This is a genomic window from Streptomyces amakusaensis (genome assembly GCF_039532665.1).
GTDB lineage: Bacteria > Actinomycetota > Actinomycetes > Streptomycetales > Streptomycetaceae > Streptomyces > Streptomyces amakusaensis.
In genome coordinates this window covers 1-54788 of the sequence record NZ_BAAASB010000023.1, presented here as the reverse complement: position 1 = coordinate 54788, position 54788 = coordinate 1, and the positions used below count along the sequence as shown (strand labels likewise).

Below are 54788 nucleotides of genomic sequence, written 5' to 3'. Positions count from 1 at the left end.
CAGTGCCACCGACACGAAGAGCGCGAGCTGGGTCGCCAGCAGCAGCCCGATCCGGCCGCCGACCGCCCGCCAGCCGCGACCGGCCAGCCGGGGCCAGCACCAAATGGTCGCGGCGAACAGCCCCACCGCCGCCGCGACGGCACCGGCGAGAACATAGCCACTGGTCAGACCCATGATTTTGCTGAACTCCCTATTACCGCGAGATTTCCGGTGTCCGAGTAAACCCGCTTCCTGAAAGTCCCGTCCTAGGTAGCGCATATCGTCCGGACGCTGCCTGACTGCGGCCCATGGGCGCAGGGCTGATCCGGAGTCATGGGAAGCGATGTCTGTAACGGTAGATGGGGACAAAACGGAATTGGTTCCGGGGGCGCGGGGCACCCGGCTGACACGCGGGATGCCACGCGGCCCCCGCCCCGGGTCGGTTCCGCCGCTGATCGGCACGGCCTGTGCCCTCGTCGGTCTGCTCGACCTCGCCGCCGGGGTGTTCCCCGCCTTCCGGCACAGCTGGGCGCAGACGGCCGCCGCCGGAGTGCTCCCGGGCGTCACCGGGCCCTTCACGGCCGGTGGTCCCCTCGCCGCCGCGCTCCCGCTCGCCGCCGGGGCCCTGATGCTCTTCCTCGCCCACGGCCTCAAGCGCCGCAAGCACCGGGCCTGGCAGGCCGCGGTGGTGCTGCTGCCCGTCGAGGCGGCCGGGCAGTTCGCGTACCGGCACTCGGCCGTCGGCGTCCTTGCCTCCCTCGCCGTCCTCGCGCTGCTGCTCGCCCACCGGCGCGAGTTCTCCGCACTGCCCGATCCACGCGGCCGGCGGACCGCGCTCGCCGGCTTCGCCCTGACGGGCTCCGCGTCGATCGGCGTCGGCACGGCCGTCGTGGGCGGCCACCCGCGCGAGACACTCGGCGACCCCTCCCTCGCGGACCGGCTGGCGCACACCCTCCACGGGCTCCTCGGCTTCGAGGGACCCGTCGACCACACCGGGGCCGCCGCCTCGGCCGTGGGCGGCTCACTCGCCCTGCTCGGCCTGCTCACCGCCGTCGTCACACTCCATCTCGCGCTGCGGCCCGAGCGCCCGGCCGCCCGGCTCCCGAAGGACGACGAGCACCGGCTGCGCGATCTGCTCGCCCGGCACGGCGGCCGGGACTCGCTCGGCCACTTCGCGCTCCGCCGCGACCGGGGAGTGGTCTTCTCGCCCAGCGGCAAGGCGGCCGTCAGCTACCGCGTCGTCTCCGGGGTGATGCTCGCGGGCGGCGACCCGATAGGCGATGTGGAGGCCTGGCCCGGCGCGATCGAACGCTTCATGGCCGAGGCCGACGCGCACTCCTGGACGCCCGCCGTGATGGGCTGCTCCCGGACCGGCGGCGAGGTGTGGACCCGCGAGAGCGGCCTCGACGCGCTCGAACTGGGCGACGAGGCGGTGGTCGACGTCGCGGACTTCTCGCTCTCCGGACGCCCGATGCGCAATGTGCGCCAGATGGTGAACCGGATAGAGCGCGGCGGGTACACCACCCGGGTGCGCCGGGCCCACGACATCCCCGACGAGGAGCTGGCGGCGATCCGCCGGGCCGCCGAGGACTGGCGGGGCACCCCGACCGAGCGCGGCTTCTCCATGGCACTGGGGCGGATCGGCGACCCGGCGGACGGGGAGTCGGTGATCGCCACCGCGCACAAGACCGATCCCTCCTCGCCCCACGGGGACCTGAAGGCGATCATCCACTTCGTGCCGTGGGGCACGGACGGCATGTCCCTGGAGCTGATGCGGCGCGACCGCTCCGCCGACCCCGGCATGAACGAGCTGCTGATCGTCGCCGCGCTCCAGGCCTCGCCCGGACTGAAGGTCGAGCGGGTCTCCCTCAACTTCGCGATGTTCCGCGCCGCGCTCGCCCGCGGCGAGCGGATCGGCGCGGGCCCGGTGCTGCGGCTCTGGCGCGGACTGCTGATCTTCCTCTCCCGCTGGTTCCAGATCGAGTCCCTCTACAAGTTCAACGCCAAGTTCCGGCCACGGTGGGAGCCGCGATTCGTGGTCTTCCGCAACGTCCGCGACCTGCCCCGGGTCGGTTTCGCCGCACTGCGCGCCGAAGGCTTCATCACCCTCCCCCGCCCCCGCCCGCTCCCCGCCCGCCCCCACCGCCCCTGCGCCCACATCCGCCCGTACCCGCAGGAGAGCGCCCCGGGAGCGGTGCGTCCGGCCTGAGGACACGACCTAGTCTGGGGGTATGAGTACGTTGAGCGGGTTGCCGGAATGGGATCGCTGCGCGGTCATGGGGGTCGTCAATGTGACGCCCGATTCCTTCTCGGACGGCGGTCGCTGGTTCGACACCACCGCGGCCGTCAAGCGCGGTCTCGACCTGGTCGCCGACGGCGCGGACCTCATCGATGTGGGCGGCGAGTCCACCAGGCCCGGAGCGAGCCGGGTGGACGAGGAGGAGGAGCTGCGCCGGGTCGTCCCCGTGGTGCGCGGTCTCGCCGCCGAGGGGGTCACCGTCTCCGTCGACACCATGCGCGCCTCCGTCGCCGACCGGGCCGTCGCGGCGGGCGCGGCCCTGGTCAACGATGTCAGCGGCGGTCTCGCCGACCCCGCCATGGTCCCGGCCGTGGCCTCCGCCGGGGTTCCTTTCGTGGTGATGCACTGGCGCGGCTTCAGCCAGGACATGAACAGCAGGGCGGTGTACGGGGACGTCGTCGCCGAGGTCGTCGCCGAGCTGGCGGAGCGGATGGACGCGGTCGTCGCCGGCGGGATCGATCCGGAGCGGATCGTGATCGACCCCGGGCTCGGTTTCGCCAAGGACGCCCGCCACGATCTGGCCCTGGTCGCCCACATCCGCGACCTCCGGGCGCTGGGCCGCCCGCTGCTCGTCGCCGCCTCGCGCAAACGATTCCTCGGCCATGTGCTGGCCCTGGACGCCCGTGACGGCGCTCCGCCGCGCGCCAGGGAGCGGGACGCGGCCACCGCCGCCGTCTCCGCGATCGCCGCCCACGAGGGCGCGTGGGCGGTCCGCGTCCATGAGGTGCGGGCCACCGCCGACGCCGTCCGGATCGCGCACGCCGTCGAGGCCGCCCGGTGAGCCGTACCGACATCGAGCAGGTGGAGGACGCCAACACCACGTTCTACGAGACGATGGAGCGCGGCGACTTCGACGCCCTCCAGGCGCTCTGGCTGGACGACGACGTCTCCTGCGTCCATCCGGGGTGGCCGGTGCTCTCCGGGCGCGGCGAGGTGCTGCGCTCGTACGCGCTGATCATGGCGAACACGGAGTACATCCAGTTCTTCCTGACCGATGTACGGGTGAGCCTGGTCGGCGACACCGCCCTGGTGACCTGTACGGAGAACATCCTGAGCGGCGGGCCCGCCGAGGAGAGCGGGGAGCTGGGACCGCTGGTGGGCCAGCTGGTGGTGGCCACCAATGTGTTCCGCCGCACATCGCAGGGGTGGAAGATCTGGTCGCACCACGGGTCCCCGGTGCTCACGGAGACCGACGGCGACGAGACCCCGGACGAGGACTCCCCCGCCTAGGTCGTTTAAGAAACGACCTAGACGCTTCTGGTGGATCGGGGCCCCGCGAGCGGGCGGTGTCGGTGCTCGCAGGTAGATTCGAATGGGTACACGGGCCGTGGATCTCTGGATGTGTGGCTGTATGCCCGTCATGCCCGTCAAACGCATGCCCGTCAAACGTACGAGAGCAGGAGTGATTCGCGTGGATCGTGTCGCGCTGCGCGGCCTCAAGGCCCGCGGGCACCATGGCGTCTTCCCCAGGGAGCGCGAAGAGGGCCAGACCTTCATCGTGGACCTGGTGCTCAGCCTCGACACCCGCCCCGCCGCGGCCGACGACGACCTGGCGAAGACCGTCCACTACGGCGTGGTCGCGGAGGAGGTCGTCGCGGTCGTGGAGGGCGAGCCCGTCGACCTGATCGAGACCCTGGCGGAGCGGATCGCCCGGACCTGTCTCCGGCACGACGGCGTGCAGGAGGTCGAGGTGGTGGTGCACAAGCCGGACGCGCCGATCACCGTGCCCTTCGACGATGTGACCATCACGATCACCCGGAGCCGAGTATGAGCGACCCCACGGTTCAGCCCGTGCCCGCGTCCGTGGTCGAGCAGGTGGACGCGGCGGACATCACCCTCTCCAACCCGCACCGCGCCGTGATCTCCCTCGGCTCCAACCTGGGCAACCGCCTGGAGACGCTCCAGGGGGCCGTCGACGCCCTGGAGGACACCCCGGGGGTCCGGGTCAAGGCCGTCTCCCCGGTGTACGAGACGGAGCCCTGGGGCGTGGAGCCCGGCTCCCAGCCCTCGTACTTCAACGCGGTCGTGCTGCTGAGGACGACCCTGCCGCCCGATTCGCTGCTGGAGCGGGGCCAGGCCATCGAGGAGGCCTACGACCGGGTGCGGGACGAGCGCTGGGCCCCGCGCACGATCGATGTGGACATCGTGGCGTACGCGGAGATCGTCTCGGACGACCCGGTGCTCACCCTCCCCCACCCCCGGGCGCACGAGCGGGCCTTCGTGCTCGCCCCGTGGCACGACGTGGACCCGGAGGCCGAGCTGACGGGCCGCGGCCCGGTGGCGGAGCTGCTGGAGGCCGTGGGCCGCTCCGGTGTGCTTCTCCGGCCCGATCTGGAACTCCGTCTGCCGGAGTAGTCGTTAGGCTCTGGGGTGGCACTGTGACGGAAGGACGGCTCTCTCGGTGAAGCAACTACGGGTCGGTGTGCTGGCCGGTCTCTTCGCCGGGGCGGGCCTGCTGTCGTGGGCCGCCGCGCGGCTGTGGGACTCGTTCGGCTCGCTGCCGAGCGTGCCGCTCGCCGCCCCCATCGTGCTGGCCGCGATCGCGGCGGTCCTGGCGGCGACGGCCCTGTCCCTGCGGACCCGGCTGAAGGCCCAGCGGGAGCGCCGCGCGGGGGCCAAGGGCGTGGAGCCGCTGATGGCGGCGCGAGCGGTGGTCTTCGGCCAGGCGAGCGCCCTGGTGGCCGCGCTGGTGAGCGGAATGTACGGCGGTGTGGGCGTGTTCCTGCTGGGTTCGCTGGACGTCCCGGCCCGCCGGGAGCAGGCGATCCTCGCGGGCTTCTCGGTGCTGGCGGGGGCCGCGGTGATCGCCGCCGCGTTCTTCCTGGAGCGGGTCTGCCGCCTCCCGGAGGACACCGACACGCCCCGCGGCACCGGCCCCGCCCGCGCCTGAGCGGGGCGGGCGGGGCCGGTGCCGCGGGGCGTCCCGGAGCCGGTCAGCGGGCCATGATCAGGCTCATGGCCTCATTGCGGGTGGCGGCGTGGCGCAGCTGGCCGCGCACGGCCGAGGTGATGGTCTTCGCGCCGGGCTTGCGCACCCCTCGCATGGTCATGCACATGTGCTCGCACTCGACCACGACGATCACACCGCGCGGCTCCAGGATCTCCATCAGCGAGTCGGCTATCTGTGTGGTCAGCCGCTCCTGCACCTGGGGCCGGCGGGCGTAGACGTCCACCAGCCGGGCCAGCTTCGACAGGCCGGTGATCTTTCCGTCCGAGGACGGGATGTAGCCGACGTGGGCGACCCCGACGAAGGGGACGAGGTGGTGCTCGCAGGAGCTCATGACCTCGATGTCCTTCACCAGGACCATCTCGTCGTGCCCGAGGTCGAACGTCGTCGTCAGCACGTCCTCCGGCCGCTGCCAGAGCCCGGCGAATATCTCCTTGTACGCCCGCGCCACGCGTGCGGGGGTCTCCCTGAGCCCTTCGCGGTCCGGGTCCTCCCCGACCGCGATGAGGAGTTCCCGGACGGCGTTCTCGGCCCGCTTCTCGTCGAACTCACCGATCGTGCCTTCGCCGTCCAACGTCACCGGGTCGGTCATCTGTGCCTCGCTCCTCTTGCTCTGTGCTGCGGCCGGACGAAGGTCATACGAATGCCGCGTCCCCCCAGGCTAAAACCTGGGGGGACGCGGCATTCATTCCGGGCCCGTGCGACCGATCGGGTCACGGGCCGAATGCTCAGCTCTCCGGACGCTCCTCCGGCACCGACTCCACGCCGGGGACCGATTCCACCGGCTGCGAGCCGTTGGCACCGGTGGCACCGTTGGCGCCGTTGGTCAGCGCCAGCTCCTTCGGCGAGAGCACCGGAGGACGGGTGGAGGGCGTACGCCGGGAGGAACCGGTCCACGCCGGACGGGCCGGGCGCTTCACGATCGGGGCGAAGACCTCGGCGATCTGCTCCTTGCCGAGGGTCTCCTTCTCCAGCAGTTCGAGAACGAGGTTGTCGAGCACGTCGCGGTTCTCGACCAGGATTTCCCAGGCCTCGTTGTGCGCGGTCTCGATGAGCTTCTTGACCTCTTCGTCCACCAGCGCGGCGACCTCTTCCGAGTAGTCGCGCTGATGTCCCATCTCGCGGCCGAGGAAGGGCTCGGAGTTGTCCCCGCCGAACTTGATCGCACCGAGACGCTCGGTCATGCCGTACTGGGTGACCATCGCGCGGGCCGTGGTGGTGGCCTTCTCGATGTCGTTGGAGGCACCGGTGGTCGGGTCGTGGAAGACCAGTTCCTCGGCGGCGCGCCCGCCCAGCATGTAGGCGAGCTGGTCGAGCATCTCGTTGCGCGTGGTCGAGTACTTGTCCTCGTCCGGGAGCACCATCGTGTAACCGAGGGCCCGGCCGCGGGACAGGATGGTGATCTTGTGGACCGGGTCGGAGTTCGGCAGAGCCGCCGCGACCAGGGCGTGGCCGCCCTCGTGGTACGCGGTGATCTTCTTTTCCTTGTCCGACATGATCCGGGTCCGCTTCTGCGGTCCCGCAACCACCCGGTCGATCGCCTCGTCCAGCGAGTGGTTGTCGATGAGCTTCTTGTCCCCGCGCGCGGTGAGCAGCGCGGCTTCGTTCAGCACATTGGACAGGTCCGCACCGGTGAAGCCGGGCGTGCGCCGGGCGACCGCGCCCAGGTCGACGTCCGGGGCGACCGGCTTGCCCTTCTGGTGAACCTTGAGGATCTCCAGACGGCCCTGCATGTCCGGGCGGTCGACCGCGATCTGGCGGTCGAAGCGGCCCGGGCGCAGCAGCGCCGGGTCGAGGATGTCGGGCCGGTTGGTGGCGGCGATCAGGATGACGCCGCCCTTCACGTCGAAGCCGTCCATCTCGACCAGCAGCTGGTTGAGGGTCTGCTCGCGCTCGTCGTGACCGCCGCCGAGGCCCGCGCCGCGGTGCCGGCCGACGGCGTCGATCTCGTCGACGAAGACGATCGCCGGAGCGTTCGCCTTGGCCTGCTCGAAGAGGTCGCGCACCCGGGAGGCGCCGACGCCGACGAACATCTCCACGAAGTCGGAGCCGGAGATCGAGTAGAAGGGGACGCCGGCCTCGCCGGCGACGGCGCGCGCCAGCAGCGTCTTGCCGGTGCCGGGCGGGCCGTACAGCAGCACACCCTTGGGGATCTTGGCGCCGACGGCCTGGAACTTCGCCGGCTCCTGGAGGAACTCCTTGATCTCGTGGAGCTCCTCGACAGCCTCGTCGGACCCGGCCACATCGGCGAAGGTCGTCTTGGGGGTGTCCTTGGTGATCAGCTTGGCCTTGGACTTCCCGAAGTTCATCACCCGGGAGCCGCCGCCCTGCATCTGATTCATCAGAAACAGGAAGACCAGCACGATCAGTACGAAGGGCAGCAGGGAGAGCAGCACCGAGATGAACGGGCTCTGCTTCGAGGGCGAGACGGTGTATCCCTTGGAGATGTCACCGGCCTCGTACTTGTCCTGAAGCTTCTCGGCGAGGGCGGAGCCCTGGGTGCCGATGTAGCTCGCCTGGATCTTGCCGCTGCCCTTGATCTTGTGGTCGCCCTTGAGGTCGACCTTGATGATCTGTTCGTCGCCGGTGGTCAGCTTGACCGAGTCGACCTGGTTCTTGTCGATCGCCTGGACGACCTGGCCGGTGTCCACTGTCTTGTAGCCGCCCGACGAGCCGACGACCTGCATCAACACGACCACGGCGAGGACGGCCAGCACGATCCACATGACCGGCCCACGGAAGTATCGCTTCACGTCCATCCATACGGGGCGGTGTCGCCCCGTCCCTCCTGCCCGTAGGTAAATGCTGCTGTGAGAAAAGACTGTTCTTCGGACGGTACCCCAGCATCGCTGCCGTGACCGCACGCCGGGGACGGCAAACCCGTCCTCCCACGGTCCAACGGCGAATCGGGGGTCTTGGTTCCCGGTGCGCGCCCGGGAGCCGGATCAGCCGCCGTAGACGTGCGGGGCGAGGGTGCCGACGAAGGGCAGGTTGCGGTACTTCTCCGCATAGTCCAGCCCATAGCCGACGACGAACTCGTTGGGGATGTCGAAGCCGACCCACTTCACGTCGAGCGCGACCTTCGCGGCGTCCGGCTTGCGCAGGAGGGTGCACACCTCGATCGAGGCGGGCTCGCGCGAGCCGAGGTTGGACAGCAGCCACGAGAGCGTGAGCCCCGAGTCGATGATGTCCTCGACGATCAGGACGTGCTTGCCCTTGATGTCGGTGTCGAGGTCCTTGAGGATCCGCACCACGCCGGAGGACTGGGTGCCCGCGCCGTAGGAGGACACCGCCATCCAGTCCATGGTGACGGGGCTGGAGAGGGCACGGGCGAGGTCCGCCATGACCATCACCGCGCCCTTGAGGACACCGACGAGGAGGAGTTCCTTGCCCGCGTACTCCGCGTCGATCTTCGCGGCCAGCTCGGCCAGCTTCGCGTCGATCTCTTCCTTGGTGATGAGCACCGACTGAAGGTCGGTGCCCATGTCCTTCTCGTTCACGCGGTCGCTTTCTCTCTTCGCCGGGGTCCGGTACGCGTCCCCGGTCCGGCAGGAGTTGCCGGGGCCCGGGGGCCGGGGGTCCGGGCGCCCGTCAGGGGCTCCCGGGTGACCTCAGCCGCCGTGTTCGTGCCGCGGCTGCGTCAGCCTTGCCGGATGACAAGTCTGCCACTCTGCCGACGTGCCTCGACGCGGCCGGGCAGGTTGATCGTCCCCTGCCCCCGCCAGCCGGTGATCAGACGGTCCACTTCCTCCACATGGCGGGCGAAGAGGGAGCCCGCCGGCGCGCCCGCGTCGATGACCGCCCGGCGCAGCACCCGGCGGCGCACGGCGGGCGGCAGCGCGTACAGCTTGGCGCACTCCAGCTGTCCGCTGTCGTCGCGCACGGAGGCGTCCGCGTCGGCGGCCCAGGTGTCCAGGGCGTCGGCGTCGTCGCGGGAGAGCTGGGCGGTACGGGCGAGGGCTTCGACGACCCCCTTGCCCAGGGCCTTCTCCAGGGCGGGCAGCCCCTCGTGGCGCAGCCGGGAGCGGGTGTAGGCCGGGTCGGCGTTGTGGGGGTCGTCCCAGACGGGCAGGGACTGGACCATGCACGCCTTGCGGGCGGTCTGCCGGTCGAGCTGGAGGAAGGGGCGGCGGTAGCGGTCGTGCCGCCCCGAGACGGCGGCCATGCCGGAGAGGGAGCGGATGCCGGAGCCCCTGGCGAGTCCCAGCAGGACGGTTTCCGCCTGGTCGTCGCGGGTGTGGCCGAGCAGCACGGCCGCCGCGCCGTGCCGCTCGGCGGCGGCGTCCAGGGCGGCGTAGCGCGCGTCGCGGGCGGCGGCCTCGGGGCCGCCGTCGCGGCCGACGCGGACGGTGATGGCCTCGACGGGGTCGAGGCCCATGGCGGTGAGGCGGCCGGCGACTTCGGCGGCCCGGAGGTCGGAGCCGTGCTGGAGGCCGTGGTCGACGGTGATGCCGCCGGCGCGGACGGAGAGCTTGCGGGCCTCGAAGGCGAGGGCGGAGGCGAGCGCCATGGAGTCGGCGCCTCCGGAGCAGGCCACCAGGACCACGGGGGAGGGGGTGGCGGGCCCGGCGGCGGAGGCCGCGGCGGCGCAGGCGGGGGTGGCCGACTGCCGCAGTCGTGCGATCCGGTCGGCGGGCGGGGCCGTGGCGGCCCGGTCGGGCTGAGAGGTGGTGCGTTCGGTCTGGGGGACGGCGCGTTCGGTCAGGACGTCGTGGAGTACGCGGCGGACCGCCAGGCGTATCGCCGCGACCGCAGGATGGGGACCCATGTCCGGTGCCCTTCATGGAGAGGTTGGGGGGTGAGCCTCGGTTCGGAGTCGGAGCGGAGGTTCGGTCGACGTTCTCTGAGTGACCGAACCGCTGATTCGGTCACGGAGAGTGCGTTGATGGTGACAGAACCGAGCCGTTCCCCGAGCATCGCACGCCTGCCTACGGCCCCAGGGTCCCTCGGACGGGTGATGCTGTGCCCCCGAGGGGGTGTCCCCCGGCCCTCCCGAGGGCGCGCGTCCGTACGGTGTTCACGAATCCGCTCTGCGGTGCACCCGCGCGACCCAGTCCGCCGGTTTGGCGATCTCCGCCTTGGTCGGGAGGGTGTTGGGCGAGGTCCAGACCCGGTTGAAGCCGTCCATTCCCACCTCTTCCACCACGGCGCGGACGAATCGCTCGCCGTCGCGGTACTGCCGGAGCTTGGCGTCGAGTCCCAGCAGCTTGCGCAGCGCCAGGTCCAGCCGGCTCGCGCCGCGCGCCCTGCGCTGCTGGAACTTCTCGCGGATCTCGGCGACGGAGGGCACCACCTCGGGGCCGACGCCGTCCATCACGAAGTCGGCGTGGCCCTCCAGGAGGGACATCACGGCGGTGAGCCGGCCGAGGATCTCGCGCTGGGCGGGGGTCTGGACCAGCTCCACGATGGAGCGTCCGCCCTCGTCCTCCTCGCCCTCCGGGCGGGCCCCGGCCAGCGACTGGGCCGCCTCGCGCAGCCGCTCCAGGACGGTCATCGGGTCGACGTCGGTCTCGCCGAGGAATGACTGGATCTCGCCCTGGAGGTGGTCGCGGAGCCAGGGCACCCCGGTGAACTGGGTGCGGTGGGTCTCCTCGTGCAGACAGACCCAGAGGCGGAAGTCGTGCGGGTCGACCTCCAGCTCACGCTCCACATGGACGATGTTGGGCGCGACCAGCAGCAGCCGGCCGCCGCCGTCGGCCCCGGCCGGCAGCTCACGGGTGGCGGGGGCGAAGGTCTCGTACTGTCCGAGCACCCGGGAGGCGAGGAAGGAGAGCAGCATGCCCAGCTCGACGCCGGTGACCTTGCCGCCGACGGCTCCGAGCATCGCGCCCGTGGTGCCGCCGGCCCTGCGGTCCTGCATCTTCTCCAGCAGCGGCTTGAGCAGCTCCCGGAAGCCCGCCACATTCGCCTTGACCCAGCCGGCCCGGTCCACGACCAGGACGGGGGTGTCCTCGGGGGCGTGGCTCTCCGGGATCATGCGGGTGAAGCCGCGCACATGCTCCTCGGACGCCTTGGCGTGCCGCCGCAGCTCGGCGACGATCGCGCGCGCCTCGTCCTTGCTCACCTCGGGTCCTGGCCGCACGAGGCGGGTCGCGGTCGCCACCGCGAGATTCCAGTCGACCATCTCGGCACCACCGATGCTCGTCATGCGTCAACCGTACGTGGTGCTCCCGCGCGGCGGTGAGGTGTTGGGCCCCGGCCGCGGGGCCCGCGGTCCGGGGTCCGGGGCCCAAAGGGGCCGGTGTCAGGAGACCAGCGCGCCCGCCAGTGCGTCCAGCGCGTCCTGGGCCTCGTCCCGCGAGGCGGTCCGGCCCGCGAGGAAGGCGAAGGCGAGGAGGCGGCCGTCGGGGGCGGCCACCGTGCCGGAGAGCGCGTTCACCCCGGTCAGGGTGCCGGTCTTGGCGCGGATCAGCCCCGAGCCCGGGTCGCCCTCCTCGTAGCGGGTGCGCAGGGTGCCGGTGAACCCGGCGACCGGGAGGCCGGTCAGCACCGGGCGCAGCTCCGGGCGGGCCGGTTCGGCCGCGCGGGCCAGCAGGGCGGTGAGCAGCCCGGCGGAGACCCGGCTCTTGCGGTCGAGTCCGCTGCCGTCGGCGAACCGCGCCCCGGCCAGCGGGAGCCGCAGCCGGGACAGCTGCGCGCGCACGGCCCGGCCGCCGCCCGCGAAGTCCGCCTTCTCGCCGAGCGCCAGGGCGGTCTGCCGGGCGAGGGACTCGGCGAGGTCGTTGTCGCTGTCCGTCAGCATCCGTTCGGCCAGCGCGGCGAGCGGCTCGGACAGGACCTTGGCGAGGGGCCGCGCTCCGGCGGCGGGATGGCCGGGGGCGGGCGGGCCGTCGATCCGCACCCCGCGCCGCTCGAGCATCCGGGCGAAGGCGCGGGCCGCCTCGCCCGCGGGGTCGTGGGCGCGTTCCGCGTACCCGGTGGAGTCGGCGTCGATCCGGCCCTGGTCGACCATGAGCGCGGTGACCGGGGCGATGTTCCCGTTCCTCCCGATGGGGTGCAGGGGGCCGCCCGCGTAGAGGGAGGTGTCGTGGCGCAGTTGTACGGAGGTGAGTCCGCGCGTCTTGAGGGCGCGCGCGGTGCGGTCGGCGAGGAGCCGCAGCCCGGCGGCGTCCAGGCTCGCGTCACCGCCGCCGACCAGGGTGAGCCGGTCTTCGGCCGCGACGACGGAGGTGGGGATGCGGTGGTCGGGGCCGAGCGCGGTGAGCGCGGCCGCCGCGGTGGCGATCTTGATCGTGGAGGCCGGGGGCATCGCCCTGTCCGCGCCCTCGCCGTAGAGCCGGCGGCCGGTGGAGACATCGATCACGGAGGCGGTACGGAGCGGGCCGAGGCCGGGGGCGTCGAAGAGCGGCCGGAGCTTCTCGCCCAGCTCCCCGGGCTTGGCGTCGGCGGCTTTGGAGGCGGGCCGTCCGCCGAGCGGATCGAGCACCCCGGGAGCGCTGGGCGCGGGGGCCGGACGCCCTGGACCTGGGGCTTTGCGGTCGATGTCGGTCTCGGTGCCGGTCTTCGCCACGGCCCGTTCCCGCTCGGCCTCGCGCTGTCCGGATTCCCAGGGTCCGGCGGCTGCCACGGCCCCGGCGGCGATGGCCAGCCCCAGCGCCGTCGCCCCCGCCGCGAGCTGCCACGTCCTGATCACCGGCACCTCGCACCAGCCCCTTTCGCGATCACACACCTGCGTGAGGGACACTTAATCACCAGAACTGCGTCTTGCCGTGTGCACGGCACCCCGGTCAGCACCCGGTCGGCACCAGCGACCACACGGCTGGGGGTCCGGGGAGTCTTCACCGGAAGGGCACAGCACGACCGGATATTTGTGTTGATCATGGAGGAGCCACACGTGGAGTTCGACGTCACCATCGAGATCCCGAAGGGTTCGCGTAACAAGTACGAAGTGGACCACGAGACGGGTCGCATCCGTCTGGACCGTCGACTCTTCACCTCGACCAGCTACCCGGCCGACTACGGCTTCGTCGAGAACACCCTCGGCGAGGACGGCGACCCGCTGGACGCGCTGGTCATCCTGGACGAGCCGACTTTCCCTGGCTGCCTCATCAAGTGCCGTGCCATCGGCATGTTCCGGATGACGGACGAGGCGGGCGGCGACGACAAGCTGCTCTGCGTGCCGGCCTCGGACCCGCGCGTCGAGCACCTGCGGGACATTCACCACGTCTCGGAGTTCGACCGCCTGGAGATCCAGCACTTCTTCGAGGTCTACAAGGACCTGGAGCCCGGCAAGTCCGTCGAGGGCGCGAACTGGGTCGGCCGCACCGAGGCCGAGGCCGAGATCGAGGCCTCCTACAAGCGTCTGGAGGCGCAGGGCGGCGCTCACTGACGCCCTGACAGCGACGTCGTCGCGGGCGGGACACCTTCGGGTGTCCCGCCCGCGGTGCGTTTCCCCCCGGCCGTCCGTTACCCCGCGCCGGACCGGGCAGAAGATCCCGGAGTCGTACGTCGGCATGTCCACGCACATACTGAGCGCGGACACCGGCGGAACAAGAGGGAGCGAGGGCGGCACGTGGTGGCGGAACCGGAGGTTCCGGAGGACCGGGACCCGAAGGACCGGAAGCGCTCGAAGGACTCGGACGGCGCACCGGGCCCCGACGTCCCCAAAAGCCCCAGAGCCGCCATGGGCCCGGTGGTCGTGCCCGCCGCCGAAGACCGCAAACCGCACTCCGACGAGGCGCACAGCGCCTTCGCCCCACCGCCGGGAGTCGCTCCGCCGGAGCCCCCGGAGGAGGACCAGCCCACCTCGGAATTCAGCCTTCCGCCGGGGACGGCGGCCCCGGAGGCCCCCGCCGAGCAGCAGGAAGGTTCCGCCTTCGCGACGCCGAGCACCTACAGCTTCCGCCACTCGCCGCCCGTCTTCACCCCCTCGCACGGGATCCCGGCGGTCCGGCTGACCACGGACGCCCCCTGGCAGGACCGGATGCGGGCCATGCTGCGGATGCCGGTGGGCGAGCGCCCGGTGCCGGAGATCGTGCAGAAGCAGGACGAGGGCGGCCCGGCCGTGCCCCGCGTACTCGACCTCACCCTGCGCATCGGCGAGCTGCTGCTCGCGGGCGGCGAGGGGGCCGAGGACGTCGAGGCGGCGATGTTCGCCATCTCGCGCAGTTACGGACTCGACCGCTGCGAGCCGACCGTCACCTTCACCCTGCTCTCCATCACGTACCAGCCCTCGCTGGTGGACGACCCGGTGACGGCGAACCGGACGGTGCGCCGCCGGGGCACCGACTACAACCGGCTGGCGGCGGTCTACCGGCTGGTCCACGACATCAGCGACCAGGACACCGAGGTCTCCCTGGAGGAGGCCTACCGCCGGCTGGCGGAGATCCGCCGGAACCGGCACCCCTACCCCGGCTGGGCGCTCACGATCGCGGGCGGGCTGCTGGCCGGTTCGGCCTCGGTGCTGGTCGGCGGCGATCTGCTGGTCTTCCTCGCGGCGGCGGTCAGCGCCATGCTCGGCGACCGGCTGGCCTGGCTCTTCGCGGGGCGGGGACTGCCCGAGTTCTACCAGTTCGTCGCCGCCGCGATGCCGCCCGCCGCGATGGGCGTGGCGCTCACCCTCTCCCCGCTCGACGTCCGCGCCTCCGCGGTGATCACCGGTGGGCTGTTCGCGCTGATCCCGGGGCGGGCCCTGGTCGCGGGCGTCCAGGACGGGCTGACCGGCTTCTACATCACCGCGGCGGCCCGGCTGCTCGAAGTCGGCTATCTGATCGTCGGCATCGTCGTCGGCGTGCTGGTGGTGCTCTATCTGGGCATCGCGCTGGGCGCGGTCCTCACCCCGGAGACCGCCCTCCACGCGGTGGAGCGCCCCGAGGTCCAGCTGCTGGCGGCGATGGGGCTCTCCCTCTGCTTCGCGGTCCTGCTCCAGCAGGAGCGGGACACCGTGTGGCTGGTGACGCTGAACGGCGGGGTCGGCTGGGTGGTGTACGGGGTGCTCGCGAACACCTCGGACGTGCCGCCGGTCGCGGCGACGGCGGCGGCGGCCGGGCTGGTGGGCCTCTTCGGGCAGATGCTCTCGCGGTACCGCTTCGCCTCGGCGCTGCCGTACGTCACCGCGGCCATCGGGCCGCTGCTGCCGGGCAGCGCGACCTACTTCGGGCTGCTGGCGATCGCCCGCGGCGATCTCAACGCGGGGCTCGCCTCGCTCTCCAAGGCGGCCGCCCTGGCGCTGGCCATCGCCATCGGGGTGAACCTCGGCAGCGAGATGTCCCGTCTCTTCCTCCGGGTGCCCGGCGGCGCGGTCCGCTCCTCCGAGCCCCGTCGCGCGGCGAAGCGGACCCGCGGCTTCTAAGAAGCGGGCGGGGTGCGGGCGGGCTCCTCCTTCCGGCCCCCGGCGGCGCGGGCCCGCAGCAGCTCGACGGCGATCGGGAGCACCGAGAGCAGCACGATGAGGATGAGGACCTTCTCGATGTGCCGGTGGACCAGATCGATCCCGCCGAGGCCCGCGCCGAGGAGGGTGACCCCGGCCCCCCAGAGCACTCCGCCGATGATGTTGAAGATGACGAACGAGCGGTAGTTCATCCGGCTGACGCCCGCCACGACCGGGGTGAAGGTCCGTACGACGGGGACGAAGCGCGCCAGGACGAGCGACTTGGGGCCGTACTTCTCGAAGAAGTCGTGGGCCTTCTCCACGTTCTCCTGCTTGAAGAGACGGGAGTCGGGCCGTTTGAAGAGCGCCGGGCCGACCTTGCGGCCGAAGAGATAGCCGACCTGGTCGCCGACGACGGCCGCCGCCACGATGAGGGAGCACACCGCCCACAGCGGCAGCTCGTCCAGCTTTCCGGTGGTCACCAGCAGGCCGGTGGTGAAGAGCAGCGAGTCGCCCGGCAGGAAGAACCCGATCAGCAGGCCGGACTCGGCGAAGACGATCACCAGGACCCCGATGAGGCCGAAGGTGCCGATGAGCCGGTCCGGGTCGAGCCAGTCCGGTCCGAGCGCGAGGGTGGTCACGAGGTCCGTGCTCCAGGGTCAGGGGTCGGTTCGACCGGCGGTCGGGGCGGCGCGGGAATCGCCCCGGGACCTCAGAATGCACCGCCCGCGGCGCGCCGGGACGGAGCCGCCCTGCCGGGGCCCCCGAAAGAAGCGGGCGGAGAAGGGCGTCGGGGCCCCCGACGCCCCTCCGGTCCGGGTGTACGGGAGTTGACGCCGGGCCCCGGCGCCCCGCCCGCCGGGGTCACCCCTCCGGCGGGGTCTCTTCGCCGGGCAGGCTCCGGTAGCGGCGGTCCGCGTAGAGCAGCGGCCCGCCGGGACCGGTGCCGTCCGGCAGCCGTACGCGGGTGACCTCGGCGATGACCAGCGTGTGGTCGGCGACCTGGACGTGCTCCGCCGTACGGCAGGTCAGCACGGCGAGACTGCCCTCCAGTTCCGGTCCCGCGCCGTCGGCCGACGGGCGCGGGCGCAGTCCGGCGAACTCCTCCTCGCCGGGCTCGCGCCGCCCGGTGAAGCGGTCGGCGAGCGGGCGCTGGCCGTCCGCGAGGACATTGACCGTGAAGCCGCCGGTCCGCTCCACGGCGGCGAGGGTGCGGCTGCCCCGCTTGAGGGAGATCAGCAGGGTGGGCGGGTCGAGGGAGACCGAGAGCAGCGAGTTGACCGTCATTCCGTGCGGGCCCCGGGGCCCCTCGGTGGTGACGACCGCGACCCCGGTCGTCCAGCGGCGCATGGCGTCGCGGAACTCCTCCGCCCCCGGCGGACGGCCGGTGTCGAGGCCGCCGGAACCGGTTACCACGAGGGGGCCTTCGGCGCCGGCCCGGCGAGCGCCGGGAAGTGCGGGACGACCTCTTCGCCCAGCTGGGCGACGACCTCGGCGGCCGGCCTGCGGCCGTGCTGGACGCCGAGCGCGCCGTGGTTGACCCCGGCCTCCTTCCAGCGGGCCAGGAGTTCGAGCAGCCCCTCGGTGCCGGTGCGCAGCACGAATCCGCCGCGCAGCGGGGTCGGCCGGTGCCGGGGGTCCTCGACGAGGTCGATCCACTCATTGGTGGCGACCGGGCGGAACCCGTCCCCGGGGACCAGCCGCCGCCAGTCCGCGATCTTGCGGCCGAGCGCCTTGGGGCCCTCGGGGCCGGCGGTCGCCATCGGGTAGATCAGCCGCCCGTCCGCGTGCTGGGCGATCCACTCCGGCGACTGCTGGGAGGAGCCGGTGACCAGCAGGGGTATCGCCCCGTGCACCGGCTTGGGCAGCAGATCGGTGCCCTGGAGCCGCGCCTTGGGCCCCGCGGTCCCGAGCAGTTCCCGGAAGGCCTCGACCGTCTCGCGGTACCGGGCTCCGCGCGTCGCGTGCTCGACGCCGTACGAGGGGAACTCGGCCGGGCGGTCGCCGGAGGCCACCCCGAGCACCAGCCGGCCGCCGCTGAGGTGGTCCAGCGACGCCGCCTGCTTGGCCAGGTCGATGGGGTGACGGAGGGGGAGGATGACGCTGCCGGTGGCGAGGGCGATCCGGGAGGTGTGCGCGGCGAGCCAGGTCAGCGCCGACCAGGGGTCGTACACCTGCCCGACGTCGCCGAAGGTGGGGTCGGCGAGGGGGACGTCACGGACCCAGACCGCGGCGAATCCCGAGCGGTCGGCCCCCTGGACGACCTCGGTGTGGCCCCGCATCCCGTCCATCGTGCCCGCGTACGGCCGCAGCGGCAGGAACAGGCCCACGGTCAGCTCGCCGGGGGCGAACATCCGGGCGTATCCGGGGTGACCGGCCCAGGGGCCCGGCGCTGGTGTTGTCATGGCTACCGCTCACTTCTCTGGTTGGAACGTTCAGTCCAGACTATAACCAGGATTGGACCGAACGTTCCAACCAGTAGGATGGGGCCATGAGAGCCAGCGAAGTCAGGGAAGCCGGGGCGACCGCGGAGGCCGGGGAAGCCGGGAGAACCGCTCCGCGCCGGTCCGGCGGGCGCTCCGACGCGGCGGACACCCGCTGCCGGATCATCGAGGCCACGGCCGCGCTGCTCCAGCGGCAGGGGTACGAGAGCACCTCGGTCAAGGCCATCGCCGGGGCGGCGAACGCCTCGCCCAGCTCCGTCTACCACTTCTTCCCCGGGGGCAAGCAGGAGCTGGCGATCGAGGCGATGCGCCACGGCGCGGCCGAGTTCGGCGAGCTGATCGCCGAGGGCCTCGCCAGCTCCCCCGACCCGGCCGAGGCCACCGCCGCCTGCGCCCTGCTGCTGGCCGACACCCTCCGGGAGTCGGACTGGACCGACGGCTGCCCGGTCGCGGTCACCGCGCTGGAGACCGTCGGCCGGGTCCCCGGCCTCCAGGAGGCCGCGACCGAGGCGCTGACCCACTGGCGGGGCCTGGTCGCCGCCAAGCTCCGGGAGAGCGGCATCGAACCGGCCGCGGCCCGCTCCCTGGCCGGCACGGTCATCAGCATGCTGGAGGGGGCCGAGCTGCTGAGCCGGGTGGGCGGCGACGACACCCCGCTGCGGGACGCGGCCGTGCATCTCGCCCAGCTCGTCCGGGCCTCGCCCCGGGGCTGAGAACCGGGGAGCCGGGGCGGGAGCGCGGCGGGGCTCGCGTTGCGGCCGGTGCGCGCCCGTACGAGCCTGGGATCCGGGGTGCTTTCACCCCGTACGCGGAAAGGCGCGGAAAGGCGGCGAGTGCGCATGCCACTCCACCAGGGCGCGAACCAGCCGTCCGAACACGCCCGCGAGCGGCGCAGGCTCTCCCTCAACCCGTTCTACGGGGAGGCGGATCCCGTCAGCGGGATGACGGCCGCGCCGCCCACGCACCGGCTGCCGGACGGGCCGCTGCCGCCGATGACCGCGTACCGGCTGGTCCATGACGAGCTGATGCTCGACGGCAACTCGCGGCTGAATCTCGCCACCTTCGTGACCACCTGGATGGAGCCGCAGGCCGGGGTGCTCATGTCCGAGTGCCGCGACAAGAACATGATCGACAAGGATGAGTACCCGCGCACCGCCGAGCTGGAGCGGCGGTGCGTGGCGATGCTCGCCGATCTGTGGAACGCGCCCGATCCGTCGGCCGCCGTGGGCTGTTCCACCACCGGTTCGAGCGAGGCGTGCATGCTGGCGGGGATGGCCCTCAAGCGCCGCTGGGCGGCGCGGAACGCCGGCCGCTATCCGGCGACCGCGCGGCCCAATCTGGTCATGGGCGTCAATGTGCAGGTGTGCTGGGACAAGTTCTGCAACTTCTGGGAGGTCGAGGCCCGCCAGGTGCCGATGGAGGGCGACCGCTTCCATCTGGACCCCCGGGCCGCGGCCGAGCTGTGCGACGAGAACACCATCGGCGTCGTCACCGTGCTGGGCTCGACCTTCGACGGGTCCTACGAGCCGGTCGCCGAGGTCTGCGCGGCTCTCGACCATCTCCAGGAGCGCACCGGGCTCGATGTCCCGGTCCATGTGGACGGGGCCTCGGGCGCGATGGTCGCGCCCTTCGTGGACGAGGATCTCGTGTGGGACTTCCGGCTGCCCCGGGTCGCCTCGATCAACACCTCGGGGCACAAGTACGGGCTGGTGTATCCGGGGGTGGGGTGGGCGCTGTGGCGTTCCTCGGCCGAGCTGCCGGAGGAGCTGGTCTTCCGGGTCAACTACCTGGGCGGCGACATGCCCACCTTCGCCCTGAACTTCTCCCGCCCGGGGGCGCAGGTGGTGGCGCAGTACTACACCTTCCTGCGGCTGGGCCGTGAGGGTTACCGGGCCGTCCAGCAGACCGCCCGGGACATCGCCATGGCACTGGCCGGCAAATTCGCCGCGCTGGAGGAGTTCCGGCTGCTCACCCGGGGCGACGAGCTGCCGGTCTTCGCCCTGACCACCGCCGAGGGCGTGACGGCCTTCGACGTCTTCGACGTCTCGCGCCGGCTGCGGGAGCGCGGCTGGCTGGTCCCCGCGTACACCTTCCCGGCGAACCGCACGGATCTCTCGGTGCTGCGCGTGGTCTGCCGGAACGGCTTCTCGGCGGATCTGGGCGATCTGCTGATGGAGGATCTGGGGCAGCTGCTGCCGGAGCTGCGCCGCCAGCAGTGCCCCCTGGGCACCGACACGGCGACGGCCACCGCCTTCCACCACTGACCGGGCGGCCACCACCGGCCGCCCGGCCGGATCACTCCTCGTCCCCGGTGTGCGGCACCCCGGTGGCGTAGGGGTTGCGCTCGCCCTCGGCGAGCACCTGGACCGAGCGCTCCCCCTCGCCGGCGAAGACATAGGCCCCGCCCTCGATCCGCTCGATCAGGCCGAGCGTCCACCGCGCGCCGAAGTCGGCCGAGGAGACCCACAGATTCATGATCTCGCCGATGTGGCCGAGCGATTCCGGGCCCGACTCGGGGGTGTAGTAGTCGGTCACCGAGGAGCGCCACTCCGTCATGCCGCGCACCCGCTCCCGCAGCAGTCCGACCGCCTCGGACCGTTCGAGGTCGACGATGAAGCCGACCCCGGCCGACAGGACGTCCATCTTCTGGTCGTACGCGGTCAGGGCCTCCCTCAGCAGCCGCAGATACTCCTCGCCGCCCTGTTCCGTCAGCTCGTACTCGGTGCGCGGCGGACCGCCGGCCGTGGAGGGCCCGACCTCGTGGGCGCGCAGCAGCCCTTGCTTCGCCATCTGTTTCAGCGCGTGGTAGATCGAGCCCGGTTTGGCGTTCGACCACTCGTGCGCGCCCCAGAACTCCAGGTCGTTGCGGACCTGGTAGCCGTGCGCCCGCCCGTGCTGGCGGACGGCCCCGAGGACCAGCAGACGGATCGCTGACATTGGCCGGATTCCCCCTCTACTCAACTAATCAACTTTGCCCAGTCTATTCAATCTTGACTAGCCTATGCCCATGACCGAGAAGACCATTCCACTCCTTCCCTGCCGGACGGAGCTGCTCCAGCCGGTGCTCGACTTCTACACGGCCCTGGGCTTCAAAACGACCTTCCAGCAGAAGAGCCCCTACGCCTACGCGGTGGTCGAGCGCGGCGAGGTGGAACTCCAGTTCCTCGGCATGAAGGAGTACGACCCGGCCGGGTCCTACTCCGGCTGCTACATCACCACCGAGCGGGTGGACGAGCTGCACGAGACCTTCCGGGCCGGGCTGAAGGCCGCGTACGGAAAGGTCCCCGCCCGGGGGCTGCCGCGCATCGGGCCGCTCAAGGACATGTCCTACGGGATGCGGCAGTTCCTGATGACGGACCCGACGGGCACCTCCGTCCGGGTCGGGCAGGCGATCAGCGAGGACCAGAGCCACCGGCCCGCGCCCAAGGGCACCTTCGCCCGCGCCCTGCACATGGCGGACCTCTACGCGGACTCCAAGGAGGACCTGCCGGGGGCCGCGAAGATCATCGACCGGGTGCTGCGGCTGACGGACGAGCGCCCGACCCCCGTACAGCTGCTGCGGCTGCTCGTGCTGCGCGGCGACATCGCGCAGCGGCTCGGCGACACGGAGACGGCGGCGCGGCTGCTGGAGCGCGCCGCCGGGGGCGAGCTGACCGAGGAGGAGCGCGATTCGGTACGGGACACCCTGGCCAGGCTCGCGGAGCTGAGGGCCTGAGCCGGCGGGCCCGGGGGGCGCGGGGCCCGGAGGCGCGGTCCGTCCCCGGGTCCAGGGCCCCGCGCGCTCCCGCGCGCCTCCGCCGTCAGCCGCCGTCCCGCTCCAGGGCGATCAGCTCGAAGGCCGTCCGGCCGTCCAGCGACTCCCGGATGATGTCCGCGTGCCCCGCGTGCCGGGCCAGCTCCTCGATCAGATGCGCCAGCAGCCAGCGCATCGAGACCTCGCCGTTCTCGGGGAACCAGGGGGCCTTCGGCAGCGGGAAGGCGTCCGCCATGCTCGGCACCGCGCGGACGAACTCCTCGGTCTCCCCGGCCACCGCGTCCCAGAACGCCAGCACCCCGGGCACCGTCTCCTCCTCCGTCAGCCGGAAGGCGTCCCCCCAGGTCTCCTGGGTGCGGGCGCGCTCATTGGGCCGCTGCTGCGCCAGCCGCAGCCAGTTCAGCTCGACCTCGGCGACATGCTTCAACAGCCCGGAGAGGGACAGCTCGCTCGCGCTGGGGCGGCTCGCGGCCTGCTCCTCGCTCAGCCCGGCGACCGAGCGGCGCAGCGCGCCCCGCTGCGCCTCGACGAAGGCGAGCAGCATGCCCCGCTCGTCATCGTGGGCATCCCAGGCAACATGCGTGACCATGGTGTCCGCCTTTCAGCGCGTCAATGGTTCAAGGAGAGGCTGACGCCCTCCCGTCGGCACCGCAAACGCTACGGCCCCTCGCGGACAGGGGCTGTCCGCAAGGGGCCGGAAGGGCTGGAACGGGCCGGAAGGGTCAGAAGGGGAACCGCGAGCGCCCGTACTGCACCGAGATCCACTTCTGGGTGGTGAACGCCTCGATCATCGACTCGCCGTTCAGCCGGCCGCTGCCGGAGTGCTTCTCGCCGCCGAAGGGCACGATCGGCTCGTCGTGGACGGTGCTGTCATTGATGTGGATCATGCCGGTGTCGATCCGCCTGGCCAGCCCCACACCCCGCTCGATGTCGGCGGTGTGCACCGCGCCGCTCAGCCCGTACGGGGTGTCATTGGCGATCCTGACCGCCTCGTCGTCCCCGTCGAAGGGCACGATCAGCGCCACCGGGCCGAAGATCTCCTGGCCCAGCACCGGGGAGTCGGTGGCGATGCCGGTGAGGACCGACGGCTCCACCAGATTCCCGACCGAGCCGCCGTGCAGCAGCGCGGTCGCACCCGCCGCCACGGTCTGCTCGACAAGAGCGGTGACCGCGTCGGCCTGCCGGGAGTTGATGAGCGGACCGATATGGGTCGCCGGGTCGGCCGGGTCGCCGACTTTCAGCGTCCGCACCTTCGCGACGAACTTCTCGGTGAACTCCTTCTCCACCTTCCGGTCCACCAGCACCCGGTTGGCGGCCATGCAGACCTGCCCCTGGTGCACATATCGACTGAAGACCGCCGCGTCGACCGCGTAGTCGATGTCCGCGTCCTCCAGCACGATGAGCGCGCTGTTTCCGCCCAGCTCCAGGATCGCGCGCTTGAAATTGGCGGCGCAGACGGTGGCGACATGCCGGCCGACCTTGTCGGAGCCCGTGAAAGAGATTGCCTTGGGCACCGGATGTTCGATCAGCGCGTCGCCGATCTCCGCTATATCGGTGATGACGACATTCAGCAGACCGGGCGGCAGACCCGCGTCCTCGAAGATTTTCCCGACGAGCGCCCCACCGCAGATGGGAGTGTTCTGGTGCGGCTTGAGAACCACTCCGTTCCCCAGCGCCAGCGAGGGCGCGACCGACTTCAGGGAGAGCAGGAAGGGGAAGTTGAACGGACTGATCACTCCGACGACACCGACCGGCAGCCGGTAGACCCGGTTCTCCTTGCCGTCCACCGGCGAGGGCAGGATCCTGCCCTCGGGCCGCAGCGACAGCTGAATCGCCTCGCGCAGGAATTCCTTGGCGAGATGCAGCTCGAATGCGGCCTTGATGTGAGTGCCGCCCAGCTCGGCGATGATCGCCTCGGTGATCTCCGCCTCGCGCTCGCCGATGATGCGCAGCGCGTTCTCGAAGACGGCCCGGCGGGCATAGGGATTGGTCTCGCCCCAGGCGGGCTGGGCCCGCTCGGCGGCCCGGTACGCCTGGTCGACCTCGGCCGCCGTGGCGATGGTGATGGAGGCCAGTTTCTCTCCGTCGTACGGATTGAAATCGATGATGTCCCAGGAGCCGCTCCCGGGCCTCCACTCGCCATCGATGTACTGGTAGGCCAGCTCGGTGAACAAGGACATAGAACCGATCCCTTACCCGTCAGAACGTAGGAACGCCAGAACCTCTGAACCTCACAAAGACCCGCCTTGACGCGACGTCACTATACTTTTGTTTCAGGTGAGTTGGAGTAGACCACGCAGAAGATCTCGGCTCTCCGCCGGGTCCGGACTGTCCTCGCCGAGACGGGTCATGACCCTCTCGTACTGAGCGACTTCCTCACGCTTGTCGAGATAGAGCGCTCCGGTGAGCTGTTCCATGTAGACGATGTCGGACAGGTCCGACTCGGGGAAGCGGAGCATCGCGAACGCACCGCTCTCGCCCGCATGACCGCCGAAGCTGAAGGGCATCACTTGAAGGGTGACGTTCGGCTGTTCGGAGACTTCGATGAGATGCCTCAACTGCCCCTGCATCACGGCGCGGTCGCCGTAGGGTCTGCGCAGCGCGGCCTCGTCCAGGATCGCGTGGAGCCTGGGCCCGCGCTCGGAGACCAGCACCTTCTGCCGTTCGAGCCGCAGCGCGACCCTGCGGTCCACCTCGGCCTGGGACTGCTCCCCCATGCCCCGGGTGACGACGGCATGGGCGTAGGCCTCGGTCTGGAGCAGACCGTGGACGAACTGAACCTCGTAGAGCCTGATGTGCGAGGCCGCCGCCTCCAGTCCCACATATGTCTGGAACCAGCCGGGCAGCACATCGCCGTAACTGTGCCACCAACCGGCGACATTGGCCTCTTTCGCGAGGCCCAGCAGAGCGCCGCGCTCCGTCTCGTCGGCGACGCCGTAGAGCGTCAACAGGTCCTCAACATCCCTCGCCTTGAAGCTCACCCGACCCAACTCCATACGGCTGATCTTGGACTCTGATGCGCGGATCGAGTAGCCGGCCGCCTCACGGGTGATGCCGCGCGATTCGCGCAGTCTCCTCAGCTGCGAGCCCAACAGGATGCGCCGCACCACGGAACCCCCACCTGGCCCTTCGGCCCACGACTCGCCTGCGGTCACGACTCCAACCCTCCCCAACCTCGTCACGCCTGCCCGCCCGTTCACGGCGCGGACTTCCCTGGCCTCTCCTACAGAGTGAGGCACCCCCCGGACCCCAAGTGCGCGATTCTGCCACCAAAACACTTCAGCGCGTACTCATTCAGTTACAGAAATGGGAAGCCCTTGGGAAGACCATGAAAGAGATCGCAGAAAGATATGCCAAAGAACCGCCACGGACAGGGACATGACGGTCAGCTGCACGTGCATCTGCCCTTGCATCTGCCGAACGCATTCGGAACCATGGTCCTCGCCGCACCTGCGTGCTCGTTCGTGTTGTAGCGTCACAGCCGCGATTCCCGGGAGTGCCTCGCATGGGGACGAATGGATCGACCATGCTAGAGCCGTTACGGCAGGGGCTTCCCCCCATCGATGCCGCGAGGGTCGCCAGTTCCGCCTCGTGTTCGCTGCCCGCCCGTTTCGAGGCGGTGCGCGGAGCGCGCCAGTTCACCAAGGCGACGCTGGGGGGATGGAGTCTGGGCGAGCGGTTCGACGACGTCTCGCTCGTCGTCTCCGAACTCGTCACCAACGCGCTGCGGCACGCGCTGCCCGCCGACGCCCAGCACGAGAGCCAGGACCCTCCGGTCCGGCTGCATCTGATGCGCTGGCCCGGCCGGCTGGTGTGCGCGGTGCGCGACCCCAGCCCGGAGAGCCCCGGAACCTTCGGCGGCGGCGACGCCCCGGCGGCGTTCCCGGACCCCAAGGGCACGGCGGAGTCCGGCAGGGGGCTGTTCCTGGTGGATTCCTTCAGCGACAGCTGGGGATGGCACCCGCTCGCCGGGGCGCTGCACGGCAAGGTCGTGTGGGCGCTGTTCCGGCTGAGTCAGCCCGGCCGGTAGGCCGGGCCGTTCGAGCCGGGGGAGCGGGCCCGGCTTCGGGGGGCGGGCCCGCTCCCCCTTCTTCTTGTCTCTTCTTGTCGCCGAGGGCCGTCAGCCTCCCGCCACCAGATGGTCGAACTCCCCGTCCTTGACGCCCAGGAGCATCGCCTCTATCTCGGCGGGCGTGTAGACGAGCGCGGGCCCCTCGGGGTGCCGGGAGTTGCGCATCGCGACACTCCCGCCCGGCAGCTTGGCGAACTCCACGCACGAACCCTGGGAGTTGCTGTGCCTGCTCTTCTGCCAGACGACCCCGTGGAGCTCGGGGGCCGGCATTCCGTTGTACGTGTGGTGCACGAGACGCTCCCGGGCTACAAGGTGCATGTGTCAACTGTCCCGGATCATAGCTCTGTTTCACGTGCCAATGCATAAGCGTTAGCACGGGCATATGCACGTGCACGCGCGGTATTCCCGCGGTTACAGTTCCGGCCCGTCACGGAGGCGATTCCAGCACCTCGGGAAGCACCCGGCCGACGGCTGAAGGGCCCATGAGAACCCCAGGTCAGCCGGGGTCCATCCGCCCCGTTTCCCTGGAGGACGCGTTTCGCGCCCGGTTGGCTGCGCTGTTCACGTGATTGCTCAATTCCCGCCATGCCGAGTGCACTTGTCGCTCAGTCGGCGGACCCTGGCATGCACCTGTTGACGTACCCGATGACCGCGTCACGACCCTGTCCCGGTCCGCCCCTGGCGCTATGAGGCCAGGAAAGCGTCGAACACGGGCGGCATCCGCTTCCACTCGGCCCGGCCCGCCGCGTACTCCGCGTCGGTCAGCAGGCAGGATTCGAGCAGCCGCTCCAGGCCGTCGCGGTCCAGCGCGGGCGAGGTGAAGACCAAGTGCTGGCAGCAGTCGCCGTGTTCGGGGTGCCAGTCCAGGGCGGCGGCGGCCCGGCGGACCGGCGGGACCAGCTCCCAGGCCGCGTCCGGGAGCGAGGCGAGCCAGGGACCGGCGCTCTCGACGCAGAGCGCGCCGCCCGCCGCGTCCCAGGCGAGCAGGGTGTCCGGCCGGTCCGCGAGCCAGAACCGGCCACGGCTGCGGGCCGCCGCGCAGGTCAGCCCCTCCAGCGCCGCGTACAGCCGCCCGGGGTGGAAGGGCCGGCGGCGGCGCCAGACATAGGTGCCCACCCCTCGCTCCTCCGCCTCCTGCGGCAGCAGCGCGCAGGCCGGGTGCTGGGCGGCGGCCGCAGCCGCCACGTCGAACCCGGCGAACGCGGCCCGTGCCAGCTCCGCCGATTCCAGCGGGAGACGGCGGGCGGTGGGGTGCAGCTGGCCGAGGAGGGCGCGGTCCTCGTCGTCCGCCTCCTCGCTGTCGGCGACGGCGAGGACCGGGGCGTACTCCAGCTGGCGCGCGAAGGTGTCGGCGACCGTGCGCCGGTCGCTCGCGGCGGCGGCGAGTCCGGTCTCCCGCAGGTCGTCGCCGTTGCCCAGACAGGGCAGCAGCAGCGCGGGATCCACGGCGGTGATCACGGCGGAGACGGTCAGGGAGTCCCCGCCGTGCTCGGCGATCACCTCGGCCATCGCCTTGGGCTCCACGGAGTCCCACAGTTCGAGGACCGCGAGCCGGGCCTCCCCGGTCTCCGCGAGCCGCCGCAGCGCGGGCAGGAGATCGGCCCGGAGCGCGCAGCAGGCGCAGTCGTCGACGAGCGGGGTCTCGCCCCGCTCCCGTACGCCGTGCGCGTCCCGCACGGTCCGCACCACCGTGCCCCGTTCGGCCGCGCCGGTGAGGTCGTGGTGGAGTGCGACGCTGCCGGGCACCCCGGCGAGCAGTCGTTCCACCGCCCGCCCCCGGGCCTCGGAGTGCAGCCCGGCGACGACGGCGACGGGCAGCGCCGGGCTCATCCGCGCTCCCCGCCCCGGCCCCGGCCGTAGCGGCGCTCGAAGCGTTCCACCCGGCCGGCCGTGTCGAGCACCCGGGCCGTGCCCGTGTAGAAGGGGTGGCTCGCCGAGGAGATCTCGACGTCGACGACGGGGTAGGTGACGCCGTCCTCCCACTCGACCGTCCTGCCGCCGTCGGTCTTCTCGCCGACGGCCGTGGACCGGGTGAGGAAGGCGAAGCCGGCCGCCTTGTCGCGGAAGACGACGGGCCGGTACGGGGGATGGATTCCGGGCTTCATGGTCAGCGTTCCTCTCGGAAGTCGGTGTGGCGGCCGATGACCGGGTCGTACTTGCGCAGGGTCATGCGGTCGGGGTTGTTACGGCGGTTCTTGCGGGTGACGTAGGTGTGGCCGGTGCCCGCAGTGGAGCGGAGCTTGATGATCGGGCGGAGTTCGGAGCGTGCCATGGGGCTAGTATATGGAAATGATTCCCATTACCAAATGGGTCCCGGCCCCGGCGGCCGGCGAGCGACGAGAGGGGCACCCATGTCCGCCCACTGCCAGTTGACCGGTGCGAAGCCCGGCTTCGGCAACAACATCTCCCACTCCCATCGGCGCACCTCCCGCCGCTTCGACCCCAACATCCAGCGCAAGCGCTACTGGCTGCCGAGCGAGGGCCGCCATGTCCGGCTCACCCTCAGCGCCCGCGCGGTCAAGACCATCGACACGATCGGCATCGAGGCGGCCGTGGCCCGGATCCGCGCGCGCGGCGGGAAGGTCTGATGGCGAAGAAGAGCAAGGTCGTACGGAACGACCGCCGACGGGCCGTCGTCGAGCGGTACGCGGCGCGCCGCGCCGAGCTGAAGGAACTCCTCCGCCACCCCGCCACCCCCGGTCCCGAACGGCTCGCCGCCCGGGCCGAGCTGCGCCGCCAGCCGCGCGACGCCAGCGCCACCCGGGTCCGCAACCGGGACGCCGTGGACGGCCGACCCCGTGGCCACCTGCGGAAGTTCGGGCTCTCCCGGGTCCGGACGCGCGAGCTGGCGCACGCGGGATTCCTTCCGGGGGTCACCAAGTCGTCCTGGTAGCTTGGCGCGATCTTCCCGACCGACGACCAAGGGGCCGACCCGTGCGTGTACGTACTTCCCTGACCGCTGCCGGACTTGTCGCCGCGCTGGCTCTCGCGCTGACCGGATGCGGCGGCGAGAGCAAGAGCGACAACGGCGGCGGCGACAAGAGCAAGAGCGGCGAGAGCACCGAGAGCGGCGACCACGGCGCGCACACCGAGAAGCCGCCGGCCGACGGCGAGAAGGAGAACCAGGAGGAGAAGGAGGAGTCCTCCACCGAGAAGCCCGCGAAGGTGAGCCCCGCCGACATCGAGGGCGAGTGGATGGGTCGCACCGACGGGAAGACCGTCACCATAGGCGTCAAGGGCACCGCCGTCGTCCTGCTCGCCGAGGGCGACTCCTGCACGGGGAAGGTCGCCGACCACGGCGATCAGATGCTCGACCTGAAGTGCGTGGGCGGCGGCGGCCAGCGGACCATGGGCACGGTCGTGTCCGCCGACGACAAGACGCTCGTGGTCTCCTGGGACAAGGGCAAGAAGGACACCCTCACCAAGGCGGACCTGGGCCTGCCCACCACGCTGCCCAGCCTGGAGGCCGTCCCCGCCTCCTGAACCACCGGGCACGCGCGCCGGATCAGCGCCGTACGCCGTCGTCCAGGGCGTCGGTCAGCTCCTCCAGCGCCTCCGCCAGCAGGGCGGTCCCCCCGCTGAGCACCGTGTCGTCGTCCTCCCACTCCGCGAGGGCCGCCCGCACCCCGTCCCACTTCAGGGAACGGCGCTCGCGTACGGCCTTCGCGGCGCGTTCGGTGTCCTGGCGCAGCGCCTCGGCGAGGGCGGCGGCGGCGGGGACGGGCACCGCGCCGTGCTCCGGCAGATGCGCCTCCATCAGCATCGCGCTGCGGCCCATCTGCGCGAGCGCGTGCTCGGCCGCCTCGGCGGCGGCGCGGGTCAGCCCCCGGCTGCGCACCGGCTCGTGGATGGCCCGCGCCAGCGCGTCCTGCCAGGCGATCCGGGCGTCCCGCGCGTCGAGCAGCGCCTGTCTGACCTCCTGGTTGTCGACATCGGCCGGCTGGGCGTAGTGGGCGACCACGGCCGCCGCGTACCGGCCGTCGGCCTTCAGCCAGTCGGCGAGGCGATTGCGCAGCCGGGGCGTCTCCCAGGCGGGGTAGAGGGCGTACGAGATCATCGCGATCAGCCCGCCGAGGAGGGTGAGCACCACGCGTTCGCGCACGGTCTGGCCGGCGTCCTCGCCGCCCATGTTGAGCAGGAAGACCACATAGGCGGAGATGCCGACGTTGGCCGCGACATAGCCGGTGCGCAGCACCAGATAGACGCAGAAGGCGCAGAGCACCGCGAGCGCGCCGGAGAGCCGGACGCCGGGGTGCGCGCCCTGGACGACGGCGGTGGCGACCCCGACGCCGATGAGGGTGCCGCCGAAGCGGGCGACGGAGCGGGCGTAGGTCTGGGAGAAGTCCGGGCGCATCACCATGACCGAGGTCATCGGGGCCCAGTAGCCGTGGCCCAGCGGCAGGGCGGTGCCCAGGAGATAGCCCGCGCAGACCACGGCGGAGACCCGGACGGCGTGCCGCAGCACCGGCGAGGCCCAGCGGAGTTCGGCGCGCACCGACTTCACCGCCCGGAGGAAGAGCCGGTGCGGGGGCGGCCGGTCGCGGTGCGTTTCCTCGCCCGTGCCCTCGCCCCGCGCGGTCTCCACCACGTCGTCCATCAGCGCGGCCAGCCGGATCACCGCCCGCCGGGGCGGGCCGCTGAGCAGGGCGAGGGTGTCGGCCTTCTTGAGCGTGTCCATGGCGTCCCGGGGTGTCCGTACGGACTTCCCCTCCCGGATCGCGTGCGCGGCGGCGTCGAGCACGGTCCCGGCGGCGGCCAGCAGCTCCCGGACCCGCTCCCGCTCGGGGCCCTCGACCGGGACGCCCACCGCCGGGTCGGCGAGCGAGGCCAGCACGGGCCTGATCCGCTCGGCGATCCCCCGGGCGCCGTGCAGCTCCGCCGGTCTGCGCCGGGCCTGCCGGGGGCTGACGACGGCGGCGCTGCGGGCCAGCATCAGCGGCTCCGGGTCGAAGGAGGCCGTCGGGTTCTCGCGCAGCCGCCGCGCGTAGTCGGCCTCCGCCGCCAGCGCGTCCGCGAGCGCGTCCCGCTGGGCGCCCCAGCGGCGCACCGGGAAGAGCACGATGAGCAGTGCCTGCACTCCGCCGCCGATCGCGATCACCGCGGCGTGCCCGGCGGCCTCCGCGATCGAGGTCGGCAGGGTGATCGTCACCAGCATGATGGCCACGTTCGACGCGGCGATCACGCCGACCGTGGTCCCGATCGCCCATGCCATCCCGGCGGCGAAGGTCCACACCGTCAGGAGTACGAGGAGCAGCGGGAGATGGGACGCGGTGAGATAGCCGAGGAAGGTGGAGACCGCGAGGCTGGTGCCGGACGCCAGCGCCAGGACCGGCCGGGGCCGCCAGCTCCGCTGGTAGATCGCGATCGCCGCCTGGTACGCCCCGAACGCCGAACTCACCGCCACCACCGGCCCGAACATCGCCAGCGTCACCCCGACGACCAGCGCGAGCCCGGCGGCCCCGCGCAGTGCCACCAGCGGTTCGAGCCGCCGCCGTTCGATGGTGAGCCCGGCGCGGGCGGTCTCCTTCAGCGCCCGGAGCCAGGTCATGCGCCGAGCCTAGCCCGGAATATCCCTATTTCTCCTGCAACCGGGCTCTGTCCGCCCGGTCGGGGGGCACCGCCCGGTCAGGGGCCGTCGAGCAGGCCGAGCCTGGCCGCGCGTACCCCCGCCGCGAAGCGGCTCTCGGCCCCCAGGCGGGCCACCAGGGTGGCGAGGAGGCGGCGGAGGGTGCGTTCGGAGCAGCCGAGGCGGCGGGCGATCGCCTCGTCCTTGGCCCCGGCGGCGAGAAGGGCGAGGATCTCGCGGTCGCGGGGACTCCACTCCTCGGCGGGGTCCGTGCCGTAGGGGAGGCCCGTGCACCAGTGGTGGTCGAAGACGCGGGCGAAGCAGGAGGCGAGCCGGGGGCTGTGGAGGACGGCGTCCTCGGCGGGCTCGGAGCCGCCGCCGACGGGGTCGAGGGCGAGGACGGTGACGGCGCGGTCGACCACATTGAGATGGAGGGGGACCGTGGGGGCGAGCCGGATGCGCGCGCCGTGCTCACGCATCCGGGAGAGATAGCGGGCGGCCCCGGGGCGGCGCGCGGCCCCGGTCGCCACGAGCAGCTGGATCCCCACCCCCCGGGCGAGCATGGCCAGATCCTCGTCCAGGCTCTCCGCCAGCGCCTCCGGGCCGGGGAAGGTGCCGCGCATGCCGAGGATCTCGTCCCGGCACAGGGCGTCCAGATCACCCATCCGCTTTCTGAGCCGGTCCCGGTCGGCGAAGAACTCGGCCCGTACGGTCTCGCGTCCGGCGGGCCGCAGCTCCGGCATCAGCCGCAGTACGTCGTGGAGCGCGTCGAGGCCCTGACGCAGATCGCCGAGCCGGCGGCGCTGGTCGGCGAGGAGTTCATGGAGCGCGCGCTCGGGCGAGTTGGCGTGCCCCGGCTCCCCGTCGAGCAGCCGTCGCGCGGCGAGCCACTCGCGCACCTCTTCGGGCAGGGCGTCCGGCGGCCGGCCGGCGCAGCCCAGCTCGCGGTAGGCAGCCCCCGCGGCGGTCTCGACCCGTCCGGGGCCGGCGTCGTCCCCGTACGGATCCTCGGCAGGCATGACCCGACCCTAGATCCGCCGCACCGTCTTGACCATGGTCACGCCAAGCCGTACATCTCCTTGTCCGTAATCGGTCACGCCCGTTTCGGCCGTGGTCAACCTTCGGCGGCCCCCGGTAGGTTGACGCCACGCCCGGCAGACACCGGGGTCACGGCGAGCGGCGATCCCGCCTCGCGGACCACTGTGCCGGGGCGTGACGGCCGTCCTGTCGCGAGGGACGGGCGAACCGGCTCCCACCGCCGGTCGGCGGTCATCGCGACCGTCCGCGCACTGTGCACCTGGCGCCGCTCCCCCGTGCCCCACGCAAGGCAGGAACGTGCATCCCCCCTCACCGGCCGCGGCACCGTGCGGCCGGATCACGAAAGGTGACAGCCCCCTCATGCGCAAGACTCACCTCAGCACTCTCGCCATCGGCGCCATCGGCCTCGCCGTGCCGCTCGCCCTGATCCCCTCCACCGGCTCCGCCGCCACCGCCCCGGAACCGCTGGTCAAGGTGGCGCAGGCCCCGGAGACCGCCGAGATCAGGGGTCAGTACATCGTCACCCTCAAGAAGGGCGCGGACCCGGCCGGGCTCGCCGAGTCGAAGTCGGTGAGAACCGATTACGTGTACGACGCCGTCCTCAACGGCTTCGCCGCCGAACTGACCCCGAGCCAGCTGAAGGCGCTGCGCGCCGACTCGCGGGTGGCCTCCATCGAGGAGGACCAGAAGGTGGTCTCCGCCGCGACGCAGACCAACGCGCCGTGGGGACTCGACCGAATAGACCAGCGCACCGGGCGCAACGGCACCTACACCTACACCCGCAACGGCTCCGGCGTCACCGCGTACATCATCGACTCGGGCATCTTCACCGGTCACCCCGACTTCGGCGGCCGGGCCCGCAATGTCTTCGACGCCTTCGGCGGCAGCGGCGCGGACTGCAACGGTCACGGCACGCATGTCGCGGGCACCGTCGGCGGGACGACGTACGGTGTGGCCAAGGGTGTTCAGCTGCGCGGGGTGCGCGTCCTCGACTGCCAGGGCTCGGGGTCCTTCTCGGCCATCATCGCCGGATTCGACTGGGTCCGGCAGAACGCGGTGAAGCCCGCGGTCGCCAACGCCTCGCTCGGCGGCGGCTACTCCGCCGCCCTCAACAACGCGGCCACCAACCTCGCCAACTCCGGTGTCCACACCACGGTCGCCGCGGGCAACAGCAACCAGGACGCCTGCAACTTCTCCCCGGCGAGCGCGCCCGGCGCCCTCTCGATCGCCGCGTCCGACTCCGCCGACAACAAGGCGAGCTTCAGCAACTACGGCCAGTGCGCCGACCTCTACGCCCCGGGCGTCAACGTCCTGTCGACCCGCTCCGGCGGCGGCACCACCACGATGAGCGGCACCTCGATGGCCGCGCCGCACGTGGCGGGTGTGGCGGCGCTCTACAAGGGGACGTACGGCGACGCCTCCAGCACCACCGTCAACAACTGGATCATCAACAACAGCACCGCCAATGTGATCCGGGGCAATGTCGGTGCCACCCCGAACCGGCTGCTGTTCAAGTCGACTCTCTGATTCCGTCCGGTTGGGCTACGGCACGGAGGGGCCGCGCACATAGCGCCCCTCCGTGTCGTACGGCCATGCGTTCGCCTCGCAGCCGAGCAGCCCCTTGATCTGCTGCATCATCGCCGGGGCGGGGAGTCCGGGGCCGGGGCAGGTCTCATGGCCCCGGCCCAGCTCATGGCCGACCTCATGATTGATGATCAGGGCCCGGTACTCCTCCACGGGACCGTCGAACCTCGGTGAGCCCCGGGTCCAGAGCTTGAGGTTGACCACCACGTCGTGGCCGACCCGGCAGTTCACCTTCCCCCTGCTCGCCGGGGTGGTGACGAAGCAGAGCCGGTCGGTGGTGCCGGGAGTGGCCACCTTCACCGTGAAGTCGACCGGGCCGGACTCCACCAGCTGGAAGCCGTAGGAGCTGTCACGGGTCCAGCCCCTCGGATGGCCGAGCACGTCCGAGACGGCGCGCGCGGTCGCCGGGCCGGGGAGGCGGACACCGTCCTCGATCTCGACCCTGAAGCGGCGGACCGGGCCCCGGCCGTGGCGTTCGCCGGACAGCCGTACCGGGGTGAAGGTGCCGGGCCCGGTGGCCGGGACGGACACCTCGGGGTGCTTCGGCTCCTTCGGTGCCGGTTTCTTCGGTGCCGGTTTCTTCGGTTCCGGTTTCTTCGGTGCCGGTTTCTTCGGTTCCGGTTTCTTCGGTGCCGGCTTTTTGGGTTCCGGCTTCCTCTGCTCCGGTTCCGGTTCCGGTTCGGGCTGCTTCGGCCCGTCGGGCGGCGGCGTGGGACGGGCGGCGGTGCTGGTGGCCGGGGCCGGGCGGTCGCCCGCCCGGGTCCCGGTGCCGTCGCCGTCGCCGGGCCACCCCAGCAGCGCGGCACCGCCGAGTCCGGCCGGCACGAAGGCCAGGGCGACGGCGGACGCCAGCGCCCTTCTGCGCCTGCGCACACGGGCACGACGCCGGTCGGCGCGGCTCGACCGGCCGGGGGCGCGTCGTCCCATCAGCTCAGCTTCCTTCGGCTCAGGGGCACCGGTTTCTCTCTCCAGGAGGGTTCCGGCGGCGTTTCCGTTCCACCCCCGCGCCGGGCCTGGCCTACTCCGGGGAGCGCCCGCGCAGCGGACGGCGGGCCGGGGCGGGCTCCGACACCCGCGCCGCGTCGGCCGCCGCCCGGCCGTCGAGCCAGCCCGCCTCGTCGCTCACGCCCCGCACCCGGGAGCTGCTCGTCCTCGGGAACATCTCCTCCGTACGGGAGGCCACCGCCACCTCGCGGGTCGCGAGCACCGGGAGCACCTCGGCCGGGGCGGGCACGCTCTCGGCCGCGGCGGTGAGGCGCTCCCCGAGCCGGGCGGCGTACGACAGCAGGAAGGCCTGGCGGAATGTCTTCGTACGCTTGCGTCCGCCCGCCCGCTGGGCCGCCTCCGCGCGGGTCATCGCGGTGGTGCCCTGGATGAGCAGGGAGGTGTACAGCAGCTCGACCGATTCGAGGTCGGACTCGAAGCCCACCACCGTGGAGAAGCCAAAGGCGCTGTTCCAGACCGCGCGGCAGCGGTTCGCCGAGGCGACGGCGTCGAGCAGGATCGCCTTGGCCGTCTCGTAGGGCGCGTCGACACCGATCCGGCAGGCGGAGGGGGCGGCGTCCGGGGCGTGGCGGGGCAGGGCCGCCTCGTCGAGGCTGTGGCGGGCCATCAGCTCCTGGGCCTTGGCCGTGAGCGCCTCCGCCTCCTCCGGGAAGTTCGTCGCCTCGGCCTTGGCCAGCAGCGCCCGTATCCGGGCCAGCATCCGGGGTTCGTACCCCGAGACCGGGACGAAGGGCGCGCCGGGGACGGGGCCGACGGACTCGACCGAGGGGAGGCGGACCAGCAGGCGGTACAGCTCCAGCACCGCGGTGGCGCGGGAGAAACGGTCCGTCGGCCGCTCGGCGGTGTCCAGGTCGGCGAGCTGGGAGCGCCAGCGCGGCGGGAGGTCCCCGTACCGCCGGGACTCCGCCGCGATCAGGGCGGAGACCAGGCCGACATGGCACTCCTCCAGGTCGCGGCGGACCAGACGGACGACATCGGCCGGCTGCCAGCCGCGCTCCCAGGCCCGGCGGAGGTACTCCTCGCCGCGCCGCGCGAGGTCCGCGTCGGCGGCCGGGGTGGCCGCCAGGAGAGAGGCGGCCGTGTCGAGGGAGGCGTCGCCGTCGTCGTGGAGCGCCGCCGCCAGTGCTTCGTCCACCGCTGTCGTCATCGGGTCGCCTCTTTCCTCGCCTTCCCTCGCACCGATCATCCCAGGTGAGGGGAGTGCGGGTGCCCGGGGTACGAGGCGGGGGCGCGCGGCGGGGGCGGGTCAGCTGGCTTTGACGCTCTCCTTGGCCAGGCCGTACGCCGGGAGCATCGCGTCGTGCTCGGCCGAGTCCATCCCGTCCAGCTGCATGATCACTACGCCCTGGGGCATCGCGAAGGCGAACGCGCGCTCCTTCTTGGGCTCGTCCAGCAGATCGTGGGTGTTCAGATAGCTCACCTCGACGGCCTCGTACTCCCCCGCCCTGGTCTCGCTGTACTCCTCCTCCTCACGGCTCTTCGCGCTGTCGGTGAGGAAGAGCTGGAGCGCCCGGCGCGGGTCCTCGCTCTCCTGGTCGCCGGTCCAGACGCGGAGGAAGCCGATGCTGCCGGCGGGCTTGGCGTCGATCTCGCAGACGAGGGAGACGGTGCTGGCGCTGTTCAGACCGATCTCGGGAGGCATGGAGACCGCCTCGGCCTTCCAGTCCTTGGCGATGTCGAAGGTGACGGGCAGCGCGCAGGGGGACGCCTTGCCGCCGACCGTGCCGCCCTTGGCGACGGTCTCCTCTATCTCGGCGGGCTTCGCACCCCCCGCCGCCTTGTCGCTCCCCGCCTCCTTGGCCGGCTTCGGCTCCGTCTCCAGCAGGGAACAGCCGGTGCCCAGCCCGATCAGCAGCGCGGCCGGGGCCACGCGGATGCCCAGAACCCTTGCCGCTCTTCGCACGACTTGCGCCATGATTCCCCGCCCTTTGGTTTCGGTCAGCCAGACAGCAGATCCGGCTGATCTTAGGGATAGCCATGCGATTCCCGGACTTCAGGAGGTATTGGGTGGCCGAGAACAAGGACCGGACCCCTCGGGCGCATTGGTATATACCAAACGATCCGAAGCTCGCGGCGGACACCCAGCGGCGCTCCGCGTTGTACGCGGCGTACAAACGGGCACGGCGGCGCGGCCATCGCGGATCGGACAGGCATTCTGGCCGAATCACTGGGGTCGGCGGGCGACGGGGCCCGGATCCGGCCACCGTTTTCGGTCTCCCGCGCCGACGGCGGGTGCTGGTTCGGATGGTGTGGGCGTGTTGCGGGTGTTGTGGGTGTTGTCCGAGGGGCGTTGTCAGACCCGGCTGGGAGACTCGGTTCCATGGACGAACGATGGAGTCGATGGGCTCTGGCGGCGGCGGAGGGGGACGGGGCCCGGCTCGTCCCGCTCGGCCCCGGCGGAGTGCCCGCGGGCCCCGTCGTGACGGAGCCCGATCTGGTCGAGGCGGTGCGCTCCCGGCCGGAGGCGGGCCGGTGGGTGTGGCGTTCCACCACCGAGATCTATCCGAGGCTGCTGGCGGCCGGGGTCCGGGTCGCGCGCTGCTATGACATCGAGAGCACCGAGCAGCTGCTCCTCGGACACGAGGGACGGCTGGGCGAGCCCCGGTCCGCGGCGGCGGCGCTGGCCCGGCTGCACGGCCGGCCGGTGCCCGCCGACCCTCCGCAGCGGGCGGCGGAGCCGGGCGCGCAGTCCTCGCTCTTCGACCCGCAGCCGGTGCCGCTCCCGCTGGAGTCCCTGCTGGAGGTGTACGGCGAGCAGCTGCGCCGCCATGAGGCCGCCGAGCACCCGGGGCGGCTGCGGCTGCTGACCGCCGCCGAGTCGGCGGGGATGCTGGTCGCCGCCGAGATGAATCTGGCGGGGCTGCCCTGGCGGGCGGACGTCCACCGGGAGGTGCTGGCCGAGCTGCTGGGCGAGCGGTACGCGGGCGGCGGCGAGCCGCGCAGGCTGGCGGAGCTGGCGGACGAGGTGTCGGCGGCGTTCGGGCGGCGGGTGCGGCCCGATCTGCCGGCGGATGTGCTGAAGGCCTTCGCCCAGGCCGGGATCCGGGTGAAGTCCACCCGCCGCTGGGAGCTGGAGGAGATCGACCACCCCGCCGTCGAGCCCCTGCTGCGGTACAAGACGCTCTACCGCATCTGGGTCGCGCACGGCTGGAGCTGGCTCCAGGACTGGGTGCGGGAGGGCCGGTTCCGGCCCGGGTATCTGCCGGGCGGCACCGTCTCGGGGCGCTGGACCACCAGGGGCGGCGGCGCGCTGCAGATACCCAAGGTGATCCGGCGCGCGGTGGTCGCCGACGAGGGGTGGCGGCTGGTGGTCGCCGACGCCGACCAGATGGAGCCCCGGGTGCTGGCCGCCATCTCCCGCGATCCGGGCCTGATGGAGGTGGCGGGCCATGAGGGCGATCTCTACACGGCCCTCTCCGACCGGGCGTTCTCCGGCGACCGCGAGCACGCGAAGCTGGCGCTGCTGGGCGCGGTCTACGGCCAGACCTCGGGGGACGGCCTGAAGAACCTCGCGGCGCTGCGGCGCAGATTCCCGGCGGCGGTGGGCTGTGTCGACGGGGCGGCGAAGGCCGGCGAGGAGGGCCGGCTGGTGCGGACCTGGCTGGGCCGCACCAGCCCGCGCGCGGCCGGTGCGGCCGAGGACGACGAGGCGGGTCTCCCCCAGGAGACCCCGCCGGGCGACGCCCCGGCGGCCGGGACCGGGTTCACCCCCGGTTACGCCTCGACCGACGCCCGGGCCCGGGGCCGTTTCACCCGGAATTTCGTGGTCCAGGGCAGCGCGGCGGACTGGGCGCTGCTGATGCTCGCCGCGCTGCGGCAGGCCACCTGGGGCATGCGGGCGGAGCTGGTCTTCTTTCAGCACGACGAGGTGATGGTGCACTGCCCCGCCGAGGAGGCGGAGGCGGTGGTCAAGGCGATCCGGGAGGCGGGCGAGACGGCGGGCGAGCTGGCGTTCGGCCGGACCCCGGTCAGATTCCCTTTTACGACGGCGGTGGTGGAGTGCTACGCGGACGCGAAATGAGACGGTCGAACGGCTCCTCGTGGGACCCGGGGGTGAGGGAAACGGGGTGCGCGGCGGGCGGGTGACCGGTGGCCGCGGCACGGCCGGTGGCGTGGGGGGAGTGCGACGGGCGCGGATGTTCCGGGGGCGAGTGCCACCGGTCGTCGGGCTTCCCCTCCTACGAGGCATTGACCGTGACGCGACAGCGATCGGGGAGGTTGGCCCTGAGCCAGCCAGGAGTTCATCGAGACGGTGGAGGTCGCATGACACAGCGCACCAGAAGCACGGCGAACTCGACAGCGACCGGCCCGGCGGAAACCGGGAGACGGACGAACGGCGCGACCGGGCCGGGGCTCCCGGGAGCCGGAGCGGCGGACCCGGCCCGGAAGCCGGAGCCGGAACCCGGGGCCACGGGGAACGGGAAAGACGACGGGGGCGGAGCGCCCGAGGAGGTGTCGGAGTCCGAGCGGCTGCTCTTCGGCGGGCCCCTGCGCCATGAGGCGGGCTGGAATCAGCACAGCGGCTCCTTCCTGGAGCTGAATCTGCGCACGATGATCGCCCGGATGCCGCATCTGATCGCCTCCACGGTCCGGCTCGCCCACCGCGCCGACCCGCGCGCCCTGCGCCAGGTGGCGGGCGCGGAGTTCGGCGGCGGGGTGGCGCAGGCGGTCGGGCTGATCGCGGTCAACGCGGTGCTGGTCCGGATCCTCGGCCCCGGCGAGACCGGCGACCGGATCACCGCCGCCGTGCCCGCGCTGATCGCGGTCGCGGTCACCGCCCTCATCGGGGCGCTGCTGCGCTCCGCCTCCACGGCGGGCACCGGCCGGCTGGAGCCCAAGGTGTTCCGGGTGGCCACCGAGGAGTATCTGGAGCGGGTGGCCCGCGTCGAGCTGGAGGCGGTCGAGGACGAGGAGTTCCACAAGCTGCTGGACTCCGCCCAGTGGGGTGCGGAGTCCGCCCGCCGGATGATCAAGTTCTGTACGTCGGTGGTCGCGGCGGCCATCTCGCTGATCGCGGCCGCCGGAGTGCTGACCGTGCTGCACCCCGCCCTGCTGCCGCTGCTCGCGCTGATGACCCTGCCCAGCGCCTGGAGCTCGCTCACGATCGCCCGCCGCCGCTATGTCTCCTTCCACACCTGGGTCCAGCACGCCCGCGCCGGCCAGCTCCTCGGCCGGCTGCTCATCGACGCGCAGGCGGCGCCCGAGGTGCGGGTCCACAACATCGGCCCGTTCCTGCTGAGGCACTTCCGCACCATGGCGGAGACCGGTGAGAAGGAGCAGACCCGGCTGGCGGGGCTCGCCGCCCGCACCGGGCTGATCGCCTCCGGGTGGACGGGGCTGACCACGGCCGCCACCTACGCGACCCTCGGTCTGCTGCTGTGGACGGGGGCCATGGACCTCGCCGTCGCCGGCACGGCGGTGATCGCGATCCGGACGGGCTCCGCCAATCTCGACGCCCTCGTCATCCAGCTCAACTACCTCTACGAGGAGAGTCTGTTCGTCGCCGACATGGAGCGGCTCTGCGAGGAGGCCGACCGCCGGCTCATCCCCGGGACGGGGCTCCCGCTCCCCGCCGAAGTCAAGACCATCCGCTTCGAGAATGTCTCCTTCACCTACCCGGGGGTCTCCGAGCGCCCCGCGCTCGACGGGGTGGACGTCACCATCCCCGCCGGGCGGATCATCGCGCTCGTCGGCAACAACGGCAGCGGGAAGTCCACCCTCGCCAAACTCCTCTGCGGGCTGTACGCCCCCGACACGGGCCGGATCATGTGGGACGGCGTGGACGCGGCCGAGGCGGACCGCGCCGAGCTGTTCGACCGGGTCGCCGTGGTCGCCCAGGACTTCTACCGCTGGCCGTTCACCGCACGGGTCAATGTCGCCATCGGCCGCCCGGACGCGCCCTCCGACGAACACCTCCTCGACGCGGCGGCCGAGTACGCGGGGGCCGGCGGGACGATCGGCTCGCTCCCCCGGGGCTGGGACACCCTGCTCGCCCGGGGGTACAAGGGCGGCCACCAGATCTCCGGGGGCCAGTGGCAGCGGCTGGGCATCGCCCGCGCCCGGCACCGGGACGCCCGGGTGCTCGTCGTGGACGAGCCCACCAGCGCGCTGGACGCGGAGGCCGAGCAGCGGGTCTTCGACCAGATCAGGGCGCTCGCCGCCGAGGGGCAGACGGTCATCCTGATCACCCATCGGCTGCACAGCGTCCGGCACGCGGACGAGATCTATGTGCTGGAGCAGGGCCGGGTCACCGAGCACGGCTCCTTCGACGAGCTGATGCGCCCCCGGGACGGGGCCTTCCGCCGGATGTATCTCGTCCAGTCCAGTCAGTACGCCTACGAGGAGGGGGAGGCGCGCTCCTGAGCGGGCCTCCCCCGGTGTGCACGTGCGACGCGTAAACGGGGCGGCGCGGCGCTCGCGGCGGCTCAGTCCTCGAAGATCTCGCGGAGCTTGGCCTCGTCGGCCTTGGAGAGGTTGCTGCGGATCAGCTCGGCGCTGCCCGCCGGGAAGGTCTCGTGGATCCGGTCCACCACGGCGTCGGAGGTGAGGAGGAAGAGCGCCGAGGTGCCCGGTTCCACCTCGCTGCGGACACTGGCGATGAAGTCGTCGTCGATGCCGACGTCGGCCAGCGAGCCGCCGAGCGCCCCGGCCGCCGCGCCCACCGCGGCGCCGAGCAGCGGCACGAAGAAGATCAGGCCGAAGAGCATCCCCCAGAAGGTGCCGGAGAGCGCCCCGGTGGCGGCGAGATTGTGCAGTTGTTTGGTCTTGGGCTGTTTGCGGTCGGCCGGCCAGGTCACGACGGCGGCGTCGTGGATCTGGATGAGGCTCTGCTTCTGGAGGGAGAGCAGGGCTTCCTCGACCTGGGCCGCCCCCTCGGGGGTGGGGAACTTCCAGGCGGTGAGCGTGGCCACGGAGATCTCCTTCTGACGCTGGATCACGGCGGTGTCCGCGCCCTCCGGAGAGCCGCGGGCGCGGTGCCGGGCGGCGGGGCGGCGCGGTGCGGGCACCGCCCCGCCGCGGCAGGATCCATCTCAGCACCAGGTGGCGTTTCGCGCACTTTGTACCATCAGGGCCGGGCCCGGGAGGCCGCCGTCTCTTTGCTGAGTACACGTTTGCTCCCGGTCACTCCCCCGGCCCCCGGGAGCGCCCCGGCCGGGCCGGTGAGCGGCGCCCCGCCGGAACGAACGCTCCAACCAGTTTCGGGTGGTCGCCACCCGCCCGATCACACCACCTCAGAACCACCCGTACCATCACACCGTCGCACCACCCTCAGCACCGATCAGGGACATCGCTCTCCCTGAGCCCGTCCGGAGAAAACCATGCCTGCACACAGCACCCGGGCCCGCAAGGCCGTCATACCCGCCGCCGGCCTCGGCACCCGCTTCCTGCCCGCCACCAAGGCCACGCCGAAGGAAATGCTTCCCGTCGTGGACAAGCCGGCCATCCAGTACGTGGTGGAGGAGGCCGCCCACAGCGGACTCGACGACGTCCTCATGGTCACCGGCCGGAACAAGCGGGCCCTGGAGGACCACTTCGACCGCGCCTATGAACTGGAACAGCTGCTGGAGCTGAAGGACGACAAGGAGAAGCTCCTCAAGGTCCGCGAGTCCAGCGAGCTGGCCACGGTGCACTACGTCCGCCAGGGCAACCCGCTCGGCCTCGGCCACGCGGTCCTGTGCGCGGAGCCCCACGTCGGCGACCAGCCGTTCGCCGTACTCCTCGGCGACGACCTGATCGACCCGCGCGACCAGCTGCTCGCCCAGATGCTCGATGTGCAGGAGCAGCACGGCGGCAGCGTCATCGCCCTCATGGAGGTCGACCCCGACCGCGCCCACCTCTACGGCTGCGCCGCCGTGCGCCCCCTGGAGGACGGCGCGGAGGACACCGTGCTCCGGGTGACCGACCTGGTGGAGAAGCCCGAGCCGGGCACCGCCCCCAGCAACCTCGCCGTCATCGGCCGCTATGTCCTGGCCCCGGAGATCTTCGAGGTGCTGCACCGCACGGCCCCGGGCCGCGGCGGCGAGATCCAGCTGACCGACGCGCTGCGCGAGCTGGCGGCCGACCCCTCGCTCGGCGGTCCGGTCCACGCCGTGATCTTCCGCGGCCGGCGCTACGACACGGGCGACCGGGGCGAGTACCTGCGCGCGGTCGTGCGGCTCGCCTGCGAGCGCGAGGACCTCGGGCCGGACTTCCGCGACTGGCTCGCGGAGTTCGTCCGCACCGACGGCAAGGTCTGATCAGGGCCTGCGCGGAGTCCGATCGACGCTGCCGCCCGAGCCGGGCCGGGGAGACCCGGGCCCCGGCAGGGCGGCGGCGATGAGCGCGCGCAGCCCCTGCTGGTGGACCTCATGGTCCACCAGCACCGGAAGGATCTCGTCCAGGTGGCCGGTCAGCACCGGGAACCGCGCGGGGTCCAGGGCGGCCAGCGCCGCGCGGGTCCCGGCGATCGCGCCGCCGGGGTCCCGGTGGTCGACGAAGCTCGCCGCCCCCAGGGTGAAGAGATACAGCTGCCGGTAGACGGCGATGGCCCGGCCCGGCGTCATCCCGGCCGCCAGGTTCGCGGCGAGCTGCGGCTCGACCAGCCGGGCGAGCAGCTCCCGGCTGAGCCAGGGGCGCGCGCCGCGCAGGGCGATCAGCCCCGGATGCCGGGTGAGCACCTCGTACAGCCGGGTGAAGCGGGTCTCGGTGGCCTCGGCCCAGGGGACGCCGGGGTCGATGTCCGGCAGCTGGGTGGCGAGATGGTCCGTGCACAGATCCACCAGCCCGGCCACCTCCGAGCCGCAGCGCCGGTGGACGGTGGTGTGCGAGACGCCCAGCCGCTCCGCGAGGGCGCGCAGATTCAGGGCCTGCGGGCCCTTCTCGTCGATCAGCTCCAGCGCCGCGACGGCGATGGCGCTCGGGGTGGCCCGGTCCAGGTTCTCTGACTGCCTCGGCATGAGAAACAGCGTACGTTACGGTGTAACAGCGGCATGGCCGCAGCCTCCGGCGACCGGCGGACACCGACTTCACCCCCACGGAGCAGCGCATGCCCGACCTCACCCTCACGCACGGAGACGTCGAAGCGGCGGCCGGCCGGGTGCTGGGCCGGGTCCGGCCCGTCGCGGTGTCGCCGCTGGACCCCTCCGCGCCCGGCGAACCCTCGCGGATCTGGCTGGCGCTGGAGTACATGCAGCACACCGGCAGCTTCAAGGCGCGCGGCGCGGTGAACTTCCTGCGCGCGCACCAGGAGGGCGGCACCCTCCCCGAGGCCGGGGTCACCATCGCCTCCGGCGGCAACGCCGGGCTGGCCATGGCCTGGGCGGCGCGGGCCATGGGCGTACGGGCCACGGTCTTCCTCCCGGCGAGCGCGCCCGGGGTCAAGGTCGCCCGGCTGAAGGGGTACGAGGCGTCCGTGCGGCTGGTCGAGGGGGAGTACGCCGACGCCGCCGAGGCGTGCGCCCAGTACGCCGGGCGGACCGGGGCGCTGCCCGGTCACGCCTACGACGACCCCTTCGTGGCCGCCGGGGCCGGAACGCTGCTGGAGGAGCTGCGGACGCGGATCCCGGGTCTCGACACGGTGGTCGTCGCCGTCGGCGGCGGCGGACTGTTCGCCGGGGTGGCCACCGCCGCGCACCATCACGGCATCCGCACGGTCGCCGTGGAGCCGGAGAACAGCCGGGCGCTGAACGCCGCCCTGCTGGCCGGCGGGCCGGTCGATGTCACCGTCGACAGCATCGCCGCCGACGCGCTCGGCGCGCGGCGCGCCTCCGGCACGGCGGTGGAGGTCGCCCTGCGGACCGGATCGCGCTCCGTGCTGGTCCCCGACTCGGCGATTGCCGCCGCGCGGCAGACGCTCTGGGACCAGCGCCGGATCGTCACCGAGCTGAGCGGCGCGACCGCGCTGGCCGCGCTGCCCCTGGCGGGGACCGGCGGCGGGGGGTACGAGCCGGGGCCGGGCGAGAAGGTGGCCGTGGTGCTCTGCGGCGCGAACACCGACCCGTCGGACCTGATCGCCGGGGCCGGACCCGGCGCGGTCTAGGAACCGGGGCCGATCACCACGGTGCCGGGGCCGGGGCCGGCGATCGCCTCCTCGGCGGTGGGCGCGAGGTGGACGGTGACGAGATTGCCGAGGTCCCGGGAGAGCCGGGCGGCCAGTGCGTCGAGCCGGGCGGGCCAGTCGGCGGGAGCGCCGTCGGGGGCGACGGCCACGATCTCCAGCAGGTCGGCGGGGTGGGCGGCGGTGCCCTCGGCGACCTTGCCCCGGACGGCGAGCAGCGCGGGCGGCGGCGCGAGGCTCTCGGCGGCCCGCCGCCGCACCTCGTCCACCAGCCGGCCGCGCAGATCCGCGAGCTGCCCCACCGCGTCCCACACGATGTGCCCCTCGACCACGCGCACGTCCTCGCCGCGCCGGCGCGGCTCGACCATGCCCAGCAGACCGAGCCGGAAGAGCACGCTCTCCAGCTGGGTGGCGGCCACCGAGGAGTCCCGGGCCAGCTCCGGCACGGTCAGGGCGGTGCCGCCCGCCGTCTCGCGGTGGGCGGAGAGCGCGGTCACCGTACGGCCGGAAGCGCCCGGGAACAGGGCGGTGAGGGGGCTGTCGAAGTTCACGGGGTCCTCGGCGGGAGTGCTGCTGTGTACAGGTGCCCCGCCGGCCTCGCCAGGTGATGTTGGGCATCGACGCGGGCCGGCGGGGAGTTCTCGGCGCCCGTGACCGGGCGGGCCCGCCCCTCAGGGACCGGCGGCCATCGCGGGCGCGCCGCCCGGCAGCGCGTCGAAGGCGTCGAGCAGATCCCGCAGCGGCGCCTCGCCCCAGGAGGTGAGCGCCAGAGCCGTCGCGAACACGGCCCCCGCGTGCAGACCGCCGGAGCCGTCGGAACCGCCGGAACCGCCGGGGCCGTCGCCCATGAGCGTCCGCAGCGGGCCCTGGTCGCCGCTCGCCCAGGCCCGTACGGCCCGCGAGAGCGCGGGCCGGTGCCGGGCCGGGGCCGCCCCGGTGATCCGCTCGGCGGTACGCACCACATCGGCCGGGGCGAACGCGCGGGGCGCGGACATCACCGTGCCGATGACGACGCCCAGCATCTCGCAGATCACCGCGCGCAGCTCGGTCCGCGCGGCCGGGCCGAGTCCGCCGAGGACCGAGGAGACGGCCGGGGCGTCCTCGCCGGCGTACGCCCGTACCAGCGCCACGCCCCGGTGCGCGGCCTCGCACCGGAGTGCCGCCCCCGGCTCGGCGGCGCGGGGGCCGCCGGCCGCAGGGCGGGGCTCAGGAATGCGACACACGGCCGTACCCCTTCCTCTGGAGAGACTCCCCCGATTCTCAGACTTCAAGTCGACTTGAAGTCAAGCGCCCGGCCGGAAGGTCTAGCCCTGAAGCCGGGCGGTGATGGTCGCGAGACGCTGCCCCTGGTAGCGGGCGGCGTCCAGGATGTTCTCGCCGGGCAGCACACCGGCGCCGGAGGCGTGGGCGGTGCCGTACGGGTTGCCGGTGGCCGCGTAGACGCTCTGGTCGGTGTAGCCGGGCGGCACGATGAGCGAGCCCCAGTGGTAGAAGGTGTTGTAGAGGGCCAGCAGGGTCGACTCGTTGCCGCCGTGCAGGTTGGAGGCGCTGGCGAACGCGCTGGCGGGCTTGTCGGCGAAGACGCCGCGCTGCCAGAGGCCGCCCGTGCCGTCGATGAACTGCTTGAGCTGGGACGCGACGTTGCCGAAGCGGGTCGGCGTGCCGAAGGCGTAGGCGTCGGCCCACTCCAGGTCCTCGTGGCCCGCGATCGGGATGTCCTTGGCGGCGTCGACGTGGGCGCGCCAGGCCGGGTTGGAGTCGATGGCGGCGTCGGGGGCCAGCTCGGTCACCCGGCGCAGCCGGACCTCGGCCCCCGCCTTCTCCGCGCCTTCCGCGACGGCCTGGGCGAGGTGGTGCACGCTCCCGGTCGACGAGTAGTAGATGACGGCGATCTTGGGGGATACGGCGGCGGTCATGACGGCCCTCTCTGCAACGACGCACGGAAATAGAAGCGGATAGCTATCCGCTTCCACGAAGGTACGTGATTCAACGAAGCCTTGGCAAGCCGCAAGCGGATACTTATCCGCTAGGCTTGTACCTGGAGAAACCCACCAAAGCGCCCCGAGCCAGACAGCACGCCGGGCGGCCGAACGAACAGAACGGAGCCCCTGTTCGTGCACTCTTCCGAGCCCGAGCACTGTCCGCCGGATTCAGGCCCTCCGGGCGTCCGCTCGTCGGGCGCGGACGGCCACCGCCCCGGCGGTCACCGCGCCGACGGCCATCCCGTGGACATCGCGATCACCGGGCACTCCCTCCTCGGCGGCCCCGGCACCGCGCCCGCCGCCCCCCGCGCCGACGCGGCGCACAACCGCCGCAAGATCCTGGACGCGGCCGCCCGCATCATGGCCGACGAGGGCCCCGAGGCCCTCACCATGAACGCGCTCGCCCGCGCCTCCGGGGTCGGGGTCGGCACCGTCTACCGGCGCTTCGGCGATGTGGCCCAGCTCTTCGCGGCCCTCCTGGACGAGCGGGAGCGGCGGTTCCAGACGGCGTTCATGGCCGGACCGCCGCCGCTCGGGCCCGGCGCTCCGCCCGGGGAGCGGCTGCGCGCCTTCCTCCACGCGATGGTGGACCGCGTCGTCGAACAGCGGGAGCTGCTGCTCGCCGGGGAGAGCGCCTCCCCCGTCGGCCACTACGACCACGACGCCCATCTGGCCCGGCACACCCATGTGACGATGCTCGTCCGGCTGCTCCGCCCCTCGGCCGACGCCGCGCTGACGGCGCATCTGCTGCTCGCGCCGACCGCCGCCGGCCTGATCACCCATCTCACCCGTGACCGGGGCCGGAGCCCTCAGCAGATCAAGGACGGGCTGGACACCCTGCTCGACGGGGTGCTGAGCGGCTGACGCCCCGACAGCGGGACGGCGGTACGCCGACGGGGCATCGCACCGCGCGGTGAACACGCGGCACGACGCCCCGGGTCGGGAACGGTCGGGAACCGGTCGGGAGCGGTCGGGAGCGGCCGCTCAGAGCGCCAGCAGGGCGCGCACGGGAACGCTGGAGTCGGCCAGCGGCCGTATCGCGATCCGTACCAGCGCCAGGGCGTTGTCGTCCCCGGCGATCCGGTTGGCGCTCAGCTCCCCGCAGGAGAGACAGGAGTGGATGATCATCCACTCGCCGTCCTCCCGTACGGACATGCTCAGCGCGGTCATCCGCCCCCGGCACGCCGAGTCGCGGTCGCCCGGCACCCGCCGGTCGACGTGGAGACTGGCGAGACAGTTCGGGCAGTGATTGCGGTGGGCGGTGCCGGGCGCGGCCAGCGGCACATCGAGCCGGCAGCCGACGCAGCGGAACGCGTCCCCCGCCTCGCCGCCCCGGCCGTGCAGCACGTCCTTGTGCCGCTGGGGCCGGGTGGATCCCCGCCGTGGGCGGTGGTGGTTGGTGTTCTTCTTCTTTCGCGGCACGGCCGTCTCTCCTCCGTCCTTCCTCCGCCGTCTCACATGTCCCCGAACACTTCGAGCGGGAAGGGCGGTTGGGCCAGCGGCCGGACGGCCATGCGCATCAGGATGAGCTGGTTGTCGTCGGCGCAGACCGGGCTGGAGGTGAGTTCGTCGCAGCGGGTGCAGCGGTGCACGACCATCCAGTCGCCGTTTCTGAGCACGGCGATGGAGATGGGCGTCATCCGCGACCGGCAGTCGGAGGGGCCGCCCTCGACGTGGTCGTGGATGTGCTGGGAGTGCAGACAGCTGGGGCAGTGGTTGCGGTGGGACCCGTCGGGGCCGAGGGTGGCCACGGTCAGTCCGCAGCGTACGCAGGTGAATGTGCTGGTGCGCAGCGCCGGGCCGGGGTCGGCGACGGGTCCGGTCGGGGAGAGGCGGTGGTGGTGGTGGTTCGGCTTGTCGATGGACACTCGGATGGCTCCTTGCTGGGGCTTGTCGCATGGGCAGCAGGAGGAGGCCGAGCAGTCTTCGGCGAGGCGTTGGCCGGTGGCGTCCGGGCGGCAGGGCACGGCCGCGCACCGTCGTACGTCCGACGTCGGTGACATGAGATCAGGTCGAGGCGGCTCAGGTCAGAGAGGCGGGCTGACGCCCAAGAGGTCAAGGGCCAGGGGCCAAGGGCCAAGGGCCAGGGGTCAGCGGCCGGACGGTCGGACGGTTCGCCGAGAGGGGCTCGGCGCGGGCCGGGGCATACATCACTGCTTTCCAGGGCTCGACCGAGCCCGGTGAGGTCCATCGGGGGCACGCCGGTGAGGGCGGCGGCCAACGTAACAACTGTCCGCCGGGCCGCACCACCGAATTACGGCTCCCGTCATCGCGGCTCCCCGTCCGCCGGGGGCCGGCCGCTCAGCTGCTCGTCCAGTTCGTCGAAGAGCAGCCCCTCGCGGCCCACATGGCCGGTGCGATAGGCGACCCGGGCCACCAGATGGGCGGCGACCGGGCCGGTCAGCAGCTGGAAGAAGCCGATGAGCCCGAGCGTGCCGAGGTCGATGCCGCTGCGCAGCCGCAGCGCCACCCCGGCGAGCACCAGCAGCATGCCGAGCGACTGGGGGTTGGTGGCGGCGTGGCCCCGGGAGAGCACATCGGGCAGCCGCAGCATGCCGATCGCGCCCAGCAGGCTGACCGCCGCGCCGAGGAGGAGGAGCACCGCGCCGGCGGTGTCGGCCGTCTGCTCCCAGCCGCTCATCGGCGCTCGTCCCGTACGCCCGGCCCCGGGCCCTGGCCCGGACCCGTGGGGCTGTCCGGGGCGCGGTCGCGGACCGCGATGAAGCGGGCGATGCCGACCGAGCCGGTGAACCCCAGGAACGCCACCACCAGCATGATCGGGAAGTAGTAGGCGTCCCGGGTGAAGGCGGACCGCACCCCGATCCCCGCGATCATGAGCGCGGCGAAGACATCGAGGGCCATCGCCCGGTCCAGCATCGAGGGGCCGCGCCAGATGCGGTAGAGCACCAGCGCCCCCGCGACGACGATCATCACCGCCGCCGTCGTCAGCAGCGCCTGGTCCACGGTCTCGGCGGCGCTCATCGCCCGTCCCCCTCGGGGCGCGGCGCACGGCTGACGCGGGCGATCTCGTCCCGGTCGCCGAAGGCCCGTACGGTCAGCTCCTCCATCCGCCACACCGAGCGCCGGGCGCGGTCCGCCGCGTCCGGGTCGTCGGCCTCCAGGATGTGGACGAAGAGGGTGGCGTTGGAGCGGCGCACCTCCACCACCGATCCGTCGGGGACGTTGGAGACGGCGACCGCCGTCGCGGTGAGCATCAGATCGCTGCGGCAGCGCAGCGGGACCGCGAGCACGGCCGCCCGGTAGGGCCTGCTGTCGAACATCTGCCGGGAGACCTTCAGCCCGGAGGTGTACATGTCCCACAGCAGATGGACCACCAGCCGGACGATGCCCAGCGGATGGAGCCGCAGCCGCAGATCGACCGAGGGCAGGGGGAAGACGAGACAGAGGACCACCGCCACCACGAACCCGGTGATGACATTGGCCCAGCTGAGATTGCCCCACAGCAGCACCCAGACGACGGCGAGCCAGGTGATCAGCGGCAGCTCCAGCACCCGGCCGCGCCCCACCGCGCAGCTCAGCGGGGGCAGCTCCGGATCACGGAACGTCAACGTCATCGGCCGAGCACCGCCTCGATGTAGGGGGAACGTTCCAGGAGTTCGGCCGCCGCCCGGTCGGTGAGCGAGGTGAAGGGGTCGCCCAGCACGGTGTACGCGAGCGAGAGCAGCACCAGGGCCGCCGTCGCCCAGGTCATGGTGGCCGGCAGCCGGTCGGTGGTGGTCGTGATGGTCCGGCCGAAGAGGGTGGCGGTCACGGCCTGCCCGGCGGGTCGCCCCCGCCCCCTGCCACGGTCCCTTTCCCTGTCCCGGTCGTGGTCCCGGCCGCCGTCACCCTCCCGGTGCACATCGCCCGTCTCGTCGCCGCAGTCGTCGTGGGTGTCCCGCTCCTCCAGGACCGTGCCCCGGGCGGGCTCCTCCGGCGGCGCGGTCCGCCAGAAGGCGAGGTTCCAGACCTTGGCCATGACGTACAGCGTGAGCAGGCTGGTCAGCGACGCGGCGGCGACCAGGGTGTACGACCAGCCGTCGGCCGTGGCGACACCGGCCCGCAGCAGCTGGAGCTTGCCGATGAAGCCCGACATCGGCGGGATCCCGGCGAGGTTCAGCGCGGGCAGGAAGAAGAGCACCGCGAGCGCCGGGGCCGCCCGGGCGAGTCCGCCGACCCGGGTCAGCTCGGTGGTCCCGGCGCGCCGCTCGATCAGCCCGGCGACCAGGAACAGGGCGGTCTGCACGGTGATGTGGTGGACGACGTAGACGATCGCGCCGCCGATCCCGTCGCGGGTGCCGAGTCCGATGCCGAAGACCATGTACCCGATGTGGCTGATCAGCACGAAGGAGAGCAGCCGCTTCAGATCGGTCTGGGCCACCGCGCCGAGGACCCCCACCAGCAGCGAGGCCAGGGCGGCGGCGAGCAGCAGATGCCCCAGCCGGTTGCCGGGGAAGAGGAGGGTCTCGGTGCGGAGCATGCAGTACACGCCGACCTTGGTGAGCAGTCCGGCGAAGACGGCCGTCACCGGGGCGGGCGCGGTGGGGTACGAGTCGGGCAGCCAGGCCGCCAGCGGGAAGACGGCCGCCTTGACCGCGAACACGGTCAGCAGCGCGGCCTCCAGCAGGGTGCGTACACCGACGGGCAGTTCCGCCAGCCGCAGGGCAAGCTGCGCGAAGTTGACGGTGCCGGCCGCCGCGTAGGTCAGGGCGACGGCGGTGAAGAAGATCATGGACGAGATCAGCGAGACGACGACATAGGTCGAACCGGCCCGCAGCCGGGAGGCGGTGCCGCCCAGGGTGAGCAGGACGAAGCTGGAGACCAGCATGATCTCGAAGCCGACGTACAGATTGACCAGGTCGCCGGCGAGGAAGATGCACGAGACCCCGGACACCAGCACCAGATAGGCCGGGTGGAAGACGGCGATCGGGGTGCGGTCGTCCCGGTCGGCCATGCCCTGGCCGAGGGAGTACACCAGTACGCACAGGGTCACGGCCGACGAGACGGTCAGCATCAGCGCCGACAGCCGGTCCGCGACCAGGGTGATGCCCAGCGGCGGCGCGAAGTCCCCGAGGTGGACGGCGAGCGGGCCGCCGGTGTCGGCGGCGATCAGCAGCGTCACGGAGAGCGCGAGCACGGCGGAGAGCACCACCACGCTGACGATCCGCTGGCCGCGCGGGAAGCGGATTCCCAGGGTCAGTCCGAAGCCGGTCGCGAGGAGCGGGAGCAGCACGGGCAGCGGTACGAGAGCGTTCATCCGGAACCTTCCTCACCCGGCCCCGGGGGGACGGACGGACCGGCCGCGCGGTCCTCCGGGTCCTCGCCCAGGATGTCGTCCCACAGATCGCCGGAGGCGTCGCGCGCCCTGGCCTGGAGCGCCCGGTCCTCGCGGAGCACGGCGCGCAGCCGGCGGCGCTCCGAGCGGTACTCGGCGAGGTCCCCCTCGGGTCCCCGGCCCCGGGGCCCGTGCCGCTCGCGCAGGGCGGCCCGCTGCTCCTGGACCTCCGCGCGGAGCGCGACCCGGCGGTCCTCGATGTCGTCCTGGACCTCGTCACTGCCGCTGACGCGCTGGCTGCGGTACGCCATGGCCAGCAGGAACGCCGTGGTGGCGAGGGTGATGACGATGGCGGTGAGCGCGATCGCCTGGGGCAGCGGATCGGTGACCCGGGACAGTTCCACCCCCGGGTAGAGCAGCGGTGCGAGCCCGGCCGCGCCGCCCGCGCCCAGCATCAGCAGATTGATCCCGTTGCCGAGGATCACCGCGCCGATCAGGATCCGGCTGAGCGCGCGCATCAGCAGCAGCACCCCGCCGACCGCGCAGAGGACCCCGGCGGTCACCAGCAGACTGAGGCTGACGGTCACCGGCCCGCCCCCCGGCCCGCGGCTTCGCGCTCGGCGGCCTCGCGCTCGATCTGGCGGTCGACCCGGGCCCCGAGCGCCCGCACGATGTCCAGCACCACGCCGAGCACCAGCAGATAGACCCCCAGGTCGAAGAGGACCGGCGTACCGAGGTGGACCTCGCCGAAGACCGGCCAGTGCCCCTCGTACGACAGGGCGCGCAGCGCGGTCCCGTCGACGAGTCCGAGCAGCGCGACGCCCGTGGAGAGGAAGAGCCCGAGGCCGGTGAAGAGCCCGGGGTGGCCGGGGGCCGCCTCGCCCAGTTCGTACCGGCCGCCCGCGAGATAGCGCGCGGTCATCGCGACGCCCGCCACCAGCCCGCCGACGAAGCCGCCGCCGGGCAGATTCTCCGCGCAGAACAGCAGATAGACGGAGAGGACCAGGATCGGGTGGAAGACCAGCCGGGCCACCACCTCGAAGACCACCGAGCGGTACTCGGGGGCGAGGGTCCGCCCGGCGGCGAGCCAGGTGCGCTCGGGCGCGGTGTCGTCGGCGGCGGCGGTGGGTACGGGGGTGCGGGCGCCGGATCCGAAGGACCAGGCGGTACGGCCGCCGGGGGGCACGGGCGGGGCGGGCATCCGGGGCGCGGTGGCCGCCTCGCTGACGAGGTCGTCGGGGGAGCCGGTGCGGCGGTGGAAGTAGATCAGGCTGGTCACGCCCACGGCGGCGACGGCGAGCACGGCCGACTCGCCCAGGGTGTCCCAGGCCCGGTACTCGACCAGGATCGTCGCCACCACGTCCTTCACCCCGTGGTGGGCGGTCTCCTGGACCAGCGCCCGCCCCGCCGGGTCGGCCCGCCGGGCGGCGGCCACCACCCAGAGCACGAACGAGACGCCCGCGGCCACCGCGAGCGCCAGCGGCACCCGCACCATCAGCCGCCAGCGGCTGATGGTCTCCTGGAAGTAGACCGGCATCCGCCGCATGACCAGCACGAACACCAGCAGTGACACCGTCTCCACACAGAACTGGGTGAGTGCCAGATCGGGCGCGCCGTGCACCACGAAGAGCAGGGCGGTGCCGTAGCCGGTCATCCCCGCCATCACCACGGCCTTCATCCGGCGGTGCACCTGGAGGCAGAGCAGCGCCGCCAGACAGGTCAGCAGGGCGATCGCGCCCTGGACGGGCGAGTCCCACAGCCGGGGCGGCGGCGCGCCGTTCCAGGGCCGGTCCACGGCGAGGACGGCGAGCTGTCCGACGAGCAGCACCAGCAGCACGGTGGCCAGATAGACGGAGAGCGAACCGCGCTGAAAGAAACCGGTCACCTGGAGCGCCAGCCGCTCCAGCCCCAGCAGCCCCAGGCCGAAGACCCGGTCGGCGGTCGGCCACGCCACCCGGCGGGAGAGCCTGATCACCGGCCCGCGCGCCAGGAACAGCGCGAGGCCGCCCGCCCACGCGGCTCCCGAGAAGAGCAGCGCGAGGCCGAGTCCGTGCCAGAGCGAAAGGCTGTACGGGTGCGCGGGGGCCGGGAAGGCGTCGGCGTACGCCCCCAGCAGGCCGTTCAGCCAGACCACGCCGGGGCCCAGGAGGACACAGCCCGCCGCGAGCAGCGCGGGCGGTGCGAGGAACGCCGGGCCGACGCGGTGCACGGGGGTGTCCGCGAGGCCGGGTTTACGGGCGAACGCCCCCCACAGAAAGCGCAGGGTGTACGCGGTGGTCAGCGCCGAACCCACGACGCAGCAGGCCAGCGCCCACCGCTGTGCCGTGCCGCCGTGCTCCAGCGCGGTGAACGCCGCCTCCTTGGCGGCGAAGCCGAGCAGCGGCGGCAGGCCCGCCATCGACGCCCCGGCGACGGCGGCGACCGCCGCGACCCGGGGCAGGGACCGTCCGACACCGGAGAGTTCGCGCAGGTCGCGGGTGCCCGCCGCGTGGTCGACG

General features: G+C 72.4%; 57 protein-coding genes (1 of these 57 running past the window's edge). 21 read left to right on the top strand and 36 right to left on the bottom strand.

The window, feature by feature from the left end; all coding sequences use genetic code 11:
- Nucleotides 1-174, bottom strand: the 5' portion of a protein-coding gene (locus ABD371_RS30785) for an alpha/beta hydrolase (protein ID WP_344484186.1). It extends 936 nt beyond the left edge of the window; the window shows 174 of its 1110 coding nt (coding positions 1-174); the start codon lies at nt 172-174; its stop codon lies off the left edge, out of view.
- A gap of 148 nt (nt 175-322) precedes the next feature.
- Here ABD371_RS30785 and ABD371_RS30780 point away from each other — a divergent pair, with 148 nt between their 5' ends.
- From ABD371_RS30780 to ABD371_RS30755, 6 genes are all read left to right on the top strand, one after another.
- Nucleotides 323-2188: a phosphatidylglycerol lysyltransferase domain-containing protein gene (locus ABD371_RS30780; protein WP_344484184.1), complete on the top strand. Its 1866-nt coding sequence runs from the start codon at nt 323-325 to the stop codon at nt 2186-2188.
- 22 nt (nt 2189-2210) lie between these two features.
- Nucleotides 2211-3059 (top strand): dihydropteroate synthase, encoded by an 849-nt coding sequence (folP, locus tag ABD371_RS30775; RefSeq protein WP_344484182.1) that lies wholly within the window; start codon nt 2211-2213, stop codon nt 3057-3059.
- Nucleotides 3056-3508: a nuclear transport factor 2 family protein gene (locus ABD371_RS30770; RefSeq protein WP_344484179.1), complete on the top strand. Its 453-nt coding sequence runs from the start codon at nt 3056-3058 to the stop codon at nt 3506-3508. The genes folP and ABD371_RS30770 overlap by 4 nt, the downstream gene beginning before the upstream one ends.
- A gap of 181 nt (nt 3509-3689) precedes the next feature.
- Nucleotides 3690-4049 (top strand): dihydroneopterin aldolase, encoded by a 360-nt coding sequence (gene folB, locus ABD371_RS30765; RefSeq protein ID WP_344484176.1) that lies wholly within the window; start codon nt 3690-3692, stop codon nt 4047-4049.
- Entirely contained in the window at nt 4046-4633 is a 588-nt protein-coding gene (gene folK, locus ABD371_RS30760; RefSeq protein ID WP_344484173.1) for a 2-amino-4-hydroxy-6-hydroxymethyldihydropteridine diphosphokinase, read from the top strand. Before folB ends, folK begins: the two co-directional genes overlap by 4 nt.
- 46 nt (nt 4634-4679) lie before the next feature.
- Nucleotides 4680-5168 carry a DUF3180 domain-containing protein gene (locus ABD371_RS30755; RefSeq protein WP_344484170.1) on the top strand — a complete coding sequence of 163 codons (489 nt, stop codon included), beginning with the start codon at nt 4680-4682 and terminating at the stop codon, nt 5166-5168.
- Between the two features lie 43 nt (nt 5169-5211).
- Here ABD371_RS30755 and folE read toward each other — a convergent pair whose 3' ends face one another.
- From folE to dacB, 6 genes are all read right to left on the bottom strand, one after another.
- Complete coding sequence (gene folE, locus ABD371_RS30750) at nt 5212-5817, bottom strand: GTP cyclohydrolase I FolE (RefSeq protein WP_344484168.1); 606 nt, start codon at nt 5815-5817, stop codon at nt 5212-5214.
- A gap of 136 nt (nt 5818-5953) precedes the next feature.
- Complete coding sequence (ftsH, locus tag ABD371_RS30745) at nt 5954-7984, bottom strand: ATP-dependent zinc metalloprotease FtsH (protein WP_344484166.1); 2031 nt, start codon at nt 7982-7984, stop codon at nt 5954-5956.
- Nucleotides 7985-8170: 186 nt separating this feature from the next.
- Nucleotides 8171-8710 carry a hypoxanthine phosphoribosyltransferase gene (gene hpt, locus ABD371_RS30740; RefSeq protein WP_190121355.1) on the bottom strand — a complete coding sequence of 180 codons (540 nt, stop codon included), beginning with the start codon at nt 8708-8710 and terminating at the stop codon, nt 8171-8173.
- A gap of 155 nt (nt 8711-8865) precedes the next feature.
- Complete coding sequence (gene tilS / locus ABD371_RS30735; protein WP_344484164.1) at nt 8866-9993, bottom strand: tRNA lysidine(34) synthetase TilS; 1128 nt, start codon at nt 9991-9993, stop codon at nt 8866-8868.
- A 249-nt stretch (nt 9994-10242) separates the two neighbouring features.
- Nucleotides 10243-11373 (bottom strand): zinc-dependent metalloprotease, encoded by a 1131-nt coding sequence (locus ABD371_RS30730; protein ID WP_344484161.1) that lies wholly within the window; start codon nt 11371-11373, stop codon nt 10243-10245.
- 96 nt (nt 11374-11469) lie between these two features.
- Nucleotides 11470-12864 (bottom strand): D-alanyl-D-alanine carboxypeptidase/D-alanyl-D-alanine endopeptidase, encoded by a 1395-nt coding sequence (gene dacB / locus ABD371_RS30725; RefSeq protein ID WP_344484158.1) that lies wholly within the window; start codon nt 12862-12864, stop codon nt 11470-11472.
- 195 nt (nt 12865-13059) lie between these two features.
- Between dacB and ABD371_RS30720 the strand changes: the two genes are divergently transcribed.
- Both ABD371_RS30720 and ABD371_RS30715 read left to right on the top strand, forming a co-directional pair.
- Nucleotides 13060-13554, top strand: coding sequence for an inorganic diphosphatase (locus ABD371_RS30720; protein ID WP_108151010.1), 495 nt, complete (start codon nt 13060-13062; stop codon nt 13552-13554).
- A 294-nt stretch (nt 13555-13848) separates the two neighbouring features.
- Nucleotides 13849-15516, top strand: coding sequence for a threonine/serine exporter family protein (locus ABD371_RS30715; protein WP_344484318.1), 1668 nt, complete (start codon nt 13849-13851; stop codon nt 15514-15516).
- On the opposite strand, the gene ABD371_RS30710 is transcribed toward ABD371_RS30715, so the two are convergent.
- The 3 genes from ABD371_RS30710 to ABD371_RS30700 form a co-directional block, all read right to left on the bottom strand.
- The gene (locus ABD371_RS30710; protein WP_344484155.1) at nt 15513-16175 is read right to left on the bottom strand and encodes a DedA family protein; all 663 of its coding nucleotides are present in this window, start codon (nt 16173-16175) and stop codon (nt 15513-15515) included. The two genes, ABD371_RS30715 and ABD371_RS30710, sit on opposite strands and share 4 nt — an antisense overlap.
- A gap of 223 nt (nt 16176-16398) precedes the next feature.
- Entirely contained in the window at nt 16399-16950 is a 552-nt protein-coding gene (locus ABD371_RS30705) for a flavin reductase family protein (RefSeq protein WP_344484152.1), read from the bottom strand.
- Nucleotides 16944-17939, bottom strand: a complete 996-nt coding sequence (locus tag ABD371_RS30700; RefSeq protein WP_344484149.1) for an LLM class oxidoreductase — start codon at nt 17937-17939, stop codon at nt 16944-16946. Before ABD371_RS30700 ends, ABD371_RS30705 begins: the two co-directional genes overlap by 7 nt.
- Nucleotides 17940-18025: 86 nt before the next feature.
- Between ABD371_RS30700 and ABD371_RS30695 the strand changes: the two genes are divergently transcribed.
- Nucleotides 18026-18691 (top strand): TetR/AcrR family transcriptional regulator, encoded by a 666-nt coding sequence (locus ABD371_RS30695; protein ID WP_344484146.1) that lies wholly within the window; start codon nt 18026-18028, stop codon nt 18689-18691.
- Nucleotides 18692-18817: 126 nt separating this feature from the next.
- Nucleotides 18818-20242 (top strand): glutamate decarboxylase, encoded by a 1425-nt coding sequence (gad, locus tag ABD371_RS30690; RefSeq protein WP_344484143.1) that lies wholly within the window; start codon nt 18818-18820, stop codon nt 20240-20242.
- Nucleotides 20243-20273: 31 nt separating this feature from the next.
- Here gad and ABD371_RS30685 read toward each other — a convergent pair whose 3' ends face one another.
- Complete coding sequence (locus ABD371_RS30685) at nt 20274-20915, bottom strand: PadR family transcriptional regulator (RefSeq protein ID WP_344484140.1); 642 nt, start codon at nt 20913-20915, stop codon at nt 20274-20276.
- A 70-nt stretch (nt 20916-20985) separates the two neighbouring features.
- On the opposite strand from ABD371_RS30685, the gene ABD371_RS30680 reads away from it, so the two are divergent.
- Entirely contained in the window at nt 20986-21693 is a 708-nt protein-coding gene (locus ABD371_RS30680; RefSeq protein WP_344484138.1) for a bleomycin resistance protein, read from the top strand.
- A gap of 85 nt (nt 21694-21778) precedes the next feature.
- Here ABD371_RS30680 and ABD371_RS30675 read toward each other — a convergent pair whose 3' ends face one another.
- From ABD371_RS30675 to ABD371_RS30665, 3 genes are all read right to left on the bottom strand, one after another.
- Nucleotides 21779-22321 (bottom strand): DinB family protein, encoded by a 543-nt coding sequence (locus ABD371_RS30675; RefSeq protein WP_344484135.1) that lies wholly within the window; start codon nt 22319-22321, stop codon nt 21779-21781.
- Nucleotides 22322-22454: 133 nt separating this feature from the next.
- Nucleotides 22455-23912 (bottom strand): aldehyde dehydrogenase family protein, encoded by a 1458-nt coding sequence (locus tag ABD371_RS30670; RefSeq protein WP_344484132.1) that lies wholly within the window; start codon nt 23910-23912, stop codon nt 22455-22457.
- A gap of 93 nt (nt 23913-24005) precedes the next feature.
- Nucleotides 24006-24887, bottom strand: a complete 882-nt coding sequence (locus ABD371_RS30665) for a Scr1 family TA system antitoxin-like transcriptional regulator (protein ID WP_190120799.1) — start codon at nt 24885-24887, stop codon at nt 24006-24008.
- Nucleotides 24888-25237: 350 nt separating this feature from the next.
- Between ABD371_RS30665 and ABD371_RS30660 the strand changes: the two genes are divergently transcribed.
- Nucleotides 25238-25762 (top strand): ATP-binding protein, encoded by a 525-nt coding sequence (locus tag ABD371_RS30660; RefSeq protein ID WP_344484128.1) that lies wholly within the window; start codon nt 25238-25240, stop codon nt 25760-25762.
- Nucleotides 25763-25852: 90 nt separating this feature from the next.
- On the opposite strand, the gene ABD371_RS30655 is transcribed toward ABD371_RS30660, so the two are convergent.
- The 4 genes from ABD371_RS30655 to rpmG form a co-directional block, all read right to left on the bottom strand.
- Entirely contained in the window at nt 25853-26095 is a 243-nt protein-coding gene (locus ABD371_RS30655) for a DUF397 domain-containing protein (protein WP_190121359.1), read from the bottom strand.
- A gap of 393 nt (nt 26096-26488) precedes the next feature.
- Nucleotides 26489-27634 carry a CobW family GTP-binding protein gene (locus tag ABD371_RS30650; RefSeq protein ID WP_344484125.1) on the bottom strand — a complete coding sequence of 382 codons (1146 nt, stop codon included), beginning with the start codon at nt 27632-27634 and terminating at the stop codon, nt 26489-26491.
- Nucleotides 27631-27909, bottom strand: a complete 279-nt coding sequence (locus tag ABD371_RS30645; RefSeq protein WP_344484122.1) for a type B 50S ribosomal protein L31 — start codon at nt 27907-27909, stop codon at nt 27631-27633. Before ABD371_RS30645 ends, ABD371_RS30650 begins: the two co-directional genes overlap by 4 nt.
- A gap of 2 nt (nt 27910-27911) precedes the next feature.
- Complete coding sequence (gene rpmG / locus ABD371_RS30640; protein WP_344484119.1) at nt 27912-28076, bottom strand: 50S ribosomal protein L33; 165 nt, start codon at nt 28074-28076, stop codon at nt 27912-27914.
- A 79-nt stretch (nt 28077-28155) separates the two neighbouring features.
- On the opposite strand from rpmG, the gene rpmB reads away from it, so the two are divergent.
- Genes rpmB through ABD371_RS30625 form a run of 3 tightly spaced genes read left to right on the top strand, consistent with a single transcriptional unit; the run spans nt 28156 to nt 29287 of the window.
- Complete coding sequence (gene rpmB / locus ABD371_RS30635) at nt 28156-28392, top strand: 50S ribosomal protein L28 (protein ID WP_190120804.1); 237 nt, start codon at nt 28156-28158, stop codon at nt 28390-28392.
- Complete coding sequence (gene rpsN / locus ABD371_RS30630; RefSeq protein ID WP_344484114.1) at nt 28392-28697, top strand: 30S ribosomal protein S14; 306 nt, start codon at nt 28392-28394, stop codon at nt 28695-28697. Before rpmB ends, rpsN begins: the two co-directional genes overlap by 1 nt.
- Nucleotides 28698-28738: 41 nt before the next feature.
- Nucleotides 28739-29287, top strand: coding sequence for a hypothetical protein (locus ABD371_RS30625; RefSeq protein WP_344484111.1), 549 nt, complete (start codon nt 28739-28741; stop codon nt 29285-29287).
- Between the two features lie 22 nt (nt 29288-29309).
- Here the strand turns inward: ABD371_RS30625 and ABD371_RS30620 are convergent, their stop codons facing one another.
- Entirely contained in the window at nt 29310-31352 is a 2043-nt protein-coding gene (locus tag ABD371_RS30620) for an FUSC family protein (RefSeq protein ID WP_344484108.1), read from the bottom strand.
- 77 nt (nt 31353-31429) lie between these two features.
- Nucleotides 31430-32389, bottom strand: coding sequence for a helix-turn-helix transcriptional regulator (locus ABD371_RS30615; protein ID WP_344484105.1), 960 nt, complete (start codon nt 32387-32389; stop codon nt 31430-31432).
- Nucleotides 32390-32768: 379 nt separating this feature from the next.
- Between ABD371_RS30615 and ABD371_RS30610 the strand changes: the two genes are divergently transcribed.
- Nucleotides 32769-33935 (top strand): S8 family peptidase, encoded by a 1167-nt coding sequence (locus ABD371_RS30610; protein ID WP_344484102.1) that lies wholly within the window; start codon nt 32769-32771, stop codon nt 33933-33935.
- A gap of 15 nt (nt 33936-33950) precedes the next feature.
- On the opposite strand, the gene ABD371_RS30605 is transcribed toward ABD371_RS30610, so the two are convergent.
- The 3 genes from ABD371_RS30605 to ABD371_RS30595 form a co-directional block, all read right to left on the bottom strand.
- Nucleotides 33951-34919 carry a DUF3152 domain-containing protein gene (locus tag ABD371_RS30605; RefSeq protein WP_344484100.1) on the bottom strand — a complete coding sequence of 323 codons (969 nt, stop codon included), beginning with the start codon at nt 34917-34919 and terminating at the stop codon, nt 33951-33953.
- 91 nt (nt 34920-35010) lie between these two features.
- Nucleotides 35011-36144 carry a DUF2786 domain-containing protein gene (locus tag ABD371_RS30600; RefSeq protein ID WP_344484098.1) on the bottom strand — a complete coding sequence of 378 codons (1134 nt, stop codon included), beginning with the start codon at nt 36142-36144 and terminating at the stop codon, nt 35011-35013.
- 99 nt (nt 36145-36243) lie between these two features.
- A complete protein-coding gene (locus ABD371_RS30595) occupies nt 36244-36900 on the bottom strand; it encodes a lipoprotein (RefSeq protein WP_344484096.1) in 657 nt (218 codons plus the stop codon).
- A gap of 417 nt (nt 36901-37317) precedes the next feature.
- Here ABD371_RS30595 and ABD371_RS30590 point away from each other — a divergent pair, with 417 nt between their 5' ends.
- Both ABD371_RS30590 and ABD371_RS30585 read left to right on the top strand, forming a co-directional pair.
- Nucleotides 37318-39018, top strand: coding sequence for a bifunctional 3'-5' exonuclease/DNA polymerase (locus ABD371_RS30590; protein WP_344484094.1), 1701 nt, complete (start codon nt 37318-37320; stop codon nt 39016-39018).
- A gap of 530 nt (nt 39019-39548) precedes the next feature.
- Nucleotides 39549-41360: an ABC transporter ATP-binding protein gene (locus ABD371_RS30585; protein ID WP_381735467.1), complete on the top strand. Its 1812-nt coding sequence runs from the start codon at nt 39549-39551 to the stop codon at nt 41358-41360.
- Between the two features lie 62 nt (nt 41361-41422).
- Here ABD371_RS30585 and ABD371_RS30580 read toward each other — a convergent pair whose 3' ends face one another.
- Nucleotides 41423-42004, bottom strand: coding sequence for a DUF1269 domain-containing protein (locus ABD371_RS30580; RefSeq protein WP_344484090.1), 582 nt, complete (start codon nt 42002-42004; stop codon nt 41423-41425).
- Between the two features lie 312 nt (nt 42005-42316).
- Here ABD371_RS30580 and galU point away from each other — a divergent pair, with 312 nt between their 5' ends.
- Complete coding sequence (galU, locus tag ABD371_RS30575) at nt 42317-43234, top strand: UTP--glucose-1-phosphate uridylyltransferase GalU (RefSeq protein ID WP_344484088.1); 918 nt, start codon at nt 42317-42319, stop codon at nt 43232-43234.
- Here galU and ABD371_RS30570 read toward each other — a convergent pair whose 3' ends face one another.
- Entirely contained in the window at nt 43235-43933 is a 699-nt protein-coding gene (locus tag ABD371_RS30570; RefSeq protein WP_344484086.1) for a TetR/AcrR family transcriptional regulator, read from the bottom strand.
- An 89-nt stretch (nt 43934-44022) separates the two neighbouring features.
- Between ABD371_RS30570 and ABD371_RS30565 the strand changes: the two genes are divergently transcribed.
- Entirely contained in the window at nt 44023-45015 is a 993-nt protein-coding gene (locus ABD371_RS30565) for a serine/threonine dehydratase (RefSeq protein ID WP_344484083.1), read from the top strand.
- Here the strand turns inward: ABD371_RS30565 and ABD371_RS30560 are convergent.
- The 3 genes from ABD371_RS30560 to wrbA form a co-directional block, all read right to left on the bottom strand.
- A complete protein-coding gene (locus ABD371_RS30560) occupies nt 45012-45584 on the bottom strand; it encodes a hypothetical protein (protein ID WP_344484080.1) in 573 nt (190 codons plus the stop codon). The genes ABD371_RS30565 and ABD371_RS30560 overlap by 4 nt on opposite strands.
- Nucleotides 45585-45704: 120 nt before the next feature.
- Nucleotides 45705-46256: a hypothetical protein gene (locus ABD371_RS30555; RefSeq protein ID WP_344484077.1), complete on the bottom strand. Its 552-nt coding sequence runs from the start codon at nt 46254-46256 to the stop codon at nt 45705-45707.
- An 81-nt stretch (nt 46257-46337) separates the two neighbouring features.
- Nucleotides 46338-46949 carry an NAD(P)H:quinone oxidoreductase gene (gene wrbA, locus ABD371_RS30550; protein WP_344484074.1) on the bottom strand — a complete coding sequence of 204 codons (612 nt, stop codon included), beginning with the start codon at nt 46947-46949 and terminating at the stop codon, nt 46338-46340.
- A gap of 198 nt (nt 46950-47147) precedes the next feature.
- Between wrbA and ABD371_RS30545 the strand changes: the two genes are divergently transcribed.
- Nucleotides 47148-47879, top strand: coding sequence for a TetR/AcrR family transcriptional regulator (locus tag ABD371_RS30545; RefSeq protein ID WP_344484071.1), 732 nt, complete (start codon nt 47148-47150; stop codon nt 47877-47879).
- A gap of 120 nt (nt 47880-47999) precedes the next feature.
- Here the strand turns inward: ABD371_RS30545 and ABD371_RS30540 are convergent, their stop codons facing one another.
- The 8 genes from ABD371_RS30540 to mbhE form a co-directional block, all read right to left on the bottom strand.
- The gene (locus ABD371_RS30540; protein WP_344484068.1) at nt 48000-48437 is read right to left on the bottom strand and encodes an RNHCP domain-containing protein; all 438 of its coding nucleotides are present in this window, start codon (nt 48435-48437) and stop codon (nt 48000-48002) included.
- Between the two features lie 32 nt (nt 48438-48469).
- Nucleotides 48470-48808 (bottom strand): RNHCP domain-containing protein, encoded by a 339-nt coding sequence (locus ABD371_RS30535; protein ID WP_190121362.1) that lies wholly within the window; start codon nt 48806-48808, stop codon nt 48470-48472.
- Between the two features lie 473 nt (nt 48809-49281).
- Complete coding sequence (gene mnhG / locus ABD371_RS30530) at nt 49282-49656, bottom strand: monovalent cation/H(+) antiporter subunit G (RefSeq protein WP_190120821.1); 375 nt, start codon at nt 49654-49656, stop codon at nt 49282-49284.
- Nucleotides 49653-49997: an MrpF/PhaF family protein gene (locus ABD371_RS30525; protein WP_344484064.1), complete on the bottom strand. Its 345-nt coding sequence runs from the start codon at nt 49995-49997 to the stop codon at nt 49653-49655. The genes mnhG and ABD371_RS30525 overlap by 4 nt, the downstream gene beginning before the upstream one ends.
- Nucleotides 49994-50590, bottom strand: a complete 597-nt coding sequence (locus ABD371_RS30520) for a Na+/H+ antiporter subunit E (RefSeq protein ID WP_344484061.1) — start codon at nt 50588-50590, stop codon at nt 49994-49996. The genes ABD371_RS30525 and ABD371_RS30520 overlap by 4 nt, the downstream gene beginning before the upstream one ends.
- On the bottom strand, nt 50587-52272 hold the full coding sequence (locus ABD371_RS30515) for a Na+/H+ antiporter subunit D (RefSeq protein ID WP_344484058.1): 1686 nt from the start codon (nt 52270-52272) through the stop codon (nt 50587-50589). The genes ABD371_RS30520 and ABD371_RS30515 overlap by 4 nt, the downstream gene beginning before the upstream one ends.
- The gene (locus tag ABD371_RS30510) at nt 52269-52877 is read right to left on the bottom strand and encodes a Na(+)/H(+) antiporter subunit C (protein ID WP_344484055.1); all 609 of its coding nucleotides are present in this window, start codon (nt 52875-52877) and stop codon (nt 52269-52271) included. Before ABD371_RS30510 ends, ABD371_RS30515 begins: the two co-directional genes overlap by 4 nt.
- The coding region (gene mbhE, locus ABD371_RS30505; protein WP_344484052.1) for a hydrogen gas-evolving membrane-bound hydrogenase subunit E at nt 52874-54788 on the bottom strand (1915 nt) is incomplete at its 5' end. The genes ABD371_RS30510 and mbhE, both read right to left, overlap by 4 nt.

Bases quoted from the DNA above. Each gene is read 5' to 3' on its own strand.
- ABD371_RS30780 (WP_344484184.1), top strand. From the start codon at position 323: ATGTCTGTAACGGTAGATGGGGACAAAACGGAATTGGTTCCGGGGGCG.
- folP (WP_344484182.1), top strand. From the start codon at position 2,211: ATGAGTACGTTGAGCGGGTTGCCGGAATGGGATCGCTGCGCGGTCATG.
- folK (WP_344484173.1), top strand. From the start codon at position 4,046: ATGAGCGACCCCACGGTTCAGCCCGTGCCCGCGTCCGTGGTCGAGCAG.
- folE (WP_344484168.1), bottom strand. From the start codon at position 5,817: ATGACCGACCCGGTGACGTTGGACGGCGAAGGCACGATCGGTGAGTTC.
- ftsH (WP_344484166.1), bottom strand. From the start codon at position 7,984: ATGGACGTGAAGCGATACTTCCGTGGGCCGGTCATGTGGATCGTGCTG.
- hpt (WP_190121355.1), bottom strand. From the start codon at position 8,710: ATGGGCACCGACCTTCAGTCGGTGCTCATCACCAAGGAAGAGATCGAC.
- tilS (WP_344484164.1), bottom strand. From the start codon at position 9,993: ATGGGTCCCCATCCTGCGGTCGCGGCGATACGCCTGGCGGTCCGCCGC.
- ABD371_RS30730 (WP_344484161.1), bottom strand. From the start codon at position 11,373: ATGACGAGCATCGGTGGTGCCGAGATGGTCGACTGGAATCTCGCGGTG.
- ABD371_RS30715 (WP_344484318.1), top strand. From the start codon at position 13,849: ATGGGCCCGGTGGTCGTGCCCGCCGCCGAAGACCGCAAACCGCACTCC.
- ABD371_RS30700 (WP_344484149.1), bottom strand. From the start codon at position 17,939: ATGACAACACCAGCGCCGGGCCCCTGGGCCGGTCACCCCGGATACGCC.
- ABD371_RS30695 (WP_344484146.1), top strand. From the start codon at position 18,026: ATGAGAGCCAGCGAAGTCAGGGAAGCCGGGGCGACCGCGGAGGCCGGG.
- gad (WP_344484143.1), top strand. From the start codon at position 18,818: ATGCCACTCCACCAGGGCGCGAACCAGCCGTCCGAACACGCCCGCGAG.
- ABD371_RS30685 (WP_344484140.1), bottom strand. From the start codon at position 20,915: ATGTCAGCGATCCGTCTGCTGGTCCTCGGGGCCGTCCGCCAGCACGGG.
- ABD371_RS30680 (WP_344484138.1), top strand. From the start codon at position 20,986: ATGACCGAGAAGACCATTCCACTCCTTCCCTGCCGGACGGAGCTGCTC.
- ABD371_RS30675 (WP_344484135.1), bottom strand. From the start codon at position 22,321: ATGGTCACGCATGTTGCCTGGGATGCCCACGATGACGAGCGGGGCATG.
- ABD371_RS30670 (WP_344484132.1), bottom strand. From the start codon at position 23,912: ATGTCCTTGTTCACCGAGCTGGCCTACCAGTACATCGATGGCGAGTGG.
- ABD371_RS30660 (WP_344484128.1), top strand. From the start codon at position 25,238: ATGGGGACGAATGGATCGACCATGCTAGAGCCGTTACGGCAGGGGCTT.
- ABD371_RS30650 (WP_344484125.1), bottom strand. From the start codon at position 27,634: ATGAGCCCGGCGCTGCCCGTCGCCGTCGTCGCCGGGCTGCACTCCGAG.
- ABD371_RS30645 (WP_344484122.1), bottom strand. From the start codon at position 27,909: ATGAAGCCCGGAATCCATCCCCCGTACCGGCCCGTCGTCTTCCGCGAC.
- rpmG (WP_344484119.1), bottom strand. From the start codon at position 28,076: ATGGCACGCTCCGAACTCCGCCCGATCATCAAGCTCCGCTCCACTGCG.
- rpmB (WP_190120804.1), top strand. From the start codon at position 28,156: ATGTCCGCCCACTGCCAGTTGACCGGTGCGAAGCCCGGCTTCGGCAAC.
- rpsN (WP_344484114.1), top strand. From the start codon at position 28,392: ATGGCGAAGAAGAGCAAGGTCGTACGGAACGACCGCCGACGGGCCGTC.
- ABD371_RS30620 (WP_344484108.1), bottom strand. From the start codon at position 31,352: ATGACCTGGCTCCGGGCGCTGAAGGAGACCGCCCGCGCCGGGCTCACC.
- ABD371_RS30615 (WP_344484105.1), bottom strand. From the start codon at position 32,389: ATGCCTGCCGAGGATCCGTACGGGGACGACGCCGGCCCCGGACGGGTC.
- ABD371_RS30610 (WP_344484102.1), top strand. From the start codon at position 32,769: ATGCGCAAGACTCACCTCAGCACTCTCGCCATCGGCGCCATCGGCCTC.
- ABD371_RS30605 (WP_344484100.1), bottom strand. From the start codon at position 34,919: ATGGGACGACGCGCCCCCGGCCGGTCGAGCCGCGCCGACCGGCGTCGT.
- ABD371_RS30600 (WP_344484098.1), bottom strand. From the start codon at position 36,144: ATGACGACAGCGGTGGACGAAGCACTGGCGGCGGCGCTCCACGACGAC.
- ABD371_RS30590 (WP_344484094.1), top strand. From the start codon at position 37,318: ATGGACGAACGATGGAGTCGATGGGCTCTGGCGGCGGCGGAGGGGGAC.
- ABD371_RS30585 (WP_381735467.1), top strand. From the start codon at position 39,549: ATGATCGCCCGGATGCCGCATCTGATCGCCTCCACGGTCCGGCTCGCC.
- galU (WP_344484088.1), top strand. From the start codon at position 42,317: ATGCCTGCACACAGCACCCGGGCCCGCAAGGCCGTCATACCCGCCGCC.
- ABD371_RS30570 (WP_344484086.1), bottom strand. From the start codon at position 43,933: ATGCCGAGGCAGTCAGAGAACCTGGACCGGGCCACCCCGAGCGCCATC.
- ABD371_RS30565 (WP_344484083.1), top strand. From the start codon at position 44,023: ATGCCCGACCTCACCCTCACGCACGGAGACGTCGAAGCGGCGGCCGGC.
- wrbA (WP_344484074.1), bottom strand. From the start codon at position 46,949: ATGACCGCCGCCGTATCCCCCAAGATCGCCGTCATCTACTACTCGTCG.
- mnhG (WP_190120821.1), bottom strand. From the start codon at position 49,656: ATGAGCGGCTGGGAGCAGACGGCCGACACCGCCGGCGCGGTGCTCCTC.
- ABD371_RS30525 (WP_344484064.1), bottom strand. From the start codon at position 49,997: ATGAGCGCCGCCGAGACCGTGGACCAGGCGCTGCTGACGACGGCGGCG.
- ABD371_RS30520 (WP_344484061.1), bottom strand. From the start codon at position 50,590: ATGACGTTGACGTTCCGTGATCCGGAGCTGCCCCCGCTGAGCTGCGCG.
- ABD371_RS30515 (WP_344484058.1), bottom strand. From the start codon at position 52,272: ATGAACGCTCTCGTACCGCTGCCCGTGCTGCTCCCGCTCCTCGCGACC.